Annotated in this window: 57 protein-coding genes (2 of these 57 cut by a window edge); 26 read left to right on the forward strand and 31 right to left on the reverse strand. The window is 53.1% G+C overall.

Annotated elements, in window-relative coordinates; all coding sequences use genetic code 11:
* On the forward strand, positions 1-765 hold the end of the coding sequence (locus tag CYQ09_RS15130; RefSeq protein ID WP_162617697.1) for a PKD domain-containing protein. Its footprint begins 1797 nt before the window's first position; only the last 765 of its 2562 coding nucleotides appear in the window; the start codon falls outside the window, past its left edge; it ends in the stop codon at positions 763-765.
* Positions 766-925: 160 nt separating this feature from the next.
* Here the strand turns inward: CYQ09_RS15130 and urtE are convergent, their stop codons facing one another.
* The 13 genes from urtE to CYQ09_RS15195 form a co-directional block, all read right to left on the reverse strand.
* The gene (gene urtE, locus CYQ09_RS15135) at positions 926-1621 is read right to left on the reverse strand and encodes an urea ABC transporter ATP-binding subunit UrtE (protein WP_106746239.1); all 696 of its coding nucleotides are present in this window, start codon (positions 1619-1621) and stop codon (positions 926-928) included.
* On the reverse strand, positions 1621-2364 hold the full coding sequence (urtD, locus tag CYQ09_RS15140) for an urea ABC transporter ATP-binding protein UrtD (RefSeq protein ID WP_106746240.1): 744 nt from the start codon (positions 2362-2364) through the stop codon (positions 1621-1623). The genes urtE and urtD overlap by 1 nt, the downstream gene beginning before the upstream one ends.
* Positions 2361-3524 carry an urea ABC transporter permease subunit UrtC gene (gene urtC / locus CYQ09_RS15145; protein ID WP_106746241.1) on the reverse strand — a complete coding sequence of 388 codons (1164 nt, stop codon included), beginning with the start codon at positions 3522-3524 and terminating at the stop codon, positions 2361-2363. Before urtC ends, urtD begins: the two co-directional genes overlap by 4 nt.
* 4 nt (positions 3525-3528) lie before the next feature.
* Positions 3529-5463 (reverse strand): urea ABC transporter permease subunit UrtB, encoded by a 1935-nt coding sequence (gene urtB / locus CYQ09_RS15150; protein WP_106746242.1) that lies wholly within the window; start codon positions 5461-5463, stop codon positions 3529-3531.
* Positions 5464-5525: 62 nt separating this feature from the next.
* The gene (gene urtA, locus CYQ09_RS15155; RefSeq protein ID WP_106746243.1) at positions 5526-6815 is read right to left on the reverse strand and encodes an urea ABC transporter substrate-binding protein; all 1290 of its coding nucleotides are present in this window, start codon (positions 6813-6815) and stop codon (positions 5526-5528) included.
* A 364-nt stretch (positions 6816-7179) separates the two neighbouring features.
* Positions 7180-7959, reverse strand: coding sequence for a hypothetical protein (locus CYQ09_RS15160; protein WP_106746244.1), 780 nt, complete (start codon positions 7957-7959; stop codon positions 7180-7182).
* A gap of 36 nt (positions 7960-7995) precedes the next feature.
* Positions 7996-8358: a hypothetical protein gene (locus CYQ09_RS15165; RefSeq protein WP_106746245.1), complete on the reverse strand. Its 363-nt coding sequence runs from the start codon at positions 8356-8358 to the stop codon at positions 7996-7998.
* Between the two features lie 86 nt (positions 8359-8444).
* A complete protein-coding gene (locus CYQ09_RS15170; RefSeq protein WP_106746246.1) occupies positions 8445-9311 on the reverse strand; it encodes a dynamin family protein in 867 nt (288 codons plus the stop codon).
* Positions 9311-11395 (reverse strand): dynamin family protein, encoded by a 2085-nt coding sequence (locus CYQ09_RS15175; protein ID WP_106746247.1) that lies wholly within the window; start codon positions 11393-11395, stop codon positions 9311-9313. Before CYQ09_RS15175 ends, CYQ09_RS15170 begins: the two co-directional genes overlap by 1 nt.
* A gap of 161 nt (positions 11396-11556) precedes the next feature.
* Complete coding sequence (locus tag CYQ09_RS15180; RefSeq protein WP_106746248.1) at positions 11557-12897, reverse strand: hypothetical protein; 1341 nt, start codon at positions 12895-12897, stop codon at positions 11557-11559.
* Positions 12897-13910: a PP2C family protein-serine/threonine phosphatase gene (locus tag CYQ09_RS15185; protein ID WP_106746249.1), complete on the reverse strand. Its 1014-nt coding sequence runs from the start codon at positions 13908-13910 to the stop codon at positions 12897-12899. The genes CYQ09_RS15180 and CYQ09_RS15185 overlap by 1 nt, the downstream gene beginning before the upstream one ends.
* Entirely contained in the window at positions 13894-14700 is an 807-nt protein-coding gene (locus tag CYQ09_RS15190) for an FHA domain-containing protein (RefSeq protein ID WP_106746250.1), read from the reverse strand. Before CYQ09_RS15190 ends, CYQ09_RS15185 begins: the two co-directional genes overlap by 17 nt.
* Before the next feature lie 55 nt (positions 14701-14755).
* On the reverse strand, positions 14756-16927 hold the full coding sequence (locus CYQ09_RS15195; protein ID WP_106746251.1) for a serine/threonine protein kinase: 2172 nt from the start codon (positions 16925-16927) through the stop codon (positions 14756-14758).
* Positions 16928-17391: 464 nt separating this feature from the next.
* Between CYQ09_RS15195 and CYQ09_RS15200 the strand changes: the two genes are divergently transcribed.
* The 12 genes from CYQ09_RS15200 (at position 17392) to phbB (ending at position 28392) form a co-directional block, all read left to right on the forward strand.
* On the forward strand, positions 17392-18366 hold the full coding sequence (locus CYQ09_RS15200) for a type I glyceraldehyde-3-phosphate dehydrogenase (protein ID WP_106746252.1): 975 nt from the start codon (positions 17392-17394) through the stop codon (positions 18364-18366).
* Between the two features lie 101 nt (positions 18367-18467).
* The gene (locus tag CYQ09_RS15205) at positions 18468-19394 is read left to right on the forward strand and encodes an ABC transporter ATP-binding protein (RefSeq protein ID WP_106746253.1); all 927 of its coding nucleotides are present in this window, start codon (positions 18468-18470) and stop codon (positions 19392-19394) included.
* The gene (locus CYQ09_RS15210; RefSeq protein ID WP_106746254.1) at positions 19391-20152 is read left to right on the forward strand and encodes an ABC transporter permease; all 762 of its coding nucleotides are present in this window, start codon (positions 19391-19393) and stop codon (positions 20150-20152) included. The genes CYQ09_RS15205 and CYQ09_RS15210 overlap by 4 nt, the downstream gene beginning before the upstream one ends.
* 36 nt (positions 20153-20188) lie before the next feature.
* On the forward strand, positions 20189-20983 hold the full coding sequence (locus CYQ09_RS15215; RefSeq protein ID WP_106746255.1) for a S49 family peptidase: 795 nt from the start codon (positions 20189-20191) through the stop codon (positions 20981-20983).
* A gap of 160 nt (positions 20984-21143) precedes the next feature.
* Positions 21144-21920: an SDR family oxidoreductase gene (locus CYQ09_RS15220; RefSeq protein ID WP_239495978.1), complete on the forward strand. Its 777-nt coding sequence runs from the start codon at positions 21144-21146 to the stop codon at positions 21918-21920.
* Positions 21921-22203: 283 nt separating this feature from the next.
* On the forward strand, positions 22204-24072 hold the full coding sequence (gene uvrC / locus CYQ09_RS15225; RefSeq protein ID WP_106746257.1) for an excinuclease ABC subunit UvrC: 1869 nt from the start codon (positions 22204-22206) through the stop codon (positions 24070-24072).
* Between the two features lie 58 nt (positions 24073-24130).
* Entirely contained in the window at positions 24131-24796 is a 666-nt protein-coding gene (gene pgsA / locus CYQ09_RS15230; RefSeq protein ID WP_106746258.1) for a CDP-diacylglycerol--glycerol-3-phosphate 3-phosphatidyltransferase, read from the forward strand.
* A complete protein-coding gene (gene moaD / locus CYQ09_RS15235) occupies positions 24796-25041 on the forward strand; it encodes a molybdopterin converting factor subunit 1 (RefSeq protein WP_106746403.1) in 246 nt (81 codons plus the stop codon). Before pgsA ends, moaD begins: the two co-directional genes overlap by 1 nt.
* Entirely contained in the window at positions 25042-25482 is a 441-nt protein-coding gene (locus CYQ09_RS15240) for a molybdenum cofactor biosynthesis protein MoaE (RefSeq protein ID WP_106746259.1), read from the forward strand.
* 68 nt (positions 25483-25550) lie between these two features.
* Positions 25551-26348 (forward strand): EAL domain-containing protein, encoded by a 798-nt coding sequence (locus CYQ09_RS15245; protein WP_106746260.1) that lies wholly within the window; start codon positions 25551-25553, stop codon positions 26346-26348.
* Between the two features lie 75 nt (positions 26349-26423).
* Positions 26424-27599, forward strand: coding sequence for an acetyl-CoA C-acetyltransferase (locus tag CYQ09_RS15250; RefSeq protein ID WP_106746261.1), 1176 nt, complete (start codon positions 26424-26426; stop codon positions 27597-27599).
* Positions 27600-27666: 67 nt separating this feature from the next.
* On the forward strand, positions 27667-28392 hold the full coding sequence (phbB, locus tag CYQ09_RS15255; RefSeq protein WP_106746262.1) for an acetoacetyl-CoA reductase: 726 nt from the start codon (positions 27667-27669) through the stop codon (positions 28390-28392).
* A 165-nt stretch (positions 28393-28557) separates the two neighbouring features.
* On the opposite strand, the gene CYQ09_RS15260 is transcribed toward phbB, so the two are convergent.
* The 3 genes from CYQ09_RS15260 to CYQ09_RS15270 form a co-directional block, all read right to left on the reverse strand.
* Positions 28558-28725: a YdcH family protein gene (locus tag CYQ09_RS15260; protein ID WP_106358958.1), complete on the reverse strand. Its 168-nt coding sequence runs from the start codon at positions 28723-28725 to the stop codon at positions 28558-28560.
* A 120-nt stretch (positions 28726-28845) separates the two neighbouring features.
* Positions 28846-29601 (reverse strand): tRNA1(Val) (adenine(37)-N6)-methyltransferase, encoded by a 756-nt coding sequence (locus CYQ09_RS15265; RefSeq protein ID WP_106746263.1) that lies wholly within the window; start codon positions 29599-29601, stop codon positions 28846-28848.
* Positions 29594-29812, reverse strand: a complete 219-nt coding sequence (locus CYQ09_RS15270; protein WP_106746264.1) for a DUF2007 domain-containing protein — start codon at positions 29810-29812, stop codon at positions 29594-29596. The genes CYQ09_RS15265 and CYQ09_RS15270 overlap by 8 nt, the downstream gene beginning before the upstream one ends.
* A gap of 54 nt (positions 29813-29866) precedes the next feature.
* Between CYQ09_RS15270 and CYQ09_RS15275 the strand changes: the two genes are divergently transcribed.
* Positions 29867-30865, forward strand: a complete 999-nt coding sequence (locus tag CYQ09_RS15275; RefSeq protein ID WP_106746265.1) for a polyprenyl synthetase family protein — start codon at positions 29867-29869, stop codon at positions 30863-30865.
* A gap of 9 nt (positions 30866-30874) precedes the next feature.
* Here the strand turns inward: CYQ09_RS15275 and CYQ09_RS15280 are convergent, their stop codons facing one another.
* The 4 genes from CYQ09_RS15280 to sfsA form a co-directional block, all read right to left on the reverse strand.
* Positions 30875-31390 carry a hypothetical protein gene (locus CYQ09_RS15280; RefSeq protein WP_106746266.1) on the reverse strand — a complete coding sequence of 172 codons (516 nt, stop codon included), beginning with the start codon at positions 31388-31390 and terminating at the stop codon, positions 30875-30877.
* A 130-nt stretch (positions 31391-31520) separates the two neighbouring features.
* Positions 31521-32555 carry a TRAP transporter substrate-binding protein gene (locus CYQ09_RS15285; protein WP_106746267.1) on the reverse strand — a complete coding sequence of 345 codons (1035 nt, stop codon included), beginning with the start codon at positions 32553-32555 and terminating at the stop codon, positions 31521-31523.
* Between the two features lie 106 nt (positions 32556-32661).
* Positions 32662-33534, reverse strand: coding sequence for a type I methionyl aminopeptidase (gene map, locus CYQ09_RS15290; RefSeq protein ID WP_106746268.1), 873 nt, complete (start codon positions 33532-33534; stop codon positions 32662-32664).
* 54 nt (positions 33535-33588) lie between these two features.
* On the reverse strand, positions 33589-34290 hold the full coding sequence (gene sfsA / locus CYQ09_RS15295) for a DNA/RNA nuclease SfsA (RefSeq protein ID WP_106746269.1): 702 nt from the start codon (positions 34288-34290) through the stop codon (positions 33589-33591).
* Positions 34291-34331: 41 nt separating this feature from the next.
* Here sfsA and CYQ09_RS15300 point away from each other — a divergent pair, with 41 nt between their 5' ends.
* The 3 genes from CYQ09_RS15300 to CYQ09_RS15310 are packed head-to-tail and all read left to right on the forward strand — an operon-like array spanning position 34332 to position 36758.
* Entirely contained in the window at positions 34332-35054 is a 723-nt protein-coding gene (locus tag CYQ09_RS15300; protein WP_106746270.1) for a competence/damage-inducible protein A, read from the forward strand.
* A complete protein-coding gene (locus CYQ09_RS15305) occupies positions 35051-35773 on the forward strand; it encodes a GNAT family N-acetyltransferase (RefSeq protein WP_106746271.1) in 723 nt (240 codons plus the stop codon). Before CYQ09_RS15300 ends, CYQ09_RS15305 begins: the two co-directional genes overlap by 4 nt.
* 4 nt (positions 35774-35777) lie before the next feature.
* Positions 35778-36758 carry an OmpA family protein gene (locus tag CYQ09_RS15310; RefSeq protein WP_239495969.1) on the forward strand — a complete coding sequence of 327 codons (981 nt, stop codon included), beginning with the start codon at positions 35778-35780 and terminating at the stop codon, positions 36756-36758.
* Between the two features lie 4 nt (positions 36759-36762).
* Here CYQ09_RS15310 and CYQ09_RS15315 read toward each other — a convergent pair whose 3' ends face one another.
* The 3 genes from CYQ09_RS15315 to CYQ09_RS15325 form a co-directional block, all read right to left on the reverse strand.
* Positions 36763-37503, reverse strand: a complete 741-nt coding sequence (locus CYQ09_RS15315) for a GGDEF domain-containing protein (protein WP_239495970.1) — start codon at positions 37501-37503, stop codon at positions 36763-36765.
* Positions 37504-37586: 83 nt separating this feature from the next.
* Entirely contained in the window at positions 37587-38492 is a 906-nt protein-coding gene (locus CYQ09_RS15320; RefSeq protein WP_106358948.1) for a LysR family transcriptional regulator, read from the reverse strand.
* A 141-nt stretch (positions 38493-38633) separates the two neighbouring features.
* On the reverse strand, positions 38634-40658 hold the full coding sequence (locus CYQ09_RS15325) for an NADPH-dependent 2,4-dienoyl-CoA reductase (protein WP_106746273.1): 2025 nt from the start codon (positions 40656-40658) through the stop codon (positions 38634-38636).
* A gap of 160 nt (positions 40659-40818) precedes the next feature.
* Here CYQ09_RS15325 and CYQ09_RS15330 point away from each other — a divergent pair, with 160 nt between their 5' ends.
* Positions 40819-41754 (forward strand): LysR family transcriptional regulator, encoded by a 936-nt coding sequence (locus CYQ09_RS15330; protein WP_106746405.1) that lies wholly within the window; start codon positions 40819-40821, stop codon positions 41752-41754.
* A 129-nt stretch (positions 41755-41883) separates the two neighbouring features.
* Positions 41884-42720, forward strand: coding sequence for a DUF481 domain-containing protein (locus CYQ09_RS15335; RefSeq protein WP_106746274.1), 837 nt, complete (start codon positions 41884-41886; stop codon positions 42718-42720).
* Positions 42721-42802: 82 nt separating this feature from the next.
* On the opposite strand, the gene CYQ09_RS15340 is transcribed toward CYQ09_RS15335, so the two are convergent.
* Genes CYQ09_RS15340 through ilvD form a run of 4 tightly spaced genes read right to left on the reverse strand, consistent with a single transcriptional unit; the run spans position 42803 to position 46352 of the window.
* Positions 42803-43168, reverse strand: coding sequence for a hypothetical protein (locus CYQ09_RS15340; RefSeq protein WP_106746406.1), 366 nt, complete (start codon positions 43166-43168; stop codon positions 42803-42805).
* A gap of 20 nt (positions 43169-43188) precedes the next feature.
* On the reverse strand, positions 43189-43962 hold the full coding sequence (locus tag CYQ09_RS15345; RefSeq protein WP_106746275.1) for a DUF6478 family protein: 774 nt from the start codon (positions 43960-43962) through the stop codon (positions 43189-43191).
* Positions 43963-44005: 43 nt separating this feature from the next.
* The gene (locus CYQ09_RS15350; protein WP_106746276.1) at positions 44006-44614 is read right to left on the reverse strand and encodes a dihydroxy-acid dehydratase; all 609 of its coding nucleotides are present in this window, start codon (positions 44612-44614) and stop codon (positions 44006-44008) included.
* Positions 44615-44618: 4 nt separating this feature from the next.
* Positions 44619-46352, reverse strand: a complete 1734-nt coding sequence (ilvD, locus tag CYQ09_RS15355; protein ID WP_106746277.1) for a dihydroxy-acid dehydratase — start codon at positions 46350-46352, stop codon at positions 44619-44621.
* Between the two features lie 97 nt (positions 46353-46449).
* Between ilvD and CYQ09_RS15360 the strand changes: the two genes are divergently transcribed.
* The 6 genes from CYQ09_RS15360 to CYQ09_RS15385 all read left to right on the forward strand — a co-directional run bounded on the left by CYQ09_RS15360 (position 46450) and on the right by CYQ09_RS15385 (position 53012).
* Positions 46450-47367, forward strand: coding sequence for a CPBP family intramembrane glutamic endopeptidase (locus CYQ09_RS15360; RefSeq protein WP_239495971.1), 918 nt, complete (start codon positions 46450-46452; stop codon positions 47365-47367).
* A 104-nt stretch (positions 47368-47471) separates the two neighbouring features.
* The gene (accD, locus tag CYQ09_RS15365) at positions 47472-48413 is read left to right on the forward strand and encodes an acetyl-CoA carboxylase, carboxyltransferase subunit beta (RefSeq protein ID WP_106746279.1); all 942 of its coding nucleotides are present in this window, start codon (positions 47472-47474) and stop codon (positions 48411-48413) included.
* A 29-nt stretch (positions 48414-48442) separates the two neighbouring features.
* On the forward strand, positions 48443-49684 hold the full coding sequence (locus tag CYQ09_RS15370) for a bifunctional folylpolyglutamate synthase/dihydrofolate synthase (protein ID WP_106746407.1): 1242 nt from the start codon (positions 48443-48445) through the stop codon (positions 49682-49684).
* On the forward strand, positions 49681-50187 hold the full coding sequence (locus tag CYQ09_RS15375) for a hypothetical protein (protein WP_106746280.1): 507 nt from the start codon (positions 49681-49683) through the stop codon (positions 50185-50187). The genes CYQ09_RS15370 and CYQ09_RS15375 overlap by 4 nt, the downstream gene beginning before the upstream one ends.
* Before the next feature lie 265 nt (positions 50188-50452).
* Positions 50453-52150 (forward strand): tetratricopeptide repeat protein, encoded by a 1698-nt coding sequence (locus CYQ09_RS15380; RefSeq protein WP_204353973.1) that lies wholly within the window; start codon positions 50453-50455, stop codon positions 52148-52150.
* A complete protein-coding gene (locus CYQ09_RS15385) occupies positions 52137-53012 on the forward strand; it encodes a 4-(cytidine 5'-diphospho)-2-C-methyl-D-erythritol kinase (RefSeq protein ID WP_106746282.1) in 876 nt (291 codons plus the stop codon). The genes CYQ09_RS15380 and CYQ09_RS15385 overlap by 14 nt, the downstream gene beginning before the upstream one ends.
* Here CYQ09_RS15385 and CYQ09_RS15390 read toward each other — a convergent pair.
* The 3 genes from CYQ09_RS15390 to CYQ09_RS15400 are packed head-to-tail and all read right to left on the reverse strand — an operon-like array spanning position 53009 to position 55418.
* Entirely contained in the window at positions 53009-53653 is a 645-nt protein-coding gene (locus CYQ09_RS15390; RefSeq protein ID WP_106746283.1) for an HAD family hydrolase, read from the reverse strand. The genes CYQ09_RS15385 and CYQ09_RS15390 overlap by 4 nt on opposite strands.
* Positions 53650-54207: a 16S rRNA (guanine(966)-N(2))-methyltransferase RsmD gene (gene rsmD, locus CYQ09_RS15395; RefSeq protein ID WP_106746284.1), complete on the reverse strand. Its 558-nt coding sequence runs from the start codon at positions 54205-54207 to the stop codon at positions 53650-53652. The genes CYQ09_RS15390 and rsmD overlap by 4 nt, the downstream gene beginning before the upstream one ends.
* On the reverse strand, positions 54204-55418 hold the full coding sequence (locus CYQ09_RS15400; protein WP_106746285.1) for an NAD(P)/FAD-dependent oxidoreductase: 1215 nt from the start codon (positions 55416-55418) through the stop codon (positions 54204-54206). Before CYQ09_RS15400 ends, rsmD begins: the two co-directional genes overlap by 4 nt.
* Positions 55419-55504: 86 nt before the next feature.
* On the opposite strand from CYQ09_RS15400, the gene CYQ09_RS15405 reads away from it, so the two are divergent.
* Entirely contained in the window at positions 55505-55996 is a 492-nt protein-coding gene (locus CYQ09_RS15405; RefSeq protein WP_106358932.1) for a peroxiredoxin, read from the forward strand.
* A gap of 39 nt (positions 55997-56035) precedes the next feature.
* Here the strand turns inward: CYQ09_RS15405 and CYQ09_RS15410 are convergent, their stop codons facing one another.
* A protein-coding gene (locus CYQ09_RS15410; protein WP_106746286.1) for a mechanosensitive ion channel family protein crosses the window boundary here: on the reverse strand, positions 56036-56465 show its 3' portion. Its footprint extends 416 nt past the window's final position; the window shows 430 of its 846 coding nt (coding positions 417-846); its start codon lies beyond the right edge, outside the window — the gene reads right to left on this strand; the stop codon is at positions 56036-56038.

The following is a 56465-nucleotide window of genomic DNA, read 5'->3' on the forward strand; positions in this document are numbered from 1 at the left end:
CGCGCGCATCTTGATTTTGCAACCGGACTAGATACTCGGGTATGGGCAAATGTCATGGGGCTTTGGAGCGACGAAGATGGCGACACGCAATCTTATGCACACCTGAGCCTTGGCTCACATGTTGTAAAAACGGACACGATGATCATAGGGGCAATGGCGCAGGTTGATCGTAGTGAAGCCACACAAACCAATGCGTCGATCGAAAGCCGTGGTTATCTGGTGGGGCCATACCTAGTTGGAAAGCTTCCTGAGCAACCTATGGTATTCTCAGCGAGCGTGCTACGTGGGAACGCGCAAAATGAAATCACTCTGACAGGGCTTCCTACAGATGATTTCGAAAGCACGCGTACGTTAACCACCATTGGTGTCGAAGGCAGTGTCGCGTTTGACAGCGGTCTTGTGATGATCCCGTCAGTTGATGTGCTTTATCTTCTTGATGAACAACATGAATATGTTGACAGCGCGGATAACACAGTACCAGCGCAGGACGTTACGATGACGCAAGCGACCCTTGGTCTTGGCTTTGAATACCCACTTGCGTTCGAGGCAGTGGATGTTCTGTTGACGTCAGGTGTGAACACTGCGTTTTCCAAGACACGAACAGCAGGTGCGACTGACAAAAGCACCCTATGGGGCGTGGATGTTGGGACAGTGTTCATGCTTTCGTCAGGTGCAACGCTTTCAGCCGATCTTTTCTACGACGGATTGGGCGAAACCAACAACGAGACCTACGGTGGCGGCATTGTCTATGAGGTGAAGTTTTAAACCTAGGTTTAAGAGCGATTTTAAGAACGCCCCAGATGTGGGGCGTTCTTTTTCTATATTTGATATAAAAAATTTTGTATCAGCACTGGCCATTTGGGAAATGAATGGCGACTTGGCAACGGCTGTATTTTCTAATGAGGTTTTCCGTTTATGACCCCAATTATAGCGCAAGCTCTTCCAGCATGGCTTCGGGGGTAATATCTGCTTTGTCGGCGCGGCGTTTGACTTCGCCGCGTGTCATAACAACAAAATGATCGGCTAGTCCGTAAGCAAAGTCAAAGTTTTGTTCAACCAATACGATCGCCATATTTCCTTGTTCGCGAAGTAGGCTGATCGTACGTCCGATTTGCTGAATCACGTTTGGTTGGATGCCTTCGGTCGGTTCATCCAGCAGTAAGACCTTAGGTCGCGTGATCAGTGCACGTGCGATAGCCAACTGTTGTTGCTGACCGCCAGACAGGTCACCGCCGCGTCTTGCTTTCATGTCCAATAGGACCGGGAAGAGCTGGAAAATCTCTTCGGGAATAAAACGTTCATCCTTAGGAAGGCAGGCAAAGGCAGTTTCGAGGTTTTCTTGGACAGACATCAGCGGGAAAATCTCTCGGCCTTGCGGGACGTAGGCAATGCCTGCACGGGCGGCCGTGAATGCGGATGGATGATTAAGCTGCTGATCACCAACCGCCAACGTGCCATCGGTGTAGGGGTGGCGGCCAGATATCGCCTTGAGCAGGCTGGTTTTGCCGACACCGTTCGTACCCATCACAGCGGTCACTTCGCCAACGGGTGCATTCAGCGTGATGCCATGCAGGATCTGGCTTTGCCCGTAATGCAGGGTCAGGTTTTCAACGTTCAGCATTATTGGCGTCCCAGATACACATCGATAACGGTTTGGTCGGCGGTCACGTGATCAAGCGACCCTTCGGCAAGAACCGATCCTTCGTGCAGCACGGTGACTTTGCAATCAAGGCGGCGCACGAATTCCATGTCATGTTCAACCACCACAACCGCACGCGTCTTGGCCGCGCGTTTTAACAGGTCAGTTGTCAGTTCGCGTTCCGCAGTTGTCATTCCAGCGGCGGGTTCATCGACGAGCAAAAGGCGTGGATCTTGGGCAAGCAGCATCCCGATCTCGAGCCATTGTTTTTGACCATGGCTTAATTCGCCTGCGCGGCGTGTCAGACTATCGGATAGGCCAATTTCGGTCGCGATTTCTTTGATCCGTTTTGCGCCTTCTTGGGTTTTTTTATAAAATAGCACTGCGAATGGACCGCGGGGGTTATGCAATGCCATCGCAAGGTTTTCGCGCACGGTTTGGTCTTCAAAGACAGTGGGCTTTTGAAATTTACGCCCGATCCCTTCCATCGCGATCTCGCTTTCTGACATGCCAAGCAAAGATATGTTGCGATCACCCCATGTGACGCGCCCTTCATCCGGCTTTGTCTTGCCCGTGATAATATCCATAAAGGTCGTTTTACCTGCGCCGTTCGGGCCGATCACCGCGCGCAATTCAGGTTCGCCGATTTGGATGGACAGGTTGTTGATCGCGCGAAAGCCATCAAAGCTAACCGACACACCGTCGACTTCTAAAAGCGTGCTCATGATGGTTTCCTCACCAGATAATCAAACAATCCGCCGATGCCCTTTGGCGCGTATAAGGTGACCGCGACGAACGACAGGCCCAGTAAGACGAGCCACCAGTCGGTCCATTGGATCGTGTAAAACCCAAGTGGGATGGCTGGTGCGCCACCGCCAGTGAACCAGCTTGACAGCAGCGATACGAAGGCAGCACCGATGACCGCGCCGTATAGCCGCCCACGCCCGCCAATCGCGACCCAGACAGCCAGATAGATGGATGCGATCGGCGCGATTTCGGCGGGGTTAATGATGCCTGCCTGCGGGTAATATAGCGCGCCCGCGATGGCTGCCACGACCGCCGTGATCGTGAATACGAACAGTTTGTAGCTTTCGACGTGATATCCAAGAAAGCGCACGCGCGATTCATTGTCTCTGATCGCTTTAATCACGCTGCCCATTTTGCCGGATGTGACCCAAGCGAACAGCACGTAACCTAGCGCTACGGCCGATGCGGATGCGTAAAAGAATGCGAGTGAGATCGTTGATTGTGGTGTATTCTCAAAACCCGGAATATTTTGGAGCCCGGACAGTCCGTTATTTCCGCGCAATCCACTATCATTTTGGAACAGGTACAAGGAAAGGGCCAGCGTCATCGCTTGGGTCAGGATCGACAGATAAACGCCTGTGACCCGGCTGCGGAACGCGAGCCAACCGAAGACGAGCGCGAGTAACCCCGGCACAAGCACGACCATTAACAGCTGAAGGAACAAGCTGTCAGAGAACGCCCAGATCATCGGAAATTCAGAACTACCCACAACGCCAAAGATTTGGTTGCCGATAGCATCGGTGACCTCTTGCGCGGTTGGGGGGATGGTTTGTGTTGCTAGGCTGTCGAGCACGATCCCTTCTGTCCGCGCGTACATGAGCCACATACCAACGGCATAGCCGCCAATCCCGAAGAACGCGAAATGCCCCAGGCTTAGGATACCGCAATATCCCCAGACCACATCCATCGCGACCGCGATCAGGCATAGGCATAGTGTCTTACCCAGCGTTTTCACGAATGACGTGGACATGACCCCAAGGCCGGCGTCGGATAGAATGGTAACGACGATGGTAAAGAGGCTAAGCCCCAGCAAGAACCAAAGTGTCGACGGATTGCGCATTAAGAAGCTTTTGTTCATTTGATTAATCCGCCGCTGCCCGGCCCTTAAGCGCAACGATGCCTTTGGGTCGGAACTGGATAAAGAGAATGATAAACAGGATCATGTAGGTCTGCGCGGCCAAGGTGTTGGACGGGTTCAGCCATTCGATCCCTTTTTGCAGGAACCCAATTAGCGAAGCACCCGCAAGCGTGCCCCAGACATTCCCAACACCGCCGACAACCACGGTCATGAACGACTGCACGATATAATCGGCACCCATCTCGGATGTGACCTTGGCGTATAGCCCAATCGCAACACCTGCGATCCCCGCGATCCCAGAGCCAAGTCCGAAGGTCAGCATGTTGATCCGGTCAGGGTTGATCCCCATGGATGCGGCCATGCCAGGGTTTTGGGTGACTGCACGTACCTCTAGCCCAAGCCGCGTGCGTTTCAGGACGAACAAGATCAGGAATAGGAAGATCACCGCGAGTACGAAAATCGCGATACGGATATAGCTGATCTGAACCACATCGTTGAATACCCATGCGCCGTCCAACCACGCAGGAGAGGTTAGGGGGCGTGCTTGGGTGCCAAAGATATTTTTGGCCAGTTGTTGTAGCGCGATTGAAATGCCGAATGTCGCCAGCAGTGTTTCCAGTGGGCGGTGGTATAGGTGACGGATCACTAGACGCTCCATTGCGACACCGGCTGCAAAGGTAACGGCAAAGGCAAGCGGTAGCGCGATAATGATAGACGCCGTGTAGCTGGGGATGAACAGCTGCACGACATAGCCCGTATAGGCACCCATCATAATGAATTCGCCGTGGGCCATGTTGATGACGCCCATAACGCCGAAGGTGATCGCAAGCCCAATGGCCGCCAGAAAATAGATCGAAGCCAGTGAAAGTGCATCAAGTGCTAGGTCGGCTGACTGACCAACGGCAACGCGTGTTTCAACTGATGCAAGTGCGGTCGTCGCGGCATCGGTGATTGCTGTGTCGGCCTCGTCATAAATTTCAAAGAAGGTGAATTTCGCAAGCGCTGCATCGCGGTCTGTGTCGGTCACAAGCGGTGGAACCGTACCGGAATGGGCTAGCTGTGCGTAGGCGCGGTTGCGGTTGGCTGTGGTGCCCAGTTGCGCGACAGGCACATCGCCAACGCGACCGTTGATAATGTTGGATGCAAGTGCCGCCTTGATCGTGTCCGCATCAGTACGTGGGGCGGCAAGGTCATCAGCGACCAGCAGTTCGTATGCGGCATCTAACGACATGTCTTCGCCGGGGTTCAGGACACGGGCGACATTGACGTCAGTTGGCAGTTCTTCGGCCAGTGCAGGGCGTGTGGTTAAGATTTGGTTCAATACCGCGCGTGCCTCGACACTGACATCAGTGGATAAGCTGCTGATGGCTGCAATGCGGTCTGTGGGTTCCTCAGCAAAGCTCGCCGATAGGAAATTCGCGAGCTGAATTTTCCGGGCCTTTAATGTGGGGTCTTCTTCGCCATCAATTGAACCAAGCAGCGGGGCAAGCTGGCTTGCCTCTGGGCGCCGGGCGATGGATGCGACGGCTGTTGTCCGGCGGTTAAGGTCCGGGTCCATCAATTGAAACTGGACAAGAGCGGTTCCAATAACACGACGAACGCCGCCGTTGGGCTTAAGCTGTGTAAAACCGTCAGAGGGGGCGGTCGTTTCTACACCGCTATCAATATCCGTGAGGATCAGGTTGTCGCCGTCTTCGTCTGCAATAAAGAACAGACCTTCGGGGCTTTGCCAGACAGATTTATCCTGCCATTCCTCTAGAAACGTCGCGACTTGCGGAATGCCCGAACTGGCGAGGTCATCCAGCACTGTGCCAACTGTGCGGCGGCCGGGTTTCGCGACCTCTTGGGCATGGGGTTGTAGCAGGGTTTGAAGCTCTTGAGCCTGAGCCGCAGGCGAAAAGCCCAACAGCAAGGCGAGCAAAATTAAGACGCGGGGCATGAGGGTCTTTCGGAATTCAAAAATGGTCAGGCGCGGAAGGGGTCCGCGCCTGATTGAAAAGCTTAGTAGTTTGAAGTCAGCTGAACGCAGCTTTCAGTTTCGACATTGTACATGCCGCAACCCAGTTCCTGCCAATCAGACTTAAGAACCGCTGATTCAGGCAAGAAGTCTGTCCATGCATCGCCCGGAACTTCGGAAGTCTGGCTGATGATGTCGAACTGGCCGTCGGCTTGGATTTCGCCGATCAGAACTGGCTTTGCCAAGTGGTGGTTTGGCAGCATGACGGCTGTACCGCCTGTCAGGTTCGGGAATTCCTGACCGTACATTGCGTCACGAACAGCGTCGACGTCAGTTGTGCCGGCAGCCTCGACCGCGTTCACCCACATGTTGAAACCGATATAGTGGGCTTCCATTGGGTCGTTGGTGACGCGATCTTCGCCAGCGAATGCTTTCCATGCCGCGATGAAGTCAGTGTTCGCGTCGCTTTCAGCAGATTGGAAGTAGTTCCAAGCAGCCAAGTGACCGACTAGGTTGGACGTGTCCAAGCCAGACAGCTCTTCTTCACCGACCGAGAATGCAACGACAGGGATGTCGTCAGCAGAAACGCCAGCAGCAGCCAGCTCTTTGTAGAAGCCGATGTTTGCGTCGCCGTTGATGGTGGAAATCACGCCAACCTGCTTGCCGTCTTCGCCAAGCGCAACAACGTCAGCAACGATTGTTGCCCAGTCAGAGTGACCAAATGGTGTATAGTTCACAAAGATATCTTCTTCAGCGATACCGTTATCGATCAGGTATGCTTCGAGAATGTTGTTGGTCGTACGTGGGTAAACATAGTCTGTACCCAACAGCGCGAATTTTTCAACGCCAAGCTCTTCAAGGAAGTAGTCCGTCGCTGGAATCGCTTGCTGGTTCGGTGCCGCGCCGGTGTAGAATACGTTACGCGAGGATTCTTCGCCTTCGTATTGTACAGGGTAGAACAGCAAGCCGTTCAGTTCTTCGATTACAGGTAATACGGATTTACGAGAAACCGATGTCCAGTTACCGAAAATAACGTCGACTTCGGATACGGTCAGCAGTTCGCGTGCTTTTTCAGCGAACAGTGGCCAGTCAGATGCCGGGTCAACGACCACAGCTTCGATTTCACAGCCCAAAAGACCGCCAGCTGCGTTTTGCTGTTCGACCAGCATAAGCATTGCGTCTTTTAGTGTAGTTTCAGAAATGGCCATAGAGCCTGATAACGAATGCAAAACACCGACTTTGATCGGTTCGGCGCAATCTTGGGCGGCAACCATGCTTGTGCTGGCCAAAAGGCCCGCAAAAATAGAAGCGCTGAGTGATTTATTAAATTTCATCGAAACAATGTCCCCGTTTCGTTGTCGCGGTGCCCTAGTTTTTGGCAAAAGCCAAAGTTATAGCGGGCCCACAACAGTGTTGTTGTAGTCGCGCGGCGGGAGGTTCTGCCAAGAAGGCCCGTTGCGCGGCGATTGATGTCTGATCCAGACGATCATTTAAGTAGGCTGTGAATTGGGCAGAGTCCTCGGTGCATCGCTGAATAACCCAGCAGTTGCGAGGGTGTGCAAGAATAAACGCCAAAAGTCGCGTCTTTTGCGTAAAATATAGACACAAAAGGCATTTGTCGGTTTAGCACTGCATCGGGTCGCATTCATGCGATCTTTCGTGTGCTTATATCAGGGGCAGGGGGCTACTAGAATTGGGCTAACCCAAAGCTAAAGTCCAAGCAGATACAATTTTTGGCATTTGACTGGGCTTGTAGCTGAATAGGCCAACGTCATTCCCGTCGATCGCTACGGCAACTGTTGTGTTCTCACCCAAAGGTTCGTTCAAACAGATTAGCCGTGGCCCTTCGTTTTGGGGAAGAACGGAACGATGGCGTTTTCTGAATGTTGCGATCTGTGTGCTCCAAAGTGCATCAAGCATTGCTACATCGCCAACGGTTTTCGCAACATCGCCGTTTGAAACGTATAGATACGCCGTCATGTCGTTAGAATGTGCGGCAAGAAAGCGTTCGATCAGTGCGACTGGTTTTGCGTCGAGATCAATATGCCAAAGTTTAGCCAGCCCCGATGCCGATATGCCAGCTTCCGCGCTTGTGCCAAATGGCTGTGATGGCAAACTGCGTACAGTGACTTGGCTTGCTGATGCGCAAAGCAACATCATAAGATCGCCAGCCGCTTGCAGCGTTTCGGGTTCGTCGCGCGATAGCACGTTCCCAATAACGCTTTCTGCTTCGGGGAGATTACCTGATACGTCGATCAAGCCACGCAAGCGACGACCTGCAACGATCATGCTTACGGTTACATCATCGATGCTAAAAACAAGCGTGCGCTCCAACACGGTCGCATCTATTTCGTTCAAAAGGGCTGCAAGCGGAGTCGGCCCACCGCTTTGCGAAATAATGCGCGCACCACCGACATAAATTTCATGTTCAGACAGAAGCGCCGCGAGTTTGTTTGCGATAGTTGACGTGTCACTCACGATTGCGGCCTTTGCTTAAAAAAAAGTTCATTCTGCTCATCCACCGGTACTGAGCCGTTCAAGAAGTGGCTGTGCATCTGCCAAAAATGCATTGATATCAAGATCTGAGGAGCTCACGCAGCATAGCACATCATTTGGTTCGGATTTGGCACGTAGAAATAGACGTACTTGGCCGCGACTAGCGACGACGGCGCTCGCGCTTGGCTCAGTGCCAAGGAATTGCTGCCGCTTGGTGCCCATCGTTAACGCAGCTTCAGCGCACAGGTTATCAAGCCCCTCGCGCGGAAGCGAAGACGCTGAATTCGTGACAAGAATCATCTGTGTCGATAAATCCGCAAAGGCGATAGTGTCGCATGCCGCGAATTTTTCCTGCAATGCATCTAGATCGTCCACAACCATGAGTGTTGGCCCGCTAATTTTTCGTTGATATCTGACTGACTACGTCAAAACAGCCATATGTGAAAGCCTATCAAATGGATACACGCCTAAGATGTTGGCGTGCCCGGTTTCGATGAGGGCTCTGCCGCTGGGCGTTCTCGCTTTGGGGCATTTTCATTCAAGGGCCGTTTCACGCGACGCGGTAGCACCGCGGTTGTGACCGGTTCAGGGATCGCTGTGCCGTCGGCAATGTTGTAAAGCGGTAGCTCTGTGCGTGCCGCTAATTTACTCAGCGTCTCAACCGATTGAATAAGATGTTCCACAAACGGGCCTGCACCGCTGGCGTCCCACCTTTCATAGTCATCTCCTGCTTCAAGCGCTTGCAGCAGCGAAATTGGGAAGGTTGCAGCAAATTGGCCCTTTGTTTCGCGTAAAACCCGCTTAAAGACGCGCACGCGATCTTTTTCAGTGGTTAGCTTGTCAAAACGTGTGATCAACAAAACTGAATTTTCGCGGACGGCCGTGGGCATTGTGTCCCAAACTGCGGCTTCTGATTGACGCCATGCTTGTGTAGCATGGGTCAGCCAGATGACGGCATCGACCTCTGGCAGCATACGTTCCCAAACTTCTGACGACATGTTCGGGTCAGAAATACCGGGAAAATCAATGAGATCACAGACATCCAGTATGTCGCACTCCAAGAACAACCGAATGCACATGGTTTGCTCGACCGGAATGTTTTCAAGCTGTTCCAGCGAAACAGGTTCTGTCTTGCCGTCAACGTCAACACGATAAGGCGCGTCAGTGCCATGTGACATCCACACTGGCGACAGGCGCGTTGCTGTCACCTTTTCAGGAAGTGGACGCGCACCCATCAAAAGATTAGATAGCGTGCTTTTCCCTGCAGAAAACTCGCCCATAAGCGCGATGCGAGGCTTACGTTTCCCACCGATCGTGGGGCTATGGTCGGACATCAGGCTTTTCCTTCAGCTTCAACAGGTGCGCTATCGCTGAGTTCTTCGAAGATATAATCGAAAAGCTCCTCGCGCTCTTGCTGCGCAGTGATGCCAAAGATTTCTTTCAAGTCATCTTTATTCAGATTCGATTTCTCGCTTAGGTCGGTCAGGAAACCGCGCTGTTCCTCAAGGAAATTACGCAGTTCCACTTCGGCCAGTTTGCGAATTTCATCCGCTTGTCGGACCTTCAATTCATCCACGATCGGCGCTGTTTCTGCTTCGATGAGATCGTAGAAACCGCTGGCAAATGCGCGATAGCCTTTGCGACGTTTCCACCACCCTTTCCACCAAGATGTTTGCAGATCAAGCGCGATCGTTTGTCCAAGCGAAACTGGCGCTGGAATTTCTGGCGCAGCAGGGGGCGTAATAGAAAAGTTTTCAACCGCAACACCGAAAGCACTGCGGTATGTTTCCGCCAAATCAGAGGAAGCCGCTGCAAACACTTGATCACAGGTGGAAGACACATTGCGCCGCATAACTTGATAGCTTGTGCGCAACAGCATGCGAAGACCGTCAGGACTGTATTGCCAGACTTCTTCCTCACCGTTGTTCTCCAAATGCTGAAGAAGCGATTCTAACGCGCGATCCAAGAAACGTTTATGAGACTGGTCGACCCGAGACCCGAATTGTTGAAAGACGATATCCATACGGTCGTCCAAGAACTTTAGGTTGTCCGCTTCGAGTTTATCAAGGTGCGCGACCAATTGATCGTGCGGCATGACGTCAACGGTGTCACCATCCAGTCGCATGGAAACCATCGATGCCGACGCCCGTACGCCACCGACGAGGTTCAGCGCCCGTTTGCGGGATGCAGCAAGAATTTCCGCACCGGGTCCTTCGGAGATACGTTCAGACAAAGCACGATAAAGCTGAGGGACCCCGGACAGGTGCCAAACCAGCTCGTTGATTTCCATGTCAGCGGTTTCTGCGCTCAACGATGCTTCGGCCCAATTAAACATGGCCTCGGCGCTTTCTGCGACGATATCGTCAAGAGTTTCACCAAGCGCAATGTTGGCCCAGTACGCGCTACCAAAAATAAGTTCGGGGTTTTCTGGGCCGTTATGGTCTTTCAGTGTTTGTAAAATGCTTTCGCGAATTTCGGGGACCTGCTCGGCCGGGTTCGATAATTCGTCGATACGGTTCACAAAAATGATCACCTCTCGCGATTTTACGTTGGATATAAGACGAATAAGCCCCATATCCATCGAGCTTAGCGCCTGATGGGCCGACAGGACGACAACGCAAATACGGCTATCACGCAGCGCGTTGATCGTAATTTGTTCGCGCATCATGAAGGTATCGTTTACGCCTGGTGTGTCGCGAACGCACAGCGGCATTGGGATCGCCTTAGCGTTAAGATACAGGTCTGCGGATTTTGTGATGTCGGCGAAGCGACCCTGCTGGTCTTCTTCATCCATATCTTCAAAATCGTCGCCCATACAGACATACCGCTGGACAAGATCATCGGTGAGGTCAGCATAGTTGTGTTTTTGCCCAAGGAGCAGTTCAAATTTACGACCAAGGCGCGCTTTTGTCTTATCTCGCATCTCTGCGATTTGCTCGCGGACCTTTTCAAGTTCTTCGTCTGCGCCGGCGCGGCTGGAAAGTTCACCGATTCGGCCGCCATTTTCGATCAAATGATCCCATTCACCTTGGCTGAAAAACTGGAATGTTGCTGTCGGTGCGTCCTTTGATAACGGTGCATTCAGGTGCAACGATGTCACGACTGATGTCCATGGATTCACATCTGCAGGTAGTAAATTGGGTCGTCCAACCATCGCATTTACAAGCGAAGTCTTGCCAGATTTGATTTGCCCAATCATCGTAATGCTGGGCTCAAAAGCGCGTAACTGCTTGATTAGTCTTGTTGATTTCTTTTCCGCATCACTACCGCCCAGCTTGACAACGTCAGCTAGCGTGGCTTCCAGATCAACGATCTCGTCGTGAAACTCTTCAAGCTTCTCCAAACCAAGTCGCATGAACGGGTGGGTTGCTGCCGGGACTTTGTAACCATCCCCTTTTGTCAGCTCTTCCATCTTCATTCGTGTCCGTCCTCAATAGTCTTATTAGCTACCACTCTTATCAGTTGATAGCCGCTTCGCCAAATCACGAGGCTATCATTGTTTTATTGCTAAAATGGAAACAGAATGGTGCATGGTCGATTAGGCACTTATTCGCGTTCATTGACAAGTGTAGCGTTGGGTCAGGCCGCTAAGTCCGCTTGCAGCTCGTGCTTGATTTGCAACAATAAACTAAGCGCCTCAATCGCTCCGTTATCGTTTTTTTCCATTTGCATAAGTTGTGCAAGGTCGGCCGCATCAAACGCTGTATCGCGCGCGCGTTGAAGCGATTGATCAGACACGTCACCGTTTTCGTTTAGATAATCGCAGACCCACTGTACTTGCTCTAGGGTTGCCGAAATTATTTTACCAGGTGCGTCATCACCAGACTTCGCGATAACTTCCGCCAAATCACGGCTTTGTTCTGCAATGTAGCTGAGCGCTGTTTCGTAAGTTTCACGCGTGTCTGGGCGCAATGTGACGACGGCATTTTTTGTTGCAGACTTGGACTGTGATGTCTGACTTACGTTCGATTGAGTTTCTGCTGGGGAAACAATAGTGTTTTCCAATACAGATAGCGGCGTCGATGGATTTAAAGCAGTTGCACCAAGTGAATCTGTGTTAACCAATTGATCTTCATCGGGAATTCCATTTCCTGCCAGTGCATCAGCATTCTGGTGCAGCAGAATATCACCCATGTCGACTGCAGACTGCTTGCCTTGGTCAACTTGCTTTAAAACGGCAGCAATGAGCGCAGTTCCGCCGCTGCTGCGCATTTGGTCTTTGTTCACTGTCCCGTCTGACTTTCGGGCGGAAAGTGCATCCAGAGTTGCAATCGGTAAGACGTGGTTGAATTCGTCACCGGCGGCTTTGCGGACCGCGGTCATCGCAATATCTAACTTGCCTGCGGCCGCAATTTGATCGGCATGCGTAAGCATTAGGAAACCATGATCCTTGATCATGTCGGGCATTTGTGCCCAGATATTTTGCTCAGCAGGCAGGTAACCTCTGGTGCACCACATCGCGACGTCGCAACGTTTTGCAGCCCATTGGCTCGCGCTATGCAGCGCTTCTGTCTCAGCAGGAGAATTGACTTCGATCACAGAAATTTTCTTAAGCGCAGGCAGAGGCATGCGTAGCTCAATAAAGATTGGCCTGAGCTCGGCAATTTCTTGCATATCAATCGTGTCGAAGGTCTGCTTATCTTCGTCTTCCAGTGTGCATATGGCTTGGTTCGTATCGCCATAAGTCAATTGGATCGTGGGTAGGCTGACACCATCAGGGATAACATCTGCGCCGACCAGTAGATTTAGAATTTTGGACTTTCCAGATCCAGGCATACCAACCAAGCCAACGCGTACTGGCTGTTCGATCCTGCCCAATAGCTGCATTGCACGCCGATGTGCCGCAGTGGGAAGCAGGCTGCTAGCGACAGCCTGCTTTAATTCTTCGTGAACACGTGTGCTCAGTGGTTGTGATGACATTACTTGCCTCCGGCGGCCACCTTAGCCTGAGGAACAGCCCCATCAACTTCCTGAGCTGGGGTGTCATCAACTTTAGCGACTGGTTTCACTTCTTTGATGACAGGTTTTGTGTCTTTTGCTGCGACTTTGTCAACATCGGCCGGATCGACAACACGCGTGATAGTTGATGCATGTGTATCGACGTGACCTACCGGCTTCGCACGGATTGCACGGATAACAGGTTTGTTGTGGTTCAACTTAATGACTGAAAAAGACACGTTATCCTGATCTGGATCGGCCAAGTTTTCGATCGCTTCCAGTAAATACCCAGCGATTTCAGCACTTTTACGGCGGCGATACCGGTGCAAGATTTTCTGAATTTGCACTTCTTCTAGGTATTGAAGCCCGTCGCTTGATACGACGACAATGTCGCCGACTTCCAGTTCGAAAGGTGTTTTCGGACAGTCAGACTTTGCAACGCGGTCACCTAAAATCACAGAAGTTAGACAATTGCGATCAGGGTGATTTCGTCCCGCTTCGGGGTCAAGCAAACCAGATTGCACCATAAAGTCGATCTGTGGTGCCATCGAGTGGTCTTCGTTCAGCTGTTTTATCTTCCCGTTACGGAAGTGATACAGAGGTGAATCCCCTATCGACATCCAAAACATGCGGTTTTCAACTAAAACCAGTGAAACAAGCGTCGCGCCCATTCCACGTGTTTCAGGATGTTCTTGCACATGCTCGCGTACGACATTGTTTGCGTTTACGGCAGCAGCAGTAAGATACTGAGGGATTTCGCTTTCGAAATCTCCAAAATTAGCACTTTGAAATTTTAGTTCGCTAAATACTTCAGTTACGACGATCTTGCTGGCGACATCGCCAGCGGCGTGACCGCCCATGCCATCGGCAAGGACAACAACGCCAGTGTCGGCCCCAAAGGGGAAGTCGCTGACAATTGCGTCCTCTTGATAGTCGCGGCCGCCTTGAACGATCGCAGATGCGACGTCAAAACGTGGTTCAGGCGATCGCCACATCTTCGTCCTCCCCAGAGGTGCCATCGGTCCAGTTAAAGGATTTGTCGCACAGCGCTACAAAACGCAGAACTGTTTCGCCAAGCCGGATAACATCGCCAGACTTCAGGGCTTCGTTACTAATAAGCGGTTTGTCGTTCAGGCGTACGATGTTTGACTTACCACCGTGGCCCAACAGAAACTCTTTGCTTTCAGGATCAAACACGATTGCTGCATGATTGGTCCGCGAAATTGAGTTGTCGCCAAAATCAAGCTGTACGGCTTGGTCTTCGCCACGACCAATTTGGGACATTCCCGTCATCAGTGAGAAGCATTCGCCACGGCCGGGGCCCTCTGATACGACAAGCCACCCAACCGGGAACTTCGCACGTGTCGTCGGTGCTGCTTTTGGTGCATCATTGAACAAATCAACTACGTCACCATCGGATTTTTCAAAACCGATAAGGCGGGTCTTGGTGCGGCGCGCACGGGCAGGTGAACGGGCTGCAGCTGCCGATGCCGCAGCGGGTGCAGCGTTCGGAAGCTCGGGCGCAGTTTCAGGCAGCTCTGTTGATGCGGCGTCTGGCGTATCCCAGATGTTGGCTGGCTCGCTAGAAGCTGCTTTATCAGAGGATGGTGTAACTTTGGTATTCACCGACGATAGAATGTCCGTCACCGCTGGTTCAGCCGCATCGTCACCAGTAATTGCACCTACGGTGTCACGATATGACTGCTCAAGTGTGTCGACACCAGCAGGGCGGCGGGGCGCGTCGTCGCGTCGCTTTTTGCCAAGAAGATCACGAATGAATTTCATTTTTTCTACCTTCCAATTTTCGTCGTGCAAACGCCCATAAAGGCGATAGCACGGATTAGTTTTCAGCGCCTGAATAAATCAGTGAGGCTACCCACATGGTGCCGTCACGTTGTACGGCGAACATAAACTGCTCAACTTCATTATCCAGCTCGCGGTTGAATATGGTCAACAGGGAATCGCGTTCTGTAATATTTTCGGCTGTTGGGATGTAAGATACAACAACATCGCCGGTTTGCAGCCCGCCTGCTAGATTTGTCGGCATAGCGGCAACAGTCGTCCGCCAAGAATCGCCAGCAAAAGCCGTTTCAAAACGAACACCGTTTAACAACGTCACTTCTTGTACAACGGGCAAGCGCCAGTTCTGTTCCGCAGCTTGGCCCGTCGCCGGGTCGACAGTTCCAAAGGAGACGTCGATTGCTGCGGGGATATTGGCTGGATCGACGGAAGCGCGCAGAACGTCCGAGATTTCTGAAATCGCATCAACGTCAATTCCGTTTACGCTGGTGATTTCCAATCCGGGCTTGACCCAAACTGGTGAAATAAGACCAACTTCTGCAATAGCGTTTGAGGCTTCGTTCGCGGCTGCGAATGGTAATTCCACACCCCACGAGGATTCCACGAATGATGGCACCAGTTCGTTACCTGGAACGACAACATCGATTGCGACATCAAGGCCGGTTCCGATATCGTCGACGGTTTCAGGTGTCGCAGGAAGGGCCACGTCCGCGGTTTCGCTATCTTGAACAGGGCGGTTCCCAGTTTGGTCTGGGAATTCGGCACTCACGTCTGGGTCAGCAGCTGTTGGCTGCGGCGTCGCTACTGGCTCTGGTAGCGGCTCCGGGATGGCTGCTTGTTCGACGCTGTCTGGACGAACGGTCGGACGCAATGATGGTGCATCCACGATTACAGGACCGTCGATGATGACCGGGGCGACTGTTTCCGTTGTCGGTTCTTCCACGATTTCTGGCGCAGGGGCTTCGACCTCTGGTATGATAGCCACTTCTTCTTCTGGCGTCTCTACGGGCGTTTCGATAGCCGGGTCCGGCGTTGATGGCGCTACTGGCACTTCAACAACGGGTTCTGCTTCAACCGCAAGCTCTTCTGATGGGGTTGGGGAAGCGGGCGCGTCTTCACTGCCGCCTGTCATCGTAAGAACTCCAACACCGCCCAAGAGGGCAACGACCGCAGCAGAGCCGAGTAAGAGCGGAAGCTTGGATTTCTTTTCAGGTTCAGACGCTGCCGATGACGCGGCTGCTGGTGTTGCCGCGCTGGCCACGTTGAGTGGAGTGACGTTGTCTTTTTTCCCATCGATCGTATCCAGCCAATCCTGGGCTGATTGAAGGCGGTCTTTTGGAAGGACTGCCAATGCTTTATCGATCGCGGCAAGGAAGGTTTCATCGTAATCGGGGAAACGACCCGCCAGTTTAACATAGGGGTCAGCATCACCCGATGCGATGGCGGCCAAACGTGCTTGGCTGTTTGGTGGCACATCGTTTTCGATCAGGTGATAGAAGGACGCAGCCAGCGCATATAAATCACTGCTTGGGTTCTGTTCAGACCCAGCTATGTAGAATTCTTGTGGTGAGTAGCCATCCTTCACAACGCGAAGCGCAGAAAGAACGCGGCTTTGTTTCGTCGCTTCTTCGCGGGCGGCACCAAAATCGATCAATACAGGATGGAAGTCCTGATTGATAAGAATGTTATCCGGCGAGATGTCGCGGTGCAGGATGCCTTGGTCGTGGATGAAACCAACCGCGCCCAATACTTCTTTCAATATGACCTTGATTTGCGCGGGCGTCAGCGTGTTGGTCGGGTCTTCGATGGTATCGAGCAGATCGCGACCTTCGACAAAGTCGAGCGCCATATATGCGGTGTCGTTGTCTTCAAAGACTTGGTGCACGCCGACGATGTTCGGGTGGTTCAGCTTTGCAAGGCTGCGCGCCTCTTGAACGAATAGGCGCACAATGGACTTTAGTTCGTTTTGATGCGCGCGTGAACGGGCCTGCACAACATAGCGGCTGCGACGGCAAAATGCCCCAGGGAAACATTCTTTGATGACGATTTTCCGGTCAAGGCTGTCCTTGGCAAGATACGTGATGCCAAAGCCGCCTGCGTTCAGAAAGCTTTCAATAGTATACTGACCGTGCATCAGTTTTGTGCCCGGTTTAAGCTCGTCAACGAAACTGTCTTTATCGTCCGCGTTTTCTTTCACTTGCGCCTCGGCCATCCTACATCCAGCTTTCAAACTTCAACGGCAAAACGGAACAGCCGTTTGCCTTTATCGTCTATTCTCATCCAAATTAGGCCAAAAAGTGACGCCAACCTGTTGTTTCGCGGTTTGTAATCTCCCAAAAAACAGGAGATTGCCACCACGAAGAGAAACAGTTCTAGGCGGTTTTTCGCCTAATAGTACCTATTTTTACTGATCCATACTGCTTTTCTTCTAGAACTATGAAGAAGGCTAGAGCCCTAAGAAATAAATAGTCGAATTATTTTATTGGATGCGGAATTTGCATCAATGTGATGCTTTGAAGCGTCACTTTTGCCTATAATTGGGGGGAATTGCGCGGTTTTTTCCCCCGATTCTCTGGGGCCAAGCCTTTGGGTTTGCGATGAAACTGTCGCGAAATCGGACCTTGTCGCTGTGCGAGCAAGGGTGCACCATTGCCAAAACCGTTAAGAGGCAGGCGAATGGCACGTATTTTCATCAATGGCTTTGGTCGAATCGGCCGTACGATGTTGCGGGCATGGGCGTCGGGTGGATGGCCGGGCGTTGAAATCGTCGGTATTAATGACATTGCCGACGCAGATCTGTGCGCGCATCTGTTTGCGTACGACAGTGTATTTGGCCCCTATCCGGGGCGGGCCGATCTGGTTGACGGCGCACTGATCATTGACGGTCATTCAGTACCATTTCACCAAACCTCGGATGTGAGCACTTTGGATCTAAAGGGGGTCGATCTACTGCTAGAGTGTACGGGTAAGGCCGACACGCGCGATGTCGCAAAGCGCGGTATCGATGCAGGGGCGGGGCGGGTTCTGATATCTGGCCCGTCTGGCGCTGCAGATTTGACCGTTGTGTTGGGTGCGAACGATCACCTGTTGGCGGATCAGCGGGTTGTATCGAATGCTTCGTGCACGACGAATGCCTTAGCCCCGTTGGTAAGACTGATCGATGACACGTGGGGTTTGCGAACGGGATGGATGACGACCATACATTGCTACACTGGTAGTCAGCCCACAATCGATGCCCCGCGCGGTGATATGATGCGTAGCCGTGCGGCTGGGCTGTCTATGGTTCCGACGACCACTTCGGCACAACGTCTATTGAACGAGGTGCTTCCTGATATCGCCGGACGGATTGAAGCGGCGGCAGTGCGTGTGCCCGTCGCGTCGGTTTCAGCCGTTGATCTTACCGTTACCTTGGATCGGCCCGTTGCACTGGACGAGGTGCACGACGTGCTGCGCCAGCAGTCCGGTGTCATTGGTCATATCGACAAGCCGCTGGTTTCATCCGATTTACGTGCCCGTCCCGAAAGCCTGATTGTATCATTGCCAGAAACGCGCGTGACCGCTGGCGGCTTGGTGCGCGTGTTCGGCTGGTACGACAATGAATGGGGTTTTTCGTGTCGGATGCTTGATGTAGCGCAGATGATGACTACTTAGCAGCAGCGTCCCCAGATTTGTGCGCCTTCGAAGGTATCGCCTAAGGCTTTCACTTTCGGTTCGTTCACGTTAAGTTCCATGAACCAAACAAAGGTTGCTTCATGCCCTCCATCGTTTCTGTCAAAAATTTACGCAAAGCATACCCCGGTGGCTTTGAGGCGCTAAAGGGCGTCAATCTTGAAATTGAAGAGGGCGAAATACTTGCCCTTCTCGGCCCGAACGGGGCCGGTAAAACGACTCTGATCTCTACTGTATGCGGGATTACGGTGCCGACGGGCGGTTCGATCACTGTGGGCGGTTTCGATACGCTCACTAATTATCGCGCGACCCGTGACCTGATTGGCCTAGTCCCACAAGAGATTAACCTCGAGCCGTTCGAGACAGTCTTTAACACTGTCAGCTTTTCACGCGGACTGTTCGGCAAGCCGCGTAATGATGACTATATTAACCGTATCCTTGATCAGCTGTCGCTTGGTGACAAGAAGGATAGCAAGATCATGGCGCTGTCCGGCGGTATGAAACGCCGGGTGCTGATCGCGAAGGCGCTTTCGCATGAACCGCGCGTTTTATTCTTGGATGAACCGACCGCTGGCGTTGATGTCGAACTGCGCAAAGATATGTGGGACGTTGTCGCCGAGCTAAAGGCCGCAGGTGTCACCATCATCCTGACGACACATTATATAGAAGAGGCCGAAGCGATCGCTGATCGTGTGGGCGTTATTAATGGCGGGCAAATCCTGCTGGTGCAGGACAAAACCGAACTGATGTCGCAGATGGGCCAGAAGCAATTGCAGATTTCGCTTAGCGAAGCGGTGGCCGAAGTACCCGCAGCACTCGCAGGATATGAGCTTGACCGTGCAGATGATGGGCTAAGCCTGACATATACATATGACACCAACGGCGAACGCACTGGCATCACAACATTATTGAATGATCTGGCGGCAGCGGGGCTGACTATGATCGATCTTCAAACCAAACAAAGCAGCCTAGAAGACATCTTTGTCGGCCTGGTAAAGGAAACGGCATGAACATTTACGCAGTTCAGACAATCTATCGATCCGAAATGAAGCGTTTCTTTCGGACGATTATGCAAAGCTTGATATCTCCGGTGATCTCGACCTCGCTTTACTTTATCGTCTTTGGGGCCGCTATCGGTAGCCGCATCCAAGAAGTCGAAGGCGTTAGCTATGGCGCGTTTATTGTGCCGGGGCTGATCATGCTATCAGTCATGACGCAGGCCACATCAAACGCGAGCTTTGGGATTTATTTTCCGAAGTTCACAGGCACGATCTATGAACTACTGTCAGCACCGGTCAACTTCCTAGAGATCGTCTTGGGGTATGTCGGCGCAGCCGCGACGAAAGCGATGTTTATCGGCGTGATAATCCTGATCACCGCGTTCTTCTTTGTCGATCTTAACATCGCGCACCCGATTGCGATGGTCGCCTTCTTGGTCATGACCTGCCTTAGCTTTTCACTGCTTGGGTTTATCATCGGGATTTGGGCAGGTAATTTTGAACAATTGCAGCTGATCCCGCTATTGGTCATCACGCCGCTCGTGTTCCTTGGTGGGTCTTTCTATTCTGTGTCGATGCTGCCGGGTATTTGGCAGACGATCGCTATGTTTAACCCCGTTGTTTATCTGATTTCTGGGTTCCGCTGGGCGTTCTTTGGTGTCGCGGATGTTGATATCACGGTGTCGCTTGCTGCGATTGCACTGTTCACCGGTGCATGTTTGGCCGTCATCTGGTGGATATTTCGTACTGGTTGGCGGATCCGCCAGTAACCTTGCCAAACCCGCAATTCACCCTAAGGTTAGTCTATGAAACGCTATATACCATTTGTGAAATCTTCGCCGGTTGTTGCTGTTATCCGCCTTCAGGGCGCGATCACGAATAACGGACGTGGGTTGGATAACCCGAGCCTTGCCTCGGTTATCGAAAAGGCATTTCGCAAGGGTAAACCTGCGGCTGTTGCGCTTGAAATTAACTGTCCCGGCGGATCGCCTGTGCAATCATCCTTGATTGCGGCACGCATCCGGCGGTTGGCGGACGAAAAGAAAGTACCTGTCTTTGCCTTTGTCGAAGACGTGGCTGCATCCGGTGGTTATTGGTTGGCATGTGCCGCAGACGAAATTTTGATTGATGCCTGTTCACTGACAGGCTCCATCGGTGTCATCAGTTCAGGTTTTGGTGCGCACGAGGCGATCGCGAGTTACGGTATCGAGCGCCGGGTGCATACCGCGGGTAAATCAAAATCAATGATGGACCCGTTCAAACCCGAAAAACCAACTGATGTGAAAAAGCTCAAGGTTTGGCTGGATGACCTGCACGAGACTTTTATCGCTTATGTGAAATCGCGTCGCGGTCCCAAGCTTTCGGATAACCCTGATCTGTTTACGGGTGAGGTTTATATCGGACAGAAAAGCGTCGACCACGGTCTTGTTGATGGGATTGGCCATCTCGTGCCTGTGATGAAACAGCGCTTTGGCGATGACGTCCAATTCCGCCGCTATGGTCAGAAGAAGACAATACTGTCTCGCTTTGGTGCGCAGATCGTTGATGACACTGTGGCAGGGATCGAAGAACGGGCCGCATTCGCAAGGTTCGGCCTGTGATCGTCAAGGCAATATTTCTGTTTTTGGCCTTCATGGCCGTGCTTGGCATTTTCGGAAAGTGGCGTTTTCCGGGGCAGCAGCGTTTGTCTGATGCGAAATGTCAAAACTGTCAGCGCTATCGGATCGGTAAAGGACCATGCCAATGCAAAAAGGGACGCCCATGAAGGCGCTTGTCACAGGTGCAGGTGCGCGGCTAGGTCAGGCGATGGCGCTGTATCTAGGTAAACGCGGATATGATGTGGCTGTCCATTATGCCGGCTCCGCTGATGGTGCCGCCGCGACCGTAGCGCAATTGCAGGATATGGGGCGAAACGCGGTCGCCCTTCAGGCTGATTTGTTAGACGAAAGCGCCGCGCAAGCGTTGGTAGGACGTGCCGCTGACGCGATGGGCGGTCGGTTGACCTGTTTGGTGAATAACGCTTCTATATTTGAATATGACAACGTGACGTCTGCCACCCGCGAAAGCTGGGACCGACATATCGAATCTAACCTGCGTGCACCTTTCGTTTTGACGCAGCAGTTTGCAGCGCAAGCCCCCAAGGCAGGTGTTGACGATAACGGCGAGCCGATTGCGCAAGCGCTGATTGTGAACATGCTGGATCAAAGGGTCCACAAGCTGACGCCAGAATTCATGAGCTACACGATTGCCAAGATGGGGTTGTGGGCAATGACCCAGACCACGGCGCAGGCATTGGCCCCTCATGTGCGGGTGAACGGTATCGGGCCGGGCCCGACCTTGCAGGGGCATAGACAGACCGAAGCACACTTTAGTGCGCAGCGGGCCGCGACCACATTAGGGCGGGGTGCAAACCCGTCTGACATCACTGCGGCGCTTGGATATTTCTTGGACGCGCCTGCTGTCACAGGGCAAATGATCGCGGTGGATGGAGGTCAGCACTTGGGCTGGCAAACGCCGGATGTCCTTGGGGTTGAGTAGCTTCGTTGAAGTTGTGCACTATGCGGGTGGTGTGGTCACGAAACTGTCATAATTAACGGGCTTTTCAGGGGTTTAACAGGATGTTCATAAAAATACATATGTTTTTCAATGGCTTGGATATTCGCCTATTTTTTACGCAAATCGACGAACCCCGCTAAATTGAAGGGAAATTTCCGACTCTCACGGAAATGCCCACCGACTTATCCACAGAAACGGTGGATGCCTTTCCTCTTGTCCCTGCTGCATTACCATTGCAGCCAAAGTAGAATCAAAGAAACGGCCCATGACCGAGCAAACGACCCAGCAACCGACGACAGGATATGACCGGATCTACGGGTATCTGCGTACGTTGGATTCGTCGCCGGGCGTTTATCGTATGCTCGATGCGGAAAGTCGGGTGCTGTACGTCGGCAAAGCGCGCAATCTGCGGAACCGTGTGAGTAACTATTCGCGTCCGGGTAATCACTCGCCCCGGATCGCGCGGATGATCAGTGAAACTGCGTCGATGATGTTTCTTACGACACGGACCGAGACAGAGGCGCTGCTTCTTGAGCAAAATCTGATTAAGCAGCTCAAGCCGCGCTACAACGTGTTGTTGCGCGACGATAAATCATTCCCGAATATTTTGGTGACCAAAGCGCATGCCTATCCTCAGATTAAAAAGCATCGCGGTGCGAAGAAGGAAAAAGGTGCATACTTTGGCCCCTTTGCCAGCGCAGGTGCGGTCAACCGAACGCTAAAGCAATTGCAGCGCGTATTCTTGTTGCGCAACTGTACAGATATCGAGTTTGAAAATCGGACACGCCCGTGTTTGCAGTATCAGATCAAACGCTGCAGTGGCCCATGCTGTGGCAAGATCTCGGACGAAGATTACGCCGATACCGTGCGTGACGCTGAAAGCTTTCTTCAGGGGCGTACTAAGCGGATTCAGGAAACCTTGGCCAAGCAGATGCAAGAGGCGTCTGATAGCCTAGAGTTTGAACGCGCTGCGGCCCTGCGAGACCGTATTCAGGCGTTAACACAGGTCCAGTCGGCGCAGGGCATTAACCCACAATCTACCCCAGAGGCCGACGTTATCGCATTGCATACCGATGGTGGTCAGGCTTGCGTGCAGGTGTTCTTTTATCGTGCGAACCAGAACTGGGGGAACCACGACTATTATCCCCGGATTAGTGGCGACGAAGACCCATCCGAGGTGATGGAGGCCTTTGTTGGCCAGTTCTACGCCCACCGTGAGCCGCCGAAAATGGTGATCCTGTCACATGGGCTGGATAACGATGAACTGATGGCTGACGCATTGGCTGAAAAGGCTGGGCGCAAGGTTGATGTGATCATTCCACAGCGCGGGGAAAAGGCCGAACTGGTCCATAACGCGCTGCGCAATGCACGCGAAAGCCTCGCGCGGAAAATGTCGGAAACTGCGACGCAGGCGCGCCTGCTGAAAGGCTTGGCAGAAGCGTTTGATCTGCCCAAACCGCCGCAGCGAATTGAAGTCTACGATAACTCGCACATCCAAGGCGCACATGCCGTCGGCGCGATGGTTGTCGCCGGTCCAGATGGGTACGAAAAGAATCAGTATCGCAAGTTCAACATTCGCGGTGATAACCTCGTGCCGGGTGATGACTTTGGCATGATGAAAGAGGTCATGACGCGCCGTTTTCAGCGGCTGCTGAAAGAAGACCCCGATAGAAAAACCGGGTCTTGGCCCGACTTGTTGTTGATTGATGGCGGTGCTGGCCAAGTCAGTGCCGTGCGTGAAATTATGACCGAACTTGGTGTCGGCGATATCGCGATGGTCGGTGTGGCCAAAGGCGAAGACCGGGACGCTGGTAAAGAAGAGTTCTACCGTACTGGCAAACGTGTCATGGCACTGCGCCACAACGACCCGGTGCTTTATTTCATCCAACGCATGCGCGACGAGGTTCACCGCTTTGCCATTGGCACCCACCGCGCAAAACGTAGCAAAGCCATTGGCGCGACGCCTTTGGATGACGTGCCCGGCGTGGGTGCGACGCGTAAGCGAGCATTGCTCGCGCATTTCGGTTCGGCCAAGGCTGTCACCCGTGCAAATCTTGCTGATCTAAAGGCCGTTGTTGGTGTCTCGGATAGTTTGGCGCAGACGATCTATGATTATTTTCATGAAAAAGGCTGACTTGAAGCCATGCTAACTGGCATATGGTCAGCGACGCAGAAGCGGGTTAGGAATAGGCATGAAAATGAATATACCTAATATCCTCACGATCTTACGTTTGGCAGCTGCGCCTGGCGTGGTGATTATGTTCCTCTATTTTAACAGACCTTGGGCGGATTGGTTCGCTTTGGTTTTGTTCGTGGTCGCTGCTTTGACCGATTTCCTTGATGGCTACCTTGCGCGGCTTTGGCAACAAGAAAGCAAATTGGGCGCGATGCTTGACCCCATTGCTGACAAGGCGATGGTGATTATTGCGCTTGTTGTTATTACTGGCTTTTCTGGGATGAACCCTTGGATATTGCTGCCTGCAACCTTGATCATTTTTCGCGAAGTCTTTGTCTCTGGATTGCGCGAATTCTTGGGTGATACCGCTGGAACGCTAAAGGTCACGAAGCTTGCGAAATGGAAGACGACAGCCCAGATGGTTGGCATCGCATTGTTATTTGCGGCTGGCGCGTTTGAACACTATTTCATGATCCATTCGCTCGCGATGACATCAGAAATGGTGGACGCGGCCCTTGGCGGAACGGGTCCAGATGATTTTGGCCTTTGGTGGAAATACAAGGGCATGATCTTAAGCAGCTGGACAGGTATCTCCGTTCTTTGGATTGCGGCGTTGTTAACGGCGATTACCGGCTGGGATTACTTTAACAAATCGCGCCCATATCTTCGGGACGGTGCATGATGAACGTCGTCTACTTTGCTTGGGTCCGTGAACGCATCGGTCTGCCGCAAGAACAGGTCGACACCAATGCGGCAACTGTGGCTGACTTGGTCGAAGAGCTGAAATCCCGCGAAGATCGTTACGAGGCCGCCTTTGCGGATATATCCGCGCTGCGTGTGGCACTGGATCAAGAACTGGCCGACTTTGATGCTTCGCTTGTTGGGGTAAATGAAGTCGCCTTTTTTCCGCCGATGACTGGTGGATAAATGACCGTCCGCGTGCAATCAGAACCGTTTGATGCTGGCGCGGAACTTAATCGTTTTGCGCAAGGTCGCAATGATGTTGGGGCCGTGGTCAGTTTTACGGGCGTCGTTCGCGACACCGATGGAAACCTGCAGGAAATGCAGATCGAGCATTACCCCGGAATGACAGAAGCCGCGATTGCCAAGATTGTACAGGATGCGACAACCCGTTGGGGCTTAGCTGATGCGCTGGTCATCCATCGATATGGGGGGCTGACACCTGGGGCGCCGATTATGATGGTGGCCACCGCTGCTGCACATAGATCAGCAGCATTCGAGGCCGCCGATTTCCTGATGGATTACCTCAAATCGCGTGCGCCATTCTGGAAGAAAGAGATCACCTCTGACGGCGAAAGCTGGGTTGCAGCCAAAGATGCAGACGAAAATGCGCTAAAACGCTGGTGACGCGGTTTTATTAATCCGATGTTAGGCAGCGATGGTTCACGTTGGGCGTGTCCCAATGGAATCGAAAGATGCAACAAGCTGCTAACGAATTGGATGATCATGCTTTGCTTGATCCCCTACAATATGCCATCGCGAGCCGTGACGCGGATGTGATGGATTTGGTGCGTGACGCACTGGGCGCCGGGCGTGCCCAACTGGCGTTTCAGCCGATTATGACTAGTGAGGCATCCCCTCAAATCGCGTTCTACGAAGGTCTGGTACGCTTATCGGATGATGCTGGGCGTATCATTCCCGCCGCGCATTTTATGCCTTTGATCGAAGAAACGGTAATGGGGCGTCAGATTGACTGCGTGACCTTGGATCTGGCGCTGAAAATGCTTGTGGCTCGACCTAATCTACGATTGTCAGTGAACCTATCCGCGCGATCAATCGGCGACGGTGAGTGGCGGCGCATTCTAGATAATGGCTTGCTAAACCGGGCGAAGCCGGGTGACAGGCTGATCTTTGAAATTAGCGAAACCTCTGCGATGATGTTACATGAAAACGTCATTCGTTTTATGGCTGAGATGCAACCCAAAGGGGTTGCTTTTGCGCTGGATGGCTTTGGTGCCGGCTTTACTGCGTTTCGCCATCTTAAGGATTTCTTTTTCGACCTGGTCAAAATCGACAAGAGCTTTATCCGCGGCATTGATAATAATACTGACAATCAAGTGCTGGCCGAAGCGTTGGTTACTGTCGCCCATCAGTTTGAAATGTTTGCCGTCGCAGATGGGGTGGAAACAGAGGAAGAGGCGGCTTTTTTAGAACGCCTTGGTGTCGATTGTTTGCAGGGATATTTCTACGGGGTGCCAAAATTCGAACTGTGACCGCATGTCAGCTTGCGCCTTTTGCGTGTAAATGGCACCGTTCCTTTGAGTGAGGAAAACAAAGGGGACAAATTCATGACTAACGTTGTTATCGCATCCGCTGCACGTACCGCAGTAGGAAGCTTTGCTGGTGCTTTCGCAAATACACCAGCGCACGATCTAGGCGCCGCGATTTTAGAGGAGGTCGTTGCGCGTGCTGGGATCGATAAGTCAGAAGTAAGCGAGACAATTCTAGGTCAGGTCTTAACCGCTGCGCAGGGCCAAAACCCGGCGCGTCAGGCGCACATCAATGCGGGTCTTCCAATTGAATCTGCCGCTTGGAGCATTAACCAAGTTTGCGGTTCCGGTCTTCGCGCCGTTGCATTGGGTGCGCAGCACATTCAGCTTGGCGACGCAGCTATCGTTGCAGCAGGAGGCCAAGAAAACATGACGCTTAGCCCCCACGCGGCACACCTGCGCGCAGGTCAAAAGATGGGCGATATGAAATTCATCGATACCATGATCCGCGATGGCCTTTGGGATGCTTTTAACAATTATCATATGGGTCAAACGGCCGAAAATGTGGCGGATCAATGGGGCATCACCCGTGATATGCAGGATGAATTTGCCGTTGCGTCCCAGAACAAGGCAGAGGCCGCACAAAAAGCCGGTAAATTTTCTGATGAAATCGCGGCCTTTACGGTGAAAACACGTCGCGGTGAAACAGTTGTTGATCAGGATGAGTACATTCGTCATGGGGCGACGATGGATGCGATGCAAAAACTACGTCCCGCCTTTACCAAGGAAGGATCGGTTACAGCGGCCAATGCGTCTGGCTTGAATGACGGTGCCGCGGCGACATTGCTCATGACAGCGGATGACGCTGAAAAGCGCGGTATTGAACCGCTTGCGCGTATTGCGTCCTATGCGACGGCAGGTCTTGACCCATCAATCATGGGCGTGGGCCCCGTTATGGCCAGCCGTAAGGCGCTTGAAAAAGCGGGTTGGAGCGCATCTGATCTGGACCTTGTTGAGGCGAACGAAGCCTTTGCCGCACAGGCTTGTGCCGTGAATAAAGAGATGGGGTGGGATCCTGCGATCGTTAATGTCAATGGCGGTGCGATCGCTATTGGTCACCCAATCGGTGCTTCGGGCTGCCGAGTGTTGAACACACTATTGTTTGAGATGAAGCGTCGCGGCGCTAAAAAAGGTCTTGCGACTTTGTGCATTGGTGGCGGTATGGGTGTTGCAATGTGCGTTGAGCGCCCGTAACTATGTGTCTCTAAGTGAATGCTTTTAGCAATAAGATTGCTTTATTAAATCTCTGGGAGGAGACAATATGACACGAGTAGCCCTCGTCACAGGAGGCTCGCGTGGTATCGGCGCGGCAATTTCAACAGCACTCAAGGACGCGGGCTATTCGGTCGCAGCGACTTATGCGGGAAACGACGAAAAGGCAGCAGCCTTTACGGCCAAAACCGGTATTAAGACCTATAAGTGGGATGTCGGAAATTACGAGGCATGTGCCGCAGGTATCGCACAGGTCGAGGCGGATCTTGGGCCTGTCGATGTTTTGGTGAACAATGCGGGTATCACGCGCGATGCGCCATTCCACAAAATGACACCGCAGCAATGGAAAGAAGTGGTCGATACCAACCTATCGGGTGTCTTTAACATGACCCATCCGATTTGGCCGGGGATGCGCGAACGCAAATTTGGTCGTATCATTACTATTAGTTCGATCAACGGTCAAAAAGGCCAATTCGCGCAGGCCAACTATGCAGCGGCAAAGGCCGGGGACATCGGATTTACCAAGGCTTTGGCTCAAGAAGGCGCACGTGCAGGGATCACTGTGAACGTGATTGCGCCGGGTTACATCAACACTGAAATGATGAGCACGATCCCGGAAAAGGTGATGAACGAAGTTATCTTGCCGCAAATTCCTGTCGGTCGTTTAGGCGAGGCATCTGAAATTGCACGCGCGGTGCTATTCTTGGCGTCCGATGATGCCGGGTTTGTTACCGGCTCCACCATCACTGCGAACGGTGGTCAGTATATGACCTAATCCGGTCATCAACTTACAAAAAAGGCCACGTCACATCGACGTGGCCTTTTTTATGTTGGGTTGCCCGGGCTTTGTCTACGCATTCACGAGAACGGTCTATGTGCCTGATTCTCGGGTCTGAGGCGCGTCAAGGCGCAGGGGCAATTCCTACTTTTTGCGTGCGCTTTAGTGCGTGCTAAGTTTATTGATTTCTTCTTTCAGCATAAGCTTTTGTTTTTTAAGCTTCGCAATTTCAAGATCGTCTGTCGCAGGGCTTCGCTGCATAACCGCGACATGGTCCGAGAGGTGTTGGTGTTTTTTCTTCAGTTCCTGCAGGTGTGAACTCAAGCTCATGATCGTCCTCCTCTAGGGGTTTGTGAGTAATTTGATTGCAACACATTTGTAACGCAAAGTCACGCTGCACCACAGCAAGACAGTGTGAAGTCAGGTTGGTTGAAAATTCTTGCAAGAAGATTAACAGAGAATGGGTAATTCAGCGCCACTTCGCAAAGCAGCACTTACCTCGGCCGTGTAACTTTCTTTATCGCCCGCGTGCGCTGTGCCTTTGTGCATAATTAATGTCGGCATCATCCGAAATGCCGCACGGCCTTCTTGCCGTGCTTGTAATAAAAATAGTTCAGGTGCACGATCTTCTCTCCCCGCAATCGGCCTGAGGATCAGTGCGCCCAATCGTCCGTTCAGGCCTGAAAGAACTTCGGGTAACCGTTCAATTCTTTGAATAATCGTCAGATATCCGCGCGGGCCAACGCGGCGTGCACCGATTTCCAGCCAATCGGCAAGCGGCGTGTCACCACCAAGCGCAATATCCCGACCGGCGTCTTGGGCCGCGACACTTGCGGTTCGGTCAAAATACGGGGGGTTCATGATAACGTGGTCAAATCGTTGCTGTCGAATTTCGACGGGTAGCTGGCGCAAGTCGGCGTTAACGACGTTAAACGGCGCATTGTTTTCCTGTGCGTTCCTACTGGCGAGTAAGGCATAATCTGCCTGCAATTCAATCCCGGTGATCGCGAGCCCGGGGATGCGTGCGGACAAGCAAAGTGATGCAACCCCAACACCGCAGCCTAGTTCAAGAACGGATTGGCCTGGTTTTGCCGGGGTGCTGGCCGCAAGTAAAACCGGATCAACACCAGCGCGATATCCCTTTCGCGGTTGGTAAACGCACAGTTTACCCCCTAGAAAATCGTCTTTTGTCAGATCGTCAGTCACGGCCTAAATCAATCTCTGCGTCACGCATTATGGCTTCGGCAGCAATCAAATCATGGTCTACCACCATCAGGCGCCGTGGCATTATGCCTATGCTTCCTTCGAGGACGCTCATATTTACGTCGAAGGTGAAGCAGGCTATACCCTCGCTGTCCAGCAGGGCGGTTGCAAAGGCGATGACGGTGGGGTCATTGGTGCGCAAAAGCTCTTTCATATCTATGACCTAAGGCGGGGCGACGCCTTTGTCTATCACTTGACGGAACCGCGCATGAGCCTTGATCAAGCAGCCACTAAACCACACGAACAATTGGCCGATGCATTGGCCGATGATTTGAACGCGGTAAATGAAATGATCCGTGCGCGAATGGCGTCTGAGCATGCGCCGCGAATTCCAGAAGTCACGGCACATTTGGTCGAAGCTGGCGGCAAGCGTTTGCGCCCGATGCTGACGCTCGCTGCGGCGCGCATGTGCGGCTATGACGGCCCGTATCACATTCATTTGGCCGCAACGGTTGAATTTATTCACACCGCGACGCTACTGCACGACGATGTGGTGGACGAAAGTAGCCAGCGCCGTGGCCGGCCAACCGCGAATTTGCTTTGGGATAATACCTCTAGCGTCTTGGTTGGCGACTATCTGTTCGCACGTTCATTCCAGTTGATGGTCGAAACTGGGTCGCTGCGGGTATTGGATATCTTGGCGAATGCGTCGGCAACAATTGCCGAAGGTGAGGTTCTGCAGCTGACTGCTGCAAGCGATCTGGCCACAACAGAAGACATTTACATTCAGGTGGTACGCGGGAAAACTGCCGCCCTCTTTTCTGCTGCGATGGAAGTCGGCGGCGAAGTTGCTGGGCAGGACGCGGAGACGAAAAAAGCGTTGTATGATTACGGCGATGCGTTAGGCGTGTCATTCCAGATTGTAGACGACTTGCTTGATTACGGCGGCACCGAAGCAACAGGTAAAAACGTAGGCGACGACTTCCGGGAACGTAAGCTGACCCTGCCAGTGATCCGGGCGATTGCTGCAGCCGATGATGCGGAGCGGGAATTTTGGGTGCGTACGATCCAAAAGGGCCGCCAAGAAGATGGCGACCTAGATCACGCAATCGCACTGCTGGCCAAACATGGCACAATGGAAAGCACACGACTTGATGCGATTGCATGGGCCGAAACAGCCAAATCTTCGCTGTCAGTGATCCCAGATCACCCCTTAAAAACGATGTTGGTGGATTTGGCGGATTACGTCGTCGCGCGGATCACCTGAACCAGTTGGCTATCGATGAAAGGCGCGCTTGATGTCTTCGATGGCAGATATTTGGTTATTGGACAGTTCGACGTCGACCAATTCGCCTAGGATATCGTGCAGTAAATCCCATGACGCATCGCCGTCGATTTTACGTAGGCGGCGGGCAAGACGGACAATGGCGGCTTCTGGATTGTTGCACTGATTTTGTAGCCAACGACCAAGGATTTCCATTTCTTCGGCTTCGCCGGCGGAACAGCGTAGCTTTGTACGTAGCAGAATCTTTAGCGTATCGCGCTGATCCTTGGTTGGTAGGTCGTCCAATTCGATAAATGCTTGCGCGATTGCGCAAATTGCAATGCGCGCATCGTCAATGCCTTCAACGGGATGTGCATTTGTTTGTTTGCGAAATGCGAGTTTACGCGGAGCGTTACGGACAGTCGTGGCGACATCAACGGCCGTATCGATCGCGTCGCCTGGGTTTTGGCGAACCCACCACCATAATGCTGCGCCCAGCGAGGTCAGGACAAGAATAATAATTGGCATAAATAAACCTATTAAATCGGATGATTACGTCTCATTTGGTTCAGTAAAGATTATGTGCCGCGCAAGGTAAACTGAAATTTTACCTGTTGGGAAAGTGTTGCAGGGCGGCAAATTTGCCGCCCCGATAGTATCATTCGTTATTTTGATGATCGGCAACTGCTTCACGGGCCGCAGTAACCAGCGCTTCGCCATCAAAGCCTTTATCGTTCATTTCAGATATCCAGCGCTCTGTGACGGCTTCGCCTCGGGCGACAATGCGTGCGGTTTCTTCTTCGGACAGCGTCGCGATCTCGTTGCCGTCGGCGATCATCGCGTCACGACCGACGGCATCGCCTATGTCATGTGCGTTGCCAGCCCACATGCTTGCCATCATCCCAGAGTTCGCGTCGATAATTGCACGTAGGTCTGCAGGCATGCCTTCGTAAACGTCTTTGTTCATCGCCCAAAGTAGGTACAGGTTATAAAGCGCGCGATCGCCCGCAACATCTGTATGGCTGTCGGTCAGCTCGTTCAGCTTTAAAGATGGCGCGAGTTCCCAAGTGATCACACCGCCGTCGACAACGCCTTTGGATAGTGCCTCGGGGAATTGTGGCACAGGCATGCCGATTGGTGTCGCGCCGAGTTCATCAAGAAGCATTGTTGCAGGGCGCGATGGGCCACGAAGTTTTAGCCCGGTAAAATCTTCGACCGTTTCGATGGCGCCACCGCGTTTGTGTACAATGCCAGGGCCGTGCATATGCGCCGCGATAACGTGGACATCTTGGAAGTCATCCATCAGATAGTCTTGGGTGTAATCCCATGCAGCTGCGCTTGCTTCTTCGGCTGACTTTGTCGTCATGAAGGGAAGCTCAAGCGCTTCGGCCTCGGGGAAGCGGTTCGGCTGGTACGCTGGGACAACCCAACCGCCATCAATCGCGCCGTCGCGGATTAGGTCGTATTGGTTCGGTGCGGCCCCACCCAATTGCATAAATGGATAGATTTCGACTTTGATCCGACCGTTTGATTGTTCCTCGATGGCATCAGCCCACGGCTGCATGAAATAGGTTGGATTGGCACTGGTCGGTGACACAAAGTGCTGAAAGCGCAATGTGACTTCTTGTGCGATGCTGGAAGTAGCGGACAGGGTAAAGGCGGCCGCAAACGCGGCATGCTTAATCAGGTGCATGTGATGCATCCTCTCGTCTAAATTTGGGGAAGGGTGCCACCGCTAGCGACACCACTCATATAGTGGTGTTGCCCGTTAGTTGCAAGTCATTCGCAAAAGAGACGATTTAAACGTTGAATGTTGGGTGAAAACGACCAGAGAGCGAACCTGTGAAAATTTCGCATCCATCTGCCGTTACACCAACGGAATGTTCAAACTGTGCTGACAAAGATTTATCGGCTGTTACGGCTGTCCAGTCATCGCGCAGTACTTCGACATAGGGCCGACCAAGGTTGATCATTGGTTCGATTGTAAAGAACATGCCTTCCTCAAGCTTCGGACCTGTACCGGGGCGTCCAAAGTGCACGACGTTTGGCGGGGCATGAAACACGCGCCCCAAACCGTGACCGCAGAAATCACGGACAACCGACATGCCTTGGCCTTCGGCGTAGGTCTGAATTGCGTGGCCGATATCACCAAAAGTGTTGCCCGGCTTAACGGCTTCGATCCCGAGCATTAGCGCGTCATGTGTCACATCAATCAGCTTTTTTGCAATCGGTTTTGGTTTGCCTGCGACATACATCCGGCTGCTATCACCGAACCAACCATCAACAATAACGGTGACATCGATGTTAAGGATGTCACCCGCTTTTAGCTTGTCATCGCCGCGGCGTTTTTCGAGATCTTTGGACACCGTTTCACTGGCGCCCTTGGGTATGGCTGCGCCGGGAATACCATGGCAAACGACGTGGTTCACCGAAATGCAGCTTGCGTGCTGATAGCCTTTGTAGCCGATGGTCGCAGATATGGCCCCAGCATCATCGACCATTTGGGTGATCAAGCGGTCCAATTCACCGGTCGTTTGGCCGACACGAACATGCTGGGCAATATCGTCTAGAATTTGCGCAGCAAGCGCACCTGCAGTGGCCATGCCCGCAAAGTCGGTCGCGTCATAAATACGGATGCCATCTTTGGTGATGCGGCCTTTGTTCGTGTCCACAGTCGTAATCCTTTATCGTGTTATCTGCGACATAGGCGATTTGTTGGTCAGTTTCTAGGGGACCATCGGGATCACAGAGCCAAGTTTAATCTCTTGCGGGTTAATCGTGCAGGTTTGCACCAAGCTGGTCACACCTACCGCTTTTGCGTCGGCAAAGGCTTGGGCGTAAGTCGGGTCAATATCAGCGGCCAAAGACATTGTGTTGCAGTCCGTCCGCTGGACCAAATAGAACATCACAGCCCGGTGCCCTTCGCGGACCATATTCGATAGTTCGTGCAAATGCTTTGCGCCACGCGCAGTGACACTATCGGGGAATTCAGCCAATCCGGGTGTTCGGTTTAATGTGACGCTTTTGACTTCGACATATGTGTCGGGGCCGTCACCTGTTAATAGAAAATCGATCCGGCTGTTTTCACCGCATTTCACTTCGGACCGGACCTGAGTGTAACCCGGTAGGCCTGGTACCTGATGCCCCAGCAACGCTGCTTTTAACGCCTTATTGGGTATTGATGTGTCCACGCCAGTGAAATGCCCGTTTTCGTGGTCTACTAAGCGCCAGCCATATTTTAGCTTTTTCTTGGGGTCATCGTTGGGTTCAAGCCAGATCTTAGTACCTTCTTTGGCAAGGCCCATCATCGATCCGGGATTGGCGCAATGTGCAACGGCTTCGCTGCCATCTGGTAGAGTGACGTCGGCCAAGAACCGTTTGTAGCGGCGGATTAAACGCGCGGGGATAAGAGGCGTGGCAAATTTCATAGCGCGCCCTATAACCTGATTATCACTATAGGAGAACCGCAATGCCCAACCCAACTGCTGCGATGCTTGTTATCGGCGACGAAATTCTTTCTGGCCGCACACGCGATGCAAATATGCATTACCTTGCAGGGCAGTTAACGGAAGCTGGTATTAATCTAAGCGAAGTCCGTGTCGTGAGCGATGATCGCGCTGCAATCATTGCGGCCGCTCGGGTGCTTTCGGTTGCGAACGACTATGTTTTCACCAGCGGGGGCATTGGGCCAACGCACGATGATATCACAGCAGATTGCATCGCGGCCGCGTTTGACGTGCATGTCGGTGTCCGCGATGACGCGCGTGCGTTGTTGCAGGCCCATTACGACGCATCTGGTAAGGAACTAAACGAAGCACGGCTGCGAATGGCGCGCATACCTGATGGCGCAACACTTATTGATAACCCGGTCAGTATCGCGCCGGGGTTCACGCTTGGCAACGTGCACGTGATGGCGGGGGTACCTTCGGTGTTTCAGGCGATGGTCGCTTCTGTTTTGCCGACACTTGTCGGGGGGGCTCCGGTGGAATCGCGGACCCTGCCACTGATGCGGGGTGAGGGTGACGTTGCTGCGCCTTTGGCCGCATTTGCGCAGGAATACAGCGATCTTTCGGTTGGGTCGTACCCGTTTCAGAAAAACGGCGTTTACGGCACGAACTTGGTCTTACGCGGGCAAGATGCCGTTCGGCTGGATGAAGCATTGGGGGCACTCAAAAAGGTATTTTCTGTATGAGCTTTCCAACGGCCAAAAAATTATATGCCGTTATTGATGGGACATGGCCCGCGGCGGTGAAACTGGCACTGGGCCCTTGGACAGTGCGGTTAGATGACAGCAACAGTAGCCGTGCAAACGCGGCAACAGCTGAGCTGCCATACAAAGCTGATGATATCGGAATTGCCGAAGATGCGATGATAGACGGCGGGCAGCGCCCGCTTTTTATGATCCGTGAGGGCGAAAGTGACTTGGACGACCTGCTTGCGGCGCGCGGCTATCTTATCAAAGACCCGGTGAATATGTACGCCACAGAGGTGGGTCGTATTGCAGGTGCCATCGATGTAGAGCGTACATTGGATGTCTGGCCACCGCTTGCAGTGCAGTCCGAGATTTGGGCCGCCGGTGGAATTGGCCCCGGGCGGATTGCAATTATGGACCGTGCACGACACCCAAAATCCACGATATTGGGGCGTATCGCAGATACACCCGCAGGAACCGGTTACGTCGCAATTGCTGCCGATTGCGCAATGATACATGCGCTAGAGGTCGCAGATACGCATCGTCGTATGGGGCTTGCACGTGATCTTACACGTGCCGCGGCGAATTGGGCTTCTGCGCAAGGGGCGAGCTATCTGACTTTGGTTACAACGCGGGAAAATGACGCCGCGAATGCGCTCTATGCTTCCCTTGGTATGACCCTTGTGGGACAGTATCACTATCGGACTTTACCGGAGTAACCAGTTGAACGGTTTCATATCTGCCTCGACGAATATGCGATCTTTCCGTTCCGGTTTGTTGGCGGGGTTGGCTGTTTCGGTGGCGACTGCGGTTGGGGCCGAAACGCTGAATTTCCCAAGTAACGCGACGCTTCAGTTTGAAGAAGTGAATGCTTTGGATAGCTATGCCGTACCGATCGGTATTTGGTCTGACGGTGTAATGCCGATTGAAAATGCCGAAGGAAAATTGACCAAGCAAGCTTGGAGGATCGACGCGCAAGCGCTGACCACGCTTCAGCTATTGCGACCTTTGCGTGAACAATTGCGCAACGATCGATACCGGATCATTTTTGAATGCCAAACCGAAGCTTGCGGAGGCTTTGATTTCCGTTTTGAAACAGTGGCGCTGCCACCGCCTGAGATGCAAATCAACATCGGCGACTTCCGGTTCCTTTCGGCAAGACGGTTTGGGGATGATGGCCCAGAATACATCACACTATTTTTAAGCAGAACCGCGCAGGCGGGATACGTACAGGTCATTCATGTCGGGTCTGCATCGGAAGATACTCTTCCAGTGTCCGCTGCTTCGGGTCCGGCATTGCGCGCAGCTGAAGAGCAAGGTGATATATCTTTGCGCGCTCAGCTTGACGATGTGGGGCGGTCTGTTCTTGCGGATCTATCATTTGAAACAGGTTCATCACGACTTTCTGACAGCAGGTTTTTGTCGCTCGAAGTCTTGGCTGATTACTTAAATGAATTTCCGGATCGTAACGTGGCGCTCGTGGGTCACACAGATGCATCAGGAAGCCTAGATGCGAATATCGCGCTGTCCAAGCGGCGCGCTGGTGCGGTTCTTGAACGGCTGGTCACAGAGTACGGGGTTCGCCGTGCGCAATTAGCAGCCGAGGGGATGGGGTATCTGTCACCGCTTGCGACCAACCAGACCGAAGACGGTCGCGAAGAAAACCGCCGGGTCGAAGTGATTATCACTTCGATGGTGGAGTGACCTTTTAGTGAACAACCAGTTGATCGTTCCAGATAACAATGCGCGCCCGTCCGTCTGCTTTGGCGCGGTATAGCGCTTGATCCGCCTGCGCAAGCAGCGCACTTAATGATAAGTGGGGGCGGTTTTCCACGGCGCCCACCGAAAGGGTAACACTCAGGTTTGCCTCTGTGCTGTGGTCCGTCGGGTGGAATGGAATGGGTCTGGTTAGCCGTTCCCCAATAATCCGTGCCTGCTGGATGGACGCATTGCACAGGAAAATCGCAAATTCTTCGCCGCCAATCCGCCCAACAACATCATCCCGACGGACGTTTCGTTGAAGCGTTTCTGAGATGCTTTGGAGACAAATGTCACCAGCTTGATGCCCGTAGGCATCGTTAATTCGTTTGAAATGATCTGCATCAAGAAGAAGTAGCGCGCCGGTGTCACCATTTTCACGCCGCCGATCAGCGCATTCCAAAAAGGTGCGTCGATTGTTTAGCCCGGTTAAGCCGTCTTTACGCGATAGTAATGATAGTTTGCGTTGCAGCCGTACCTGAAACATCATGATTGATAGCGCGAATAGTGCAAATGGTCCGCCAACATAAATCGCGTGTTTGAGATAGTAGAACCTGTCATCGATTACGACAACACCGTGGAAATGCGCAAAAGTGTAATTGGCAAGCGTGATAAGGCCCAGTGCAACAGCAAATCGCCCGAAGAGCGAAATGGCGCTGCGCGGTTCCAAAATGCGCATCAGTTTTTCCATGTTCTGCCCCCAAGTTATAGGAGGCAGACAATAACGGAAAAATCATTAAGGCTGTGTTAATGATGTGCGAAAATCACAACAATCTACCAGTCGTTAGGGCCTTTGTCGGCAAACGCATGTGCTAAAAAGTCAATGAAAGCGCGCACTTTGGGTTGGGTAAAGCGACCCGGTGGATAGACCGCGTAGATGCCTTGCGTTTCCACAGGCAGATCTGGAATTGCCTCTTCGACCAAACCTTTGCGCATCGCATCGGCATAAAGAAATGACGGAAGATACGCGATGCCAAGCCCGCCGACGCAAGCGTTCAACAATGACTGGCCATCGTTGACTGTCAGCCAACCAGCTGTGCGGACTTGCCGTTTTTCGCCGGACGGCGCGGTTAGTTTCCAAACCGCTGAATTCGCTTGGTTTGAATAGTGCAACAGCTTGTGATCGTTCAGATCGTCGATCTTCTCAGGGCGACCATATTGTTCGAAATATGCAGGACTTGCGATCATGCGACGTGTCGTCTCAGTTAGCTTGCGTGCACGCAGGGTGCTGTCTTCAAGCTCGCCAATCCGCACGGCCATATCAAAGCCTTCGGAAATCAGTTCGACGTAACGGTTGTTCAGCACCATGTTAACCGTGATATCTGGGAATTCGCTTAGGAACGTGCCCAAGACCGGAGACAGGTGATTGACCCCGAAATCGGTGGCGACACTGATCCGTAACAACCCAGATGGCGCTGATTGCATAGAGGTGACAAGCGCGTCCGCCTCGCCCGCATCGTTTAGGACGCGTCGTGCGCGATCATAGTAGGCAAGCCCGATTTCGGTTGGGCTAACGCGGCGCGTTGTCCGATTAAGCAGGCGCGCACCAAGACGCGCTTCGAGCGACGAAACATGTTTAGAAACAGCGGACTTTGAAATCCCCATTTTCTTGGCTGCGTCTGTGAAACCACCTTGGTCAACGACCGTGGCAAAGGCCTCCATTTCTGTCAGACGATCCATATGTGTTCCTAAACTTCTAATTTCCATGCTTTTATAGCGAGGGAAATCAGGCAGGAATGGGACCAATGCCTGACAAATCCGGGGTATCCGAGCTGTTAAGTCAGGTTAATTAGTTGTTAAAAGCGGATTTTCGCGCTTTGGTTACAGTGAAGCGGCAAGTCTCGTGCCTTGATTGATTGCACGTTTTGCATCCAATTCTGCCGCGACGTCTGCGCCGCCAATTACATGCACTGTTTTACCTAAGGCAATGAGCTGATCAGCGAGGCTACGTTCTGGTACCTGACCTGCACACATGACGATCGTATCTACCGCAATCACATGTGGGTTCTCGCGCATTTCTCCGCGTGAAACATGCAGGCCTGCGGCATCGATTTTTTCGTAGTTTACGCCGCCAACCATTTCGACATTTTTCATCTGCAAACCAGCACGGTGAATCCAACCCGTTGTTTTGCCTAGTCGTTTACCCAGCTTTTCAGATTTACGTTGTAACAGAGTAACTTGGCGCGTTGCAGGTTCTGGCTGTGGACCTTCGGCACGCAATCCGCCGCGAGTCGTTTCGGGGTCGCCGACGCCCCATTCTTCGAGCCATTCTTGTAGGTTTTCCGTCGGACTTTCGTCGGTCACAAGGTATTCTGCGACATCAAAGCCGATGCCGCCAGCGCCGATGATCGCGACGCGTTCGCCGACCTCTGCTTTGCCGCGAAGAACGTCGATATAAGACAGGACATTTGGCCCGTCTTGGCCCGGAATGGACGGATCGCGTGGGGCAACGCCTGTCGCGATGATGGTTTCGTCGAAATCAGCGAGCGTTTCGGGCGTGGCGGCTGTGCCCAACTTCAAAGAGATGTCCGATTTTTCGACCATTGTGCGGAAGTAATCCACCAGACCCCAGAATTCTTCCTTTCCGGGGACTTGTTTTGCCATGTTGAGCTGGCCACCAAGTTCCGTGGATTTGTCAAAAATTGTCACCGTATGCCCGCGGTCCGCTGCGGTTAGGGCCGCAGAAAGCCCCGCAGGGCCCGCGCCGACAACCGCGATCTTCTTGGGGCTGGCGGTTGGTTCGATGACCAGTTCGGTTTCGTGACATGCGCGAGGGTTCACCAAGCACGACGTCAGTTTGCCGCTGAATGTGTGGTCAAGGCAGGCTTGGTTACATGCGATGCATGGCGCGATTTCAGCTGGTTTGCCAGCGGCTGCCTTGGCGACGAAATCAGGGTCGGCAAGGAACGGACGGGCCATGCTGACCATGTCTGCGCAGCCATCGGCAAGAACAGATTCACCAACGTCAGGCATGTTGATACGGTTAGATGTGATGATTGGGATTTGAACCTCGCCCATCAGCTTTTTGGTGACCCAAGTGAAGGCGCGACGCGGGACTGAAGTCGCGATCGTTGGAATGCGGGCTTCGTGCCAGCCGATACCAGTGTTCAGGATCGTGGCGCCTGCGGATTCGACTGCTTTGGCAAGCTGAACGACTTCTTCCCATGTGGACCCGTTTGGCACGAGGTCGATCATGGATAGGCGGTAAATTACGATAAAGTTGGGGCCAACGGCCTCGCGGACGCGGCGGACGACTTCGACGGGAAGACGCATACGGTTTTCATACGATCCGCCCCATTCGTCGGTGCGTTTGTTGGTGTGTGTGACCAAGAATTGGTTCAGGAAATACCCTTCTGATCCCATGACCTCAACGCCATCATAGCCGGCCTCTTGGGCGCGGGTGGCGGCGGTGACCATGTCGCTGATCTGTTTTTCAATTCCTTCCGCGTCCAGTTCGGTCGGCGGGAACGGAGAGATCGGCGATTTGATTGCCGAAGGGGCGACGCATTTGGGGCTATAGGCATAGCGGCCAGCGTGTAGGATTTGCATTGCGATCTTTCCGCCAGCGTCATGGACACGGTCGGTTACGATGCGATGGTTTGCGATGTCCTCGTCCGTGTACAGCCCAGCCGCACCGGGAAATACACCGCCTTCGGGGTTGGGGGCCATGCCGCCAGTCACCATAAGGCCTACGTCACCACGCGCACGCGCTGCATAGAATTCCGCGACGCGGTTCCAGTCTTTCGTTTCCTCAAGGCCAGTGTGCATCGACCCCATCAGCACGCGGTTCTTAAGTGTCGTAAAGCCCAGATCAAGCGGAGCGAGAAGATGTGGATAATCGGTCATTGCGTGCCTCCCATTTGGGCAAATCATGACTGAAGCTGACGCGCACGTCATCCTGTACGTGGCGTAAGATATATCTGTTCCGCGAAATTTCATCGGTTGTTTCGCGAGCAAGACCAAATATGAATGCTGTTAAGATAAATAAGCGACATGGATGGCACCGATGGATATTACCCTGCTCAAAACCTTTTTAGAGGTTGCTGCGACTGGATCGTTCGTGTCTGCGTCGGATCGTCTATATGTGACGCAATCTGCGGTTTCGTTGCGTATCCAGCGGCTCGAGGATTCACTTGGCAAGCCGATGTTCACTCGTTCAAAGGCAGGGGCAGAGCTGACTAACGCCGGACGCGAATTTGAACGCTATGCGTTGTCGATTATCCGCGTTTGGGAAGAAGCCCGTCAGCAGGTCGCCATCCCCGAAGGGTTTACCCGCAGTCTGACAATCGGCGCACAGTATTCGCTTTGGCCGCGTATGGGCTTTCGTTGGATCGACGGGCTAAGAGAAACAATGCCAGATCTGAATATTCGCGCTGAACTGGGGATGCCGGACCGGCTTACTCGGTTTTTGATCGAAGGGATCATGCACGTTGGACTGCTTTATATGCCACAGCTGCGGCCGGGGTTGGTCGCCGAACAGGTATTAGAAGAAGAATTGGTGATGGTGGCGTCATGGAAAAACCCGACCATGGATTTGGGCGGGCGCTATGTCTTTGTCGATTGGGGGCCTGAATTTGTGGGTGCGCATGCGCAGGCCTTGCCAGAGCTGACGAACCCCGGACTTACCTTTTCGTTGGGCGCGATGGCGGCTGAATTCATTGTGAACCGACGGGGTGCGGCATATCTGCCGGCGCGCTATGTCAAAAAGTACATTGATGCCGGGCAGTTGTTCTTGGTCCCGGATGCACCGCGCTTTCCCTATCCTGTTTGGGCTGTTTGGCGGGACGATATGGACCCTGAAATACGTAAAATAGCAGCGGCGACTTTACACAGCGTTACAGATGTCGCCGAAGCCGATGGCGAGGCGGTGATCGCCCAGCTGCGTGACATTAGTGAGGATCACGAGGTTGAGGTTCTGGGAGAGCTACACGATCATGAATAAGTAAAAATCAGTTTAAGCATGATTATTTTGAATTTTCCTTATTCATAACCTATCGCTAAATATCCGCTCAGCAGAGATGCTCCCGTTCTTGGAACAGGACGGGTCACCTTCTTGGGAGAGGATAGACCCATGACAAACAACGTATTTATCATTGCTGTAATCAGCGGCTTCATCGCAACAGCTGGTGCAGCGCAAACAACTGCTTTCAGCAACCAAGACGCTTCTGTTGACGCGGTTGATGATCTGGAAGAAGCAATCGAAGATGACCGCGAGCGGGATCTTGGCCGTTTCGGCAACGAAGGTCGTGAGCTGGGCGCTTATGGTTCGGTCGCGCTTCGTGCTACATCTGTAAAAGATGACGATGGCACCACAACAGACATCGGTATGGGGCTGCGTTACGGCACATATGATGGCCTAAACGGTATCGACCTGACAGCAAGCCTTGCTTACGGCGAAACTGATGGCGTCAAAACAGAAGACACTTTGCTTGCTGGTATCGACTACCGTCGTGACCTGACAGACACTCTGTTTGCGTTCGGTAAATTGGAAGCTGGTTTTGACAACATGGCTGACACTGACGGCGACTTTAAACAGGACATCTTTGTGGGTGCTGGTCTTGGTTACCGTATCTACAACGCCGCTGACGTACAGTGGTCTGTTCAGGCTGGCCCAGGTTACCGCACAGCAAAGCGTGTGAACATGGAAGACGTATCTGAAGCAGCTGCTTCTGTGTCATCTAACGTGTTCAAAAGCCTGTCTGATGTAACATATGTCACGAACGACACCGATGTGATCTATTCGGAAACAGCGACAACACTGGTCAACGAACTCGCGCTGAACGTTGCAATGACAGAAACTCTGTCGCTGCGTACAGGTTACACAACCTCGTTCAACAGCGAAACAGATGCTGACCTGTCCGAAGGTGTGAACACACTGGGCGTTTCGGTGATCTACAACTTCAACTGATCATTTGATCAGCGTTCCCAAGCCTCTGAGCGAACGATCGGGGGAGATGCAGATGGCGGTGAAAACCGCCATCTGTTTATGTTTAACCGTTATTGCAATGATGGCGAAATGCTTGTTTTAGCATGTCCAATTCACTGCGCAGCAAATCCACTTCGGCGCGGATGTCCTCGGCTAATGCTTCGCCGGACAACAGTGAAAAACTGTTTAGCGTATTGCCTTGGTCGTCGCTAATCACAAAGGTCTGGACACCATCACTAATAAGGTGGGCAGGCACAGGGAATTCGATACGCCACTTTTCCTCAGCCTTGTCATAATCCGTATGCAGACCCTCGACTGGTTCTCCGTGATGGGTGACACGAAGGTCCGGTTGTTCAGTGCCTGCACCCGTCAGGGAGCCTTCCCAGACGCCAGCGACAAGCCGGGTTTTGGTCAGCGTGTAGGTTGTCATAACAGTCCCTTTCCCAGCATTCAGATTTCCGCGCGTGGATAGCGGCATATGTTTAAGTCGCGGATCGTGATCTTATTCATGTTTGGATTTTCAAACAGCAAGTCGATCCATATTTTTTCAGTCCGTGCTTCGTTCAACTGCGTGTAAGCAAGATCGAATTCGGCCTCCGTTTCGCGTTGGTCTGACGGAAGGGTGAGCAATATCTGTTCGGTGTTCGGCCCATTTTTGACGTTTAGACGCGCATAAATATTGATGGGCGCTTCGCGTTCGATCACCGCAGATAGCTGGATGACGTGCCGCTTTTTTAATCCTGTGGATGCGGCGGGGGGTAGATCAACGACCAAAGACAGAAAGCTACCGCCAAAGTGATACACCTCGAGCATAAGGCCGTACGCAGCAAGGTCATCAGCGTGTAGATTTCGGTATTGGGTTAAGCTGATCTCGGGTTGGTTGCAGTCATGAAAGATGCCGACTTCGCTACCAATTTTTTCGCGGTTTAACGCCGGTGCGAGGCCACGTTTCCAAAGCCTCGCGCGCCACGCCATTGGGCGCCAAGACCAGTCAGTGCCCGCGGGGCGTGTGAACGTATTGGTCCCAATTCGTGGCAGAGCGAGCCTGTCTTCAGCGATATAGCTAAGTTCTTGGAGTGGGATCAAAAGCTGTCGCGCATTTTGGCGTAGCGCGCGTAGCGTCGAAAGTTCGGCGTTGGGCGCGTTGCGTGCCGCATCTGTCCAGCGCGCTAGCGAAAGCCGCTGCATTAACCGCCCAAGAGCGCCATTTGGATTGATCGCCATATCCGCAGCCTTTCCTTATCGCCCTAAGCTAACATGAAATCTGTTAGATATCGGAAGATTGCGTTGCCTGAATAAGAATAGCCGGAGCGATCCCAACAGCCATAGCATTTAACAACCAAATTCCTGTGCTGTCATCAAGCGGAGCCGCAGATAATCCACGTAAGGCAACGGTCACAAGTCGCCCATTCACATCTGTAAATGTCCGCCATTCTTTGTTTTGCAGCCCGCCCACGCTGTGTGGCGCGCTGTCGTTAAACGCGACAGTGACGCGACCATCAGATATTTGCGTAGAAACGTCACTTACTGTGCTGCTGTCGCCGACATTACTGAGCAATACTGCACCGGCTTCTGATTGGAGAAAATTGCGCATATTGGTTTCGGAGCCCGTGACTGTCCCGGACCCGTCGGCACCGACTTGGATAGTGGCGAGCGCGACCGCACTGGGAAGTGCTTGGTCGGCACCCAAGGTTGCACAGGGCGCGATCACTGCAAAATCTGCGCTTGGGCGGCTCGCGCGATCATCGACACAAAACCCAGCAGGGGCACGGGCGACGACATCGCCGCCCGCTAATGTAATGGATTTTTGCGGAGACACAGTCGTGCAAGCTGACATTGCCAGCGCGGCTGCTATCCCCACAATAATACGGATCATATTCTTACAGATCCATGTAGATGTGTTTTTCGTTTTTCGCACCCGGATGCGTCACCGCGCCAAGACGTGTTGAACCCACCAATTGCGCGTATTTCCAAAGCGCACCAGAAGCATAGATCGTTTCCTTTGGCCCTTTCCATTTCGCTTTACGTTCGGCCAGAACTTCGTCCGTAAGGTCAACAGACAGCTCACCAGTAATGGCGTTGATGGTGATCATGTCGCCGTCTTCAAGCAATGCAATCGGGCCGCCATGTGCAGCCTCTGGGCCCACGTGACCCACGCAGAAACCGCGTGTCGCGCCAGAGAAACGACCATCTGTGATCAGTGCAACTTTCTTGCCCATGCCTTGGCCAGACAGCGCAGCTGTTGTGGCCAGCATTTCGCGCATCCCTGGGCCACCTGATGGACCTTCGTTGCGGATTACCAGAACTTCGCCTTCTTTATATTGGCGGGCTTTGACGGCTTCGAAAGTGTCTTCTTCGCATTCGAACACACGTGCTGGGCCGGTAAAGACCTGTTGTTCTGCGTCCATACCAGCGACTTTTACGATAGCGCCTTCTGGGGCAACGTTACCTTTTAGGCCAACCACACCACCAGTTTTGGTGATCGGGTTTTCGACGGAATAGATGACTTTGTTGTCAGCTTCGCCTTTGATCATGTCCAGCTCTTCGCCCATCGTGCGGCCAGATGCGGTCATGCAGTCTTCGTGGATTAGACCTGCTTTGCGCAGTTCCTTCATTACGACAGGAACGCCGCCCGCTTCGTAAAGGTCTTTGGCGACATACTGACCGCCCGGTTTTAGGTCGACGAAATATGGCGTATCGCGGAAGATGTCGCAAACGTCGAACAGGTCAAAGTCGATGCCAGCCTCAGCCGCCATCGCGGGCAGGTGAAGACCTGCGTTTGTTGATCCGCCAGTACAGGCAACAACGCGTGCCGCGTTTTCAAGCGATTTGCGTGTGACAACATCACGCGCGCGGATGTTCTTTTCGATGAGGTTCATGACCGCTTCGCCAGATGCGACGCTGTATTGGTCACGCGATTCATATGGTGCAGGGGCACCTGATGAGTGCATAAGCGCAAGGCCGATTGCCTCGGATACACATGCCATGGTGTTCGCTGTGAACTGACCGCCGCAAGCGCCGGCAGATGGGCAGGCAACGCGTTCAAGGATTTCAAGTTCAGCATCTGACATGTTGCCAGCTTGGTGCTGACCAACGGCTTCGAACACGTCTTGAACTGTAAGGTCTTTGCCATCAAGGCGCCCCGGAAGGATCGAACCACCGTAGATAAAGACGGACGGCACGTTAAGGCGGATCATCGACATCATCATACCGGGCAGTGACTTATCACAACCAGCAAGACCAACCAAAGCATCATAGCAGTGGCCACGCATGGTAAGTTCAACTGAATCGGCGATGGCTTCGCGTGACGCCAATGACGCGCGCATACCTTCATGACCCATCGCGATACCGTCGGTGACGGTAATGGTTGTGAATTCGCGGGGCGTACCGTTCGCGGCCTTAACACCCAGCTTAACAGCTTGGGCCTGACGGTTCAGCGAAATGTTACAGGGTGCAGCTTCGTTCCAGCAGGTCGCAACACCAACAAATGGCTGCGCAATATCGTCTTCATCTAGACCCATCGCGTAAAGGTAAGACCGGTGCGGTGCACGGCTTGGGCCTTCGGTGACGTGGCGGCTTGGTAGGTTGGTCTTGTCGGCTTTGCCTTTAAGCATTGGCTTGTCTCCCGGGAACTAATGTCGCAGGTCTAAAAGTTGGACGGGGGTGACGCAAGTTAGAACTGCGCTTGCAGGTGCGCAGATATGCGGCCTAATGTCCGCTATGACTGATCCATACGCCCCACATCACAGCTTTGTTCGTGTCGCTGCGCGGGCGCCACAGCTTTGGCGGGTGGTCTTGGTGGTTGTTGGTTTCGAGGTGATTTTCGCGCTGTCACCAGATATCGTGATGATTTTCTTATCTGGCGAAGCTGCGCGTAACGCATATCTAGAAGGTACATCAGCCTTCGGGACGCTCGCACAATTTTTTACCTTTGTGATCGGTTGCGTGGGGCTGGTGATGTTGTTGCACCTCGTGCATGGGCGCGGATTCTGGTCGTTGATCGGTCCCGCACAAAGTGCGTGGCGCGATTTATGCGCTGTCGCGTGGGGGGGTGCGCTTGTGTTGTTCGCGCAAGAACTGCTGCCACCTTGGTATGATCTAGGGAGCGATGTCGAAGTCCGCCCCTTTGCGCGGTGGTTGTTGCTGATTCCGGTTACTTTACTTGCCCTGTTTGTACAGGTGGGAACCGAAGAGATGCTATTTCGTGGGTATTTGCAGCAACAGTTTGCCTGCCTATCAAAGCAGCGTTGGGTTTGGATGGGTATCCCTTCCATCATGTTTGGCGGGCTGCACTACTGGAATGGAAATGGTGCCACTGAAGGATTTATGTGGGCGCTTTGGGCGACAATGCTCGGGGCCGCATGTGCCGATCTCACCGCGCGCACTGGGAATCTAGGCGCGGCCGTTGGTCTGCATCTTGCGAACAACGCCTTTGCTATATTGTTGTACGGGATCAGTGGTTGGGCCGGCACAGGGGTTGCATTGTTCTTATTTCCTTACGTTGATCCAATCGAATACTCCGCAGAGATCAGTGCGCTTCCAACCCAATGGATCATATTTCAGGTTGCTGGGCAGATGTTGTCTGTTCTTGTGATGTGGCTTGCCGCACGGATTGCAATTCGCAAATAAACCCGGCGGGATCATGATGGTTTTGTACTTTCGGGCGATCACCACTGATTGCATTTCGTGACGCTCCGTCATATCTGGAAGGCGTTAATGCAGAAGGCGCGCCAATGAACTGGATCACCAACTACGTCCGTCCGACGATCAACTCGCTGTTTTCGCGCCGTGAGGTGCCTGAAAACCTTTGGACCAAGTGTCCCGAGTGCGGAACAATGCTGTTTCACCGCGAACTGACAGACAATTTGAACGTTTGCACAAACTGCGATCACCATATGGCGATTTCAGCACGTGAACGCTTGATGTCGATCTTTGATGGTGGCGTGTTCGTCGAAGTCGCGGTGCCCGAACCGGTCGCAGACCCGCTGCATTTCCGTGATCAAAAGAAATACACCGACCGTATCAAAGATGCCCGTAAGAAGACTGGCGAAAAAGATGCGATGCTTGTTGCCGAAGGTGACATGGGCCGTACGCCAGTTGTTGTCGCTGTACAGGACTTTTCCTTTATGGGCGGGTCGATGTCTATGTACGTCGGCAACGCAATTGTTGCCGCTGCTGAACGCGCAATTGCGCTGGGCCGTCCGCTGATCCTGTTTTCTGCCGCCGGTGGCGCGCGCATGCAAGAAGGCATTCTTGGCCTTATGCAAATGCCGCGCACTACGATTGCGGTTCAGATGCTCAAAGAAGCAGGTCTGCCTTATGTCGTCGTGTTGACCCACCCAACAACCGGTGGTGTGACTGCGTCCTATGCGATGCTGGGCGATGTACAGATTGCCGAACCGAATGCGCTGATCGGTTTTGCCGGTGCTCGTGTGATTGAGCAGACGATTGGTGAAAAGCTGCCCGAAGGGTTCCAGCGTGCTGAATACCTGTTGGACCACGGTATGTTGGATCGCGTGACAAAGCGCACCGATCTTAAGGATGAGCTGACCACTATTCTGCGTATGCTGATGGGGCTTGAAGCCCCTATCAAAGGTGACCTGCCTGCGCCCGAAATCGTTGCCGAAGCGGTTGAGGAAGCACCAAAAGAAACACCTGCGAAAGACGCAAAGTGACAGCGTCGTCTGATGTGATCCTTGAAAGGATGATGGCCTTGCATCCCAAGGTCATCGACCTGACCTTGGACCGCGTTTGGACTTTGCTTGAAAAACTGGATAATCCCCAAAACCGTTTGCCGCCTGTCATCCATTTGGCAGGTACGAACGGCAAGGGATCGACCCAAGCCATGATCCGCGCAGGGTTAGAGGCGGGTAATGCCAAGGTGCATGCTTACACCTCACCGCATTTGGCGCGGTTCCATGAGCGCATCAGGCTTGCTGGTGAGTTGATCACCGAAGAGGCGCTGACCGAAGTTTTGGATCGTTGCTATACCGCCAATGGCACAGACCCGATTACCTATTTTGAAATCACGACCGTTGCTGGTTTGCTGGCGTTCGCTAAAACGCCTGCCGACTATACTTTGCTTGAGGTTGGATTGGGCGGGCGCTTGGATGCGACGAATGTGATCGATAAGCCGGCGGTGACGGTGATTACGCCGGTGGATTTGGACCATCAGCAGTTTCTGGGCGATACGTTGGCGCAAATCGCTGGTGAAAAGGCTGGGATCATCAAGCGCGGCGTTCCCTGTGTCGTTGGCCCGCAGCATGACGAAAGCATGGATGTGATCGAAAATATCGCCGCCCGTCTTGGCGCGCCTCTTTATGCATACGGTCAGCAGTGGCACGTCAGTGCTGAACGCGAACGGCTGATTTATCAAGACGAGCGTGGATTGCTTGATTTGCCGCTGCCGAATTTACCCGGACCGCATCAGATTATGAACGCAGGTGCCGCGATTGCGACCCTGCGCCTGCTAGGCAAAGACGAATCCGCCTGCGAAACTGCCGTCACCCGCGCCTATTGGCCCGCCCGAATGGAACGTTTGACTAAAGGTGCGCTGGTCGATCTTGCCGCACCCGCAGAACTGTGGCTGGATGGTGGTCATAACCCCGCCGCTGGTCGCGCGCTGGCAGCGACGTTGCGCCAGCAACTCAAACGGCCAACCCATCTGATTTGCGGTATGCTGAATACTAAAGACATTGGCGGCTATCTTGCTCCGCTGTCCGAAGTGGCCGACACGCTGACTGCAGTGTCGATCCCCGGTGAGGCAAATACCATTCCCGCCAAAGATACGGCCAAGGCTGCTGTGGACGTTGGCATGGATGCGTCGGTCGCCGATAGCGTGACGGACGCTATCACCAAGATCAAGGCAGAAGCACCGAACGCCCGCATTCTTATTTGCGGATCGCTATACCTTGCCGGGCATGTCATGCGCGAGAATGCAAAATGATCCGCGCTGGTGCCGTCATATTGTCGCTGACCGCGACGCAGGCGAATGCTGCTGATTTCTATTTTTGCTGGATCGGCGCGAATGACTACACAATGACCGGTCAGATGACGATCCCGGATGCGGCGCTGGGACAACCTATGGTGACCGAAGCAGACGTGACCCGGTTTAAGATCGCGGGCTATCAGGCTGGCTCGCTGCTGGGAAAATGGGACATGGCATCGCGCCAAGACGGCGCAAGTTGGATGTTGCGCTATGATCCGGGCCGGGCTGTCTTTGTGACGCCGGGGGAACTGGGCTTAGGTGTGACGCAGGCATGGAACGCGAACGGGAACGCGAATGACTGTGGCAATCCGGGTTTTGGTTTCAACCTTGGTAACTATGCACAGGATTTTTGCTTAGATGGCCAATGGGTCGAAGAAAGCGGTATGCCGCCAGATACGCCATTCTTGGTTAGCCCGGTTCCAATCGACCCATACTGCAGGACATATGCACCGGTAAGTTAATGCCGATTCGCGAATCACTCTATTGACTGCGAATCACTTCATCGCTTAGTGTCGTTTTCAACGCGAAACGCCAAACGTAATAGGCGTGCCGGAGCAGTCTTGGCAGGGCGAGTAGGCGGGCTTTCGGGCCTGTCTTCTTGTGCCAGCGGCAGGGCTTAGGCCGTTCAAGTTGCGACAACATGCCGTGATCACGAGGACGTGTTTGCATGACTGGCATAGTCCCATTAGGCTCAAGATGAACCTGACCAAAAGGCCTGATTAAATCGTGCTAAAACGCTTACTTTCTGCCGTCGCTGTTTCTTATCTGTTGTCTTCTGGGTCTGCGGTACTGGCCGACCCCAATGCTGGGGCGTACCTTGCTGGGCGGCAAGCCGTCCACGACCATGACTATGGTTCTGGGGCAAGGTATCTGACCGAAGGACTGCTTAGCGATCCGTCGAACCCCTATCTTCTTGATCGCGCGATGACATCTTATGTCGCGCTGGGGCAAATGGATCAGGCAATTTCAATAGCTCAAGCTATCGTTGATCAGGGGTTTAACAGTCAGGTGGCGCATCTGGTTTTGCAGATGGCAGACGTGAAGTCGGAAAATTGGGACGGCATTTTCCAAGCGTTAGAACAAGGGCGCACAGTTAGCCCACTGATTGATGGAATTGCCCAAGCATGGGCACATCTTGGAAATGGTGACATGACCAAGGCCAGTGCTGGCTTTGACCGTGTGATCGAAACCGAAGGTATGGTTGTTTATGGCGTAACGCACAAAGCATACGCGCTTGCGTCGGTTGGCGATTTCGAAGGCGCCGAAGCGATGTTCAGTATGCGTGTCGCCGGTGGGATGCGGTATAACCGAAAAAGCGGCATCGCCCATGCGCAAATCCTAAGCCAGCTTGGCCGGAACGAAGATGCGCTGGTGATCCTTGATGGGGTGTTTGGCGCGAAGTTGGATCCTGGTCTTGCGCAGCTACGGGATCAATTACAGGCTGGTGAGGCTGTCGCTTACAATGCTGTCACCACGCCTGAACAGGGGATGGCGGAAATTTATCACATCACGGCTGGCGCGATCCAAAACGATGCGCCTGATGCATATACGTTGATGTATGCGCGCGCGGCTAACTATCTATGGCCAGATAATACTGTCGCTACTTTGATGACCGCTGGTTTGCTGGAAAAGCTGGGGCAGTACGATCTGTCGAATGCTGCGTATACAAGCGTCCCACGTGACGATCCTGCATTCCATGCTGCCGAACTTGGCCGTGCTGATGTATTGCGTTCGGGGGGTCGTGTCGAAGCCGCGATCGAAGTTTTGGATGCGCTGGCCCGCAGTCACCCCGATTTGCCACAGGTCTTTACCAACCAAGGCGACACTCTTCGGCAGGCTGGCCGGTATGAGGAAGCGGGCAGGGCCTATACACGTGCCATCGAACTTTATGATGACGATGATCCGACGAAATGGTTTGCGTATTACACCCGTGGCATTTGCGCGCATAAGACAGATAATTGGCCCGCTGCAGAAGCTGATTTTCGCGCGGCGTTGTCGTTGCAGCCGAACCATCCGCAGATCTTGAACTATCTTGGGTATTCTTTGGTTGAACGCGGTGAAAAATTGGATGAAGCGCTTGGTATGCTTGAAACAGCTGCTGCGGCGCGGCCAGATCACGGCGCGATTATCGATAGTCTTGGCTGGGTGCTGTTCCAGCTTGGTCGTTATGACGAAGCCGTCGGATTGTTGGAAAGCGCTGCCGAACTGGAACCTGTCGATTCTGTCGTAAATGACCACCTTGGTGATGCTTATTGGGCTGTTGGCCGCGAGGTAGAGGCGCAATTCCAATGGAACCGCGCATTATCATTTGGTCCGTCTGATACTGAAGCATTACGTATCCGTGATAAGCTGGATCGCGGGCTAGATATTGTGCTTGTTGAAGAAGGTCTTGCGCCGATCCGGGTGGCCAGTGGCGACCATTAAGGCGATAGCACCTGCTAAGGTTAATCTTACCTTGCATGTGACGGGACAACGGGCAGATGGGTATCATTTGCTGGATAGTCTTGTCGTGTTTGCCGGTGTTTCCGATCGGTTAACCGCGACGGTTGCGCCAGATATGCGCATTTCGGTGAATGGGCCGTTTTCGATTGGTGTCCCGACTGACGAAGGCAACTTAATGATGCGGGCGGCTGACGCGTTGCGGGCCGCACGCGGTGTGGATAAAGGCGCAATGCTGACGCTTGAAAAGCATTTGCCGCACGCCGCCGGTATTGGCAGCGGATCGTCAGATGCTGCTATCACCCTCGCGATGTTGGCCGAGCTTTGGCAGGTTGATCCATTGCCTGCGACCGCACCAGAAGTGGTAGCATTGGGCGCTGATCTGCCCGTTTGTTTGCGGGCCCCTAACCCAACACGGATGTCGGGGATTGGTGATGTGCTTGCTCCTGTGCCGCTGTTGCCGCCCTGTGCGATCGTTTTGGTGCGGCCTCGGGTCGATGTACCGACCGGGCAGGTGTTTAACGGCATGACAGATAAAAATGGTGCGCCAATGGCCCCGCTGCCTGAAGGCGCCGATTATGACGCGTTCGTAAATTGGCTAAAGGCGCAACGAAACGATATGCAGACTGCCGCCGAAAAGATCGCGCCGGAGATCAGCAAAGTTATAGCCAAACTGGAATCTTTGCCGGGCGTCAGTGTTGCAGGCATGTCCGGTTCAGGTGCTACCTGCTTTGGCTTGGTTAAGGACATGGCGACAGCGCGCCATGTCGCACGGATCGTCCAAGTGTCACAGATGGATTGGTGGGTCGCCCCGGCCGAGGTGTTAGGCACGGGGCAGGTGTTTTAATTTAGCCCAAGCGCTTGCTGGATTTGGTCCATATGGGTCACAGGCGTTGCACCTGTATCGCCAATACGCGCTGGATCACCATCGGCCACATACCCAAAACATGGCATTCCTGCCGCTTTTGCGGCTAAGAACCCGGCGGGCATATCGTCGATCATCACAGCATCTTGCGGCGTGACGCCCATGTCTTTCACGATTTGTAGCAGCATATCTGGTTTAGGCTTTGGCCCGTGGTCGTGACCAGAATAGATGCGCCCATCGAACAATTCAAAAAGACCGCTTGGTGTCAGGCTGATTTCCATCTTGGGAATCGGCCCGTTAGACGCAATTGCGCGCTTTATGCCTGCGCGATCAAGCGCGTGGATCAGGTCAATGACCCCTTGGATCACAGGGACGCCTTTGCGCAGTGCTTCGAAAACTTCAGCATAGATGTCATCAACCCATGTGTCCGGTAGAACCGCGCCGCGACGGGTCGCTTCAATTCCGACGCCTTCGATTGTGCCGCCAGCGAAAAGCCGGTGCACGTCATTTGGGCTGATCGTCAGACCAAAGTGGGTCAGACTGGCCGAGATGATTTTATCAGTTGTTGGTTCGGTATCCACTAGAACGCCGTCGCAGTCAAAAATTACTAATTTAGGAGTCATAAATTTGCCTTTAGAAATGTTATCCAAGTATCGCCATAGCGGCGTTGGTCGAGCGTTGTAAAACCGGGTGGCGCGATTTGGGCGGTGCTTTCTTCCCACACGATTAGCGCATCAGGGGCGATCCAGCCTGCAGTCTTGGCCGCGCCAAGCGCCTTTGCACCCAACCCTTGGCCGTATGGCGGATCAAGAAACACCAACGCGCAGGGATCGCCTTGGGGAAGGCGCGATGCGTCACTGCTAATCAACATCGTGTCGGACTGTCGGCGCAGTTTGGCGATGTTTTCGCGGATCAGCTTTTGCGCGACCCGCCCACTATCGACAAAGGTCACGTGGGTTGCGCCACGTGAAAGGGCCTCAAGCCCAAGCGCACCAGTGCCGGCAAATAGGTCGAGCACGTTCGTGTCCGTGATCGGGTTACCAAATCGCCCACCTAACAGAACGTTAAACAGGCTTTCGCGCACGCGGTCGGTCGTGGGGCGCAGATGCGCCCCTGCGTCGCCTTTTCCGACAGCGGCCAAAGCCGTGCCGCGATGGGTGCCACCAATGATCCTCACGGCTTTAATAGCGCCTTCATATCGGTGGCTGGGTCGGTGATCACGGCTGGGGCAGGGCTGCGGCCTGCTTCGATCAGGCGCTTGCCGATCATGTAATTGCGCGGGTCGTTCATCGCGTCGACAGCGAGCAGTTCGTCGCCTTTGTAATACCAGTTGGACTGCACACCGGGCGCGTCCCCTTTGCGGATATAAACATCGGTATAGCCAATATTCAGCCCGGCGATTTGCAGCTTGCAGTCGTATTGATCAGACCAGAACCATGGCTTCGGCGTATATTCTTCGTCGCGCCCCATGATGTTGCGTGCGACGGCCTCTGCCTGATCAATGGCGTTGCCTACGCTTTCAAGACGGATGCGTTCGCCCTTAAACAAGCAAGACGCGCAATCGCCTGCCGCCCAGATATGCGGATCAGACGTACGCCCGTGGCTATCTGTGGTGATGCCGTTATCGACAGCAATACCAGCGCTTTCAGCAAGGATCGTGGCTGGGTTGATCCCAACACCAACTACGGCAAAGTCGATTTCTAATTCGGTGCCATCGGTCAGCAATGCACCCGAGACGTGGTCGTCGCCCAGCAATCGTTCAAGCCCGACGCCTTCGCGGATATCAACGCCATGTGCGCGGTGAAGTTTGCGGAAATAATCTGATGTCTCTGGGGCAGCGACGCGCTGTAGAATACGGTCGGCCATTTCGACCAAAGTAACCTTTAGCCCGCGCTTTGCGGCCACTGCGGCAGCTTCTAACCCGATGTAACCACCACCGATGATCAGCACGTGTTTGTCAGCGACAAGGGCAGGTGCCATCGCATCCGCGTCGCTAAGATCGCGCATCGCATAGATACCGTCCAGCATTCCACCGACAGAGGCGGGCAGCATGCGCGGATGCGCGCCGACTGTCAGCGCCAAATCATCGTATGGGATGACTTCTTCGTCAGATAACGTGATGGTTTTATTTTGTCTATCAATTGCAACTACGCGTGTATTGAGGCGCAGATTGATCTTTTGATCTGCATAGAATTCTTCGGGCCGCAGATACAGCCGTTCTTCGGCCATTTCCCCAAGTAAATAAGCCTTTGAAAGCGGCGGACGCTGATAAGGTGGTACCTTTTCTGCGCCAATAAGTGTAACGTCACCATCAAAGCCTTCGCTGCGTAGCTTCGCAGCGAGAGACGCGCCAGCCTGACCTGCACCGACAATGACAACGTGAGCCATACTTATCTCCTTGGGGTTCACCCTCTTGTTTCAGGGACATCTATATGTGAGTCATCAAAAGATACAAACACGAAGGGGCTATAATAATGACTATCAAAACAGGTGATACACTTCCGGCCGCAACATTGTTGCAAATGGGTGAAGACGGACCAGCACAAGTGTCACTTTCAGACAAGCTGACGAACCGCAAAGTGGTGATCTTTGGCTTGCCGGGCGCGTATACTGGTACATGTTCTACGGCTCACGTACCAAGCTTTATGATCACGCATGACGATTTCAAAGCCAAAGGCGTTGATGAAATTATCTGCATTTCGGTCAATGATCCGTTTGTGATGAAAGCATGGGGCGATGCGACCGGAGCGATCGACGCTGGCATTACAATGCTGGCCGACGCCGAAAGCGCGTTTACAACAGAAATCGGAATGAACTTTAGCGCGGCACCGGTTGGTTTCGTGAACCGGTCTAAGCGGTACTCGATGCTGGTCGACAACGGCGTGATCACCATTTTGAACGCTGAAGCGAACCCAGGTGAATGCGAAATTTCTGCTGGTGAAACATTGCTTGAGGCAATGGAGTAAAACCAAAAGGGCGGTGCTGAATGCACCGCCCTTTTTTTGTTATGCTTGGGTCTGAACCAGTGTTCGTGTCGGGAACGGAATGTCGATATCCGCTTTATCAAGCGCCTCTTTGACTTGCCGTTTCATATCAGCTTGAAACTGAAAATAGTCACCGCTATCGCACCAAACACGCACCAGAAAATCAACCGAGCTATCGCCCAAGTTGTTTACCTGAATGAACGGGGCAGGATCCGTTTTTGCGCGTGGATCCGCAAGAATCGTGTCGCGGATAACCTGTTCGGCATTTTTAAGATTTGCACCGTAACCAACCCCAAATGTCCATTCGGCCCGTCGTGTGGCGTAGGTCGAGTAGTTTACGATGGTGTTGCCCCAAACCTGTGCGTTGGGGATGATGATTTGTAGATTGCCGGGTGACGCGAGTTCAATAAAGTTCAAAGTGATGTCTTTTACGGTACCCATTTGGCCGGAT

Origin of the sequence: Yoonia maritima, assembly GCF_002933395.1 — a bacterium.
In the GTDB taxonomy this organism is placed as follows: domain Bacteria; phylum Pseudomonadota; class Alphaproteobacteria; order Rhodobacterales; family Rhodobacteraceae; genus Yoonia; species Yoonia maritima_A.

What these genes read in the sequence shown, in the direction of transcription:
- CYQ09_RS15240 (WP_106746259.1), top strand. Translation starts at nt 25,042, where the DNA reads ATGACCGTCCGCGTGCAATCAGAACCGTTTGATGCTGGCGCGGAACTT.
- CYQ09_RS15215 (WP_106746255.1), top strand. Translation starts at nt 20,189, where the DNA reads ATGAAACGCTATATACCATTTGTGAAATCTTCGCCGGTTGTTGCTGTT.
- CYQ09_RS15270 (WP_106746264.1), bottom strand. Translation starts at nt 29,812, where the DNA reads ATGAAAGAGCTTTTGCGCACCAATGACCCCACCGTCATCGCCTTTGCA.
- CYQ09_RS15360 (WP_239495971.1), top strand. Translation starts at nt 46,450, where the DNA reads ATGTCCGCTATGACTGATCCATACGCCCCACATCACAGCTTTGTTCGT.
- CYQ09_RS15175 (WP_106746247.1), bottom strand. Translation starts at nt 11,395, where the DNA reads ATGAAGATGGAAGAGCTGACAAAAGGGGATGGTTACAAAGTCCCGGCA.
- CYQ09_RS15305 (WP_106746271.1), top strand. Translation starts at nt 35,051, where the DNA reads ATGAGCTTTCCAACGGCCAAAAAATTATATGCCGTTATTGATGGGACA.
- CYQ09_RS15280 (WP_106746266.1), bottom strand. Translation starts at nt 31,390, where the DNA reads ATGCCAATTATTATTCTTGTCCTGACCTCGCTGGGCGCAGCATTATGG.
- CYQ09_RS15185 (WP_106746249.1), bottom strand. Translation starts at nt 13,910, where the DNA reads ATGTGGCGATCGCCTGAACCACGTTTTGACGTCGCATCTGCGATCGTT.
- CYQ09_RS15350 (WP_106746276.1), bottom strand. Translation starts at nt 44,614, where the DNA reads ATGATCCGTATTATTGTGGGGATAGCAGCCGCGCTGGCAATGTCAGCT.
- CYQ09_RS15330 (WP_106746405.1), top strand. Translation starts at nt 40,819, where the DNA reads ATGGATATTACCCTGCTCAAAACCTTTTTAGAGGTTGCTGCGACTGGA.
- CYQ09_RS15320 (WP_106358948.1), bottom strand. Translation starts at nt 38,492, where the DNA reads ATGGATCGTCTGACAGAAATGGAGGCCTTTGCCACGGTCGTTGACCAA.
- CYQ09_RS15165 (WP_106746245.1), bottom strand. Translation starts at nt 8,358, where the DNA reads ATGGTTGTGGACGATCTAGATGCATTGCAGGAAAAATTCGCGGCATGC.
- CYQ09_RS15205 (WP_106746253.1), top strand. Translation starts at nt 18,468, where the DNA reads ATGCCCTCCATCGTTTCTGTCAAAAATTTACGCAAAGCATACCCCGGT.
- CYQ09_RS15315 (WP_239495970.1), bottom strand. Translation starts at nt 37,503, where the DNA reads ATGGAAAAACTGATGCGCATTTTGGAACCGCGCAGCGCCATTTCGCTC.
- CYQ09_RS15400 (WP_106746285.1), bottom strand. Translation starts at nt 55,418, where the DNA reads ATGGCTCACGTTGTCATTGTCGGTGCAGGTCAGGCTGGCGCGTCTCTC.
- urtC (WP_106746241.1), bottom strand. Translation starts at nt 3,524, where the DNA reads ATGAACAAAAGCTTCTTAATGCGCAATCCGTCGACACTTTGGTTCTTG.
- urtB (WP_106746242.1), bottom strand. Translation starts at nt 5,463, where the DNA reads ATGCCCCGCGTCTTAATTTTGCTCGCCTTGCTGTTGGGCTTTTCGCCT.
- accD (WP_106746279.1), top strand. Translation starts at nt 47,472, where the DNA reads ATGAACTGGATCACCAACTACGTCCGTCCGACGATCAACTCGCTGTTT.
- CYQ09_RS15210 (WP_106746254.1), top strand. Translation starts at nt 19,391, where the DNA reads ATGAACATTTACGCAGTTCAGACAATCTATCGATCCGAAATGAAGCGT.
- CYQ09_RS15260 (WP_106358958.1), bottom strand. Translation starts at nt 28,725, where the DNA reads ATGAGCTTGAGTTCACACCTGCAGGAACTGAAGAAAAAACACCAACAC.
- CYQ09_RS15390 (WP_106746283.1), bottom strand. Translation starts at nt 53,653, where the DNA reads ATGACTCCTAAATTAGTAATTTTTGACTGCGACGGCGTTCTAGTGGAT.
- phbB (WP_106746262.1), top strand. Translation starts at nt 27,667, where the DNA reads ATGACACGAGTAGCCCTCGTCACAGGAGGCTCGCGTGGTATCGGCGCG.
- CYQ09_RS15195 (WP_106746251.1), bottom strand. Translation starts at nt 16,927, where the DNA reads ATGGCCGAGGCGCAAGTGAAAGAAAACGCGGACGATAAAGACAGTTTC.
- CYQ09_RS15300 (WP_106746270.1), top strand. Translation starts at nt 34,332, where the DNA reads ATGCCCAACCCAACTGCTGCGATGCTTGTTATCGGCGACGAAATTCTT.
- CYQ09_RS15345 (WP_106746275.1), bottom strand. Translation starts at nt 43,962, where the DNA reads ATGGCGATCAATCCAAATGGCGCTCTTGGGCGGTTAATGCAGCGGCTT.
- CYQ09_RS15190 (WP_106746250.1), bottom strand. Translation starts at nt 14,700, where the DNA reads ATGAAATTCATTCGTGATCTTCTTGGCAAAAAGCGACGCGACGACGCG.
- urtE (WP_106746239.1), bottom strand. Translation starts at nt 1,621, where the DNA reads ATGCTGAACGTTGAAAACCTGACCCTGCATTACGGGCAAAGCCAGATC.
- CYQ09_RS15285 (WP_106746267.1), bottom strand. Translation starts at nt 32,555, where the DNA reads ATGCACCTGATTAAGCATGCCGCGTTTGCGGCCGCCTTTACCCTGTCC.
- CYQ09_RS15405 (WP_106358932.1), top strand. Translation starts at nt 55,505, where the DNA reads ATGACTATCAAAACAGGTGATACACTTCCGGCCGCAACATTGTTGCAA.
- sfsA (WP_106746269.1), bottom strand. Translation starts at nt 34,290, where the DNA reads ATGAAATTTGCCACGCCTCTTATCCCCGCGCGTTTAATCCGCCGCTAC.
- CYQ09_RS15170 (WP_106746246.1), bottom strand. Translation starts at nt 9,311, where the DNA reads ATGTCCGACCATAGCCCCACGATCGGTGGGAAACGTAAGCCTCGCATC.
- CYQ09_RS15325 (WP_106746273.1), bottom strand. Translation starts at nt 40,658, where the DNA reads ATGACCGATTATCCACATCTTCTCGCTCCGCTTGATCTGGGCTTTACG.
- CYQ09_RS15375 (WP_106746280.1), top strand. Translation starts at nt 49,681, where the DNA reads ATGATCCGCGCTGGTGCCGTCATATTGTCGCTGACCGCGACGCAGGCG.
- urtD (WP_106746240.1), bottom strand. Translation starts at nt 2,364, where the DNA reads ATGAGCACGCTTTTAGAAGTCGACGGTGTGTCGGTTAGCTTTGATGGC.
- uvrC (WP_106746257.1), top strand. Translation starts at nt 22,204, where the DNA reads ATGACCGAGCAAACGACCCAGCAACCGACGACAGGATATGACCGGATC.
- CYQ09_RS15370 (WP_106746407.1), top strand. Translation starts at nt 48,443, where the DNA reads ATGATGGCCTTGCATCCCAAGGTCATCGACCTGACCTTGGACCGCGTT.
- CYQ09_RS15245 (WP_106746260.1), top strand. Translation starts at nt 25,551, where the DNA reads ATGCAACAAGCTGCTAACGAATTGGATGATCATGCTTTGCTTGATCCC.
- CYQ09_RS15275 (WP_106746265.1), top strand. Translation starts at nt 29,867, where the DNA reads ATGAGCCTTGATCAAGCAGCCACTAAACCACACGAACAATTGGCCGAT.
- CYQ09_RS15250 (WP_106746261.1), top strand. Translation starts at nt 26,424, where the DNA reads ATGACTAACGTTGTTATCGCATCCGCTGCACGTACCGCAGTAGGAAGC.
- CYQ09_RS15200 (WP_106746252.1), top strand. Translation starts at nt 17,392, where the DNA reads ATGGCACGTATTTTCATCAATGGCTTTGGTCGAATCGGCCGTACGATG.
- pgsA (WP_106746258.1), top strand. Translation starts at nt 24,131, where the DNA reads ATGAAAATGAATATACCTAATATCCTCACGATCTTACGTTTGGCAGCT.
- CYQ09_RS15180 (WP_106746248.1), bottom strand. Translation starts at nt 12,897, where the DNA reads ATGTCATCACAACCACTGAGCACACGTGTTCACGAAGAATTAAAGCAG.
- CYQ09_RS15220 (WP_239495978.1), top strand. Translation starts at nt 21,144, where the DNA reads ATGAAGGCGCTTGTCACAGGTGCAGGTGCGCGGCTAGGTCAGGCGATG.
- CYQ09_RS15340 (WP_106746406.1), bottom strand. Translation starts at nt 43,168, where the DNA reads ATGACAACCTACACGCTGACCAAAACCCGGCTTGTCGCTGGCGTCTGG.
- urtA (WP_106746243.1), bottom strand. Translation starts at nt 6,815, where the DNA reads ATGAAATTTAATAAATCACTCAGCGCTTCTATTTTTGCGGGCCTTTTG.
- CYQ09_RS15335 (WP_106746274.1), top strand. Translation starts at nt 41,884, where the DNA reads ATGACAAACAACGTATTTATCATTGCTGTAATCAGCGGCTTCATCGCA.
- ilvD (WP_106746277.1), bottom strand. Translation starts at nt 46,352, where the DNA reads ATGCTTAAAGGCAAAGCCGACAAGACCAACCTACCAAGCCGCCACGTC.
- moaD (WP_106746403.1), top strand. Translation starts at nt 24,796, where the DNA reads ATGAACGTCGTCTACTTTGCTTGGGTCCGTGAACGCATCGGTCTGCCG.